Source organism: Enterobacter cloacae complex sp. ESBL7, from assembly GCF_041679625.1.
In the GTDB taxonomy this organism is placed as follows: Bacteria; Pseudomonadota; Gammaproteobacteria; order Enterobacterales; family Enterobacteriaceae; genus Enterobacter; species Enterobacter asburiae_B.
The window spans coordinates 287,166-344,836 of sequence record NZ_JBGORN010000002.1; the positions used below are offsets into that span (position 1 = coordinate 287,166).

The window sequence follows — 57,671 nt, forward strand, 5'->3', positions numbered from 1 at the left end:
CTGCGATTGAGAAAAAGCTCAATATCAAGCCGGGCCAGACCACGTTCGATGGACGCTTTACCCTGCTGCCAACCTGCTGCCTGGGTAACTGCGACAAGGGGCCGACCATGATGATTGATGAGGACACTCACAGCCATCTGACGCCGGAAGCGATTCCTGACCTGCTGGAGCAGTACAAATGAAAACTGTAATTCGTACTGCTGAGACGCATCCGCTGACCTGGCGTCTGCGCGATGACAAACAGCCGGTATGGCTCGACGAATACCAGAGCAAAAACGGCTATGCCGGCGCGCGTAAAGCCCTTGGCGGCATGGCACCGGACGACATCGTTAATGCGGTGAAAGACTCCGGCCTAAAAGGGCGCGGCGGTGCGGGCTTCTCCACCGGTTTGAAGTGGAGCCTGATGCCGAAAGACGAATCCATGAACATCCGTTACCTGCTGTGTAACGCCGATGAAATGGAGCCGGGTACCTATAAAGACCGCCTGCTGATGGAACAGCTGCCGCACCTGCTGGTGGAAGGCATGCTGATCTCCGCGTTTGCGCTGAAAGCGTACCGTGGCTACATCTTCCTGCGCGGTGAGTACATCGAAGCAGCGGAAAACCTGCGTCGCGCGATTGCCGAAGCCACCGAAGCGGGCCTGCTGGGTAAAAACATCCTGGGCACCGGCTTTGACTTTGAACTGTTCGTGCACACCGGCGCAGGGCGTTATATCTGCGGCGAAGAAACCGCGCTGATTAACTCCCTGGAAGGCCGCCGCGCGAACCCGCGTTCCAAGCCACCGTTCCCGGCAAGTTCCGGCGTATGGGGTAAACCGACCTGCGTAAACAACGTTGAAACCCTGTGTAACGTTCCGGCTATCCTCGCCAACGGCGTGGAGTGGTATCAGGGCATCTCCTCAAGCAAAGATGCCGGTACCAAGCTGATGGGCTTCTCTGGTCGCGTTAAAAATCCTGGCGTCTGGGAACTGCCGTTCGGTACCACCGCACGTGAAATTCTTGAGGACTACGCTGGCGGCATGCGCGATGGCCTGAAATTCAAAGCCTGGCAGCCGGGTGGGGCAGGGACCGACTTCCTGACCGAAGCCCATCTTGACCTGCCAATGGAATTCGAAAGCATTGGTAAAGCAGGCAGCCGTCTGGGTACGGCGCTGGCGATGGCCGTCGACCACGAGATCGGCATGGTCTCGCTGGTGCGTAACCTGGAAGAGTTCTTCGCCCGCGAGTCCTGCGGCTGGTGCACACCGTGCCGTGATGGCCTGCCGTGGAGCGTGAAGATCCTGCGTGCAATCGAACGTGGTGAAGGCCAGCCTGGGGATATCGAGACGCTTGAGCAACTGTGTCGATTCTTAGGCCCGGGTAAAACCTTCTGTGCCCACGCACCGGGTGCCGTCGAACCTCTGCAGAGCGCGATCAAATATTTCCGCGACGAGTTCGAAGCAGGCATCAAGCAGCCGTTCAGCAATACCCATGCCATCAATGGGATTCAGCCGAACCTGCTTAAAGCGCGCTGGTAACGACAAGAATTTTGATTAACGCTCGGTTTCGACCGAGCCAACTGGAAGCATGCTAATGGCTACGATTCATGTAGACGGCAAAGAATACGAAGTCAACGGGGCGGACAACCTGCTGGAAGCTTGTCTGTCTCTTGGCCTCGATATTCCGTACTTTTGCTGGCATCCGGCGCTGGGCAGCGTCGGTGCTTGCCGCCAGTGTGCGGTGAAGCAATATCAAAACGCGGAAGACACGCGTGGTCGCCTGGTGATGTCCTGTATGACGCCAGCCACCGAAGGCACTTTTATTTCGATTGATGACGAAGAAGCTAAACAGTTCCGCGAAAGCGTTGTGGAATGGTTGATGACCAACCACCCGCACGACTGTCCGGTCTGTGAAGAGGGCGGTAACTGCCACCTTCAGGATATGACCGTGATGACCGGCCACAGCTTCCGTCGCTATCGCTTTACCAAGCGTACCCACCGTAACCAGGACCTGGGGCCGTTCATCTCTCACGAAATGAACCGCTGCATCGCCTGCTACCGCTGCGTGCGTTACTACAAAGATTACGCAGACGGTCAGGATCTGGGCGTGTATGGCGCGCACGATAACGTCTACTTCGGTCGTCCGGAAGACGGCGTGCTGGAAAGCGAATTCTCCGGTAACCTGGTAGAAATCTGCCCGACAGGCGTATTCACCGATAAAACCCACTCCGAGCGTTACAACCGTAAATGGGACATGCAGTTTGCGCCAAGCATCTGCCAGCAGTGTTCCCTCGGCTGTAACACCAGCCCGGGTGAGCGTTACGGCGAGCTGCGTCGTATCGAAAACCGTTACAACGGCACCGTTAACCACTACTTCCTCTGCGACCGCGGTCGTTTCGGCTATGGCTATGTGAACCTGAAAGACCGTCCGCGTCAGCCGGTTCAGCGCCGTGGCGACGACTTCATTACCCTGAACGCTGAACAGGCGATGCAGGGCGCGGCAGATATTCTGCGCCAGTCGAAGAAAGTGATCGGTATCGGCTCCCCGCGCGCCAGCATCGAAAGCAACTTTGCGCTGCGCGAGCTGGTTGGAGCGGAAAACTTCTATACCGGTATCGCTCAGGGCGAGCAGGAACGTCTGCAGCTGGTACTGAAAGTGCTGCGTGAAGGCGGTATTCATACCCCTGCGCTGCGCGAAATCGAATCTTATGATGCGGTCCTGGTGCTGGGTGAAGACCTGACGCAGACGGGCGCACGCGCGGCTCTGGCGGTTCGTCAGGCGGTGAAGGGGAAAGCACGTGAAATGGCAGCGGCGCAGAAAGTGGCTGACTGGCAGATTGCGGCGATCCTCAACATCGGCCAGCGCGCGAAGCATCCTCTGTTTGTGACCAACGTCGACAACACCCGTCTGGACGATATCGCGGCGTGGACCTACTGCGCGCCGGTTGAAGATCAGGCGCGCCTCGGCTTTGCCATTGCCCACGCGCTGGACAGCAGCTCACCGGCCGTTGAACTGGATCGCGACCTGCAGAACAAGGTTGACGTGATTGTTCAGGCCCTGGCGGGTGCGAAAAAACCGCTGATTATTTCCGGTACCAACGCCGGCAGCGCGGAGATCATTCAGGCGGCAGCCAACGTTGCTAAAGCCCTGAAAGGCCGCGGTGCTGATGTCGGTGTGACCATGATTGCCCGTGCGGTGAACAGCATTGGTCTGGGCATGATCGGCGGCGGCTCGCTGGAAGCAGCGTTAAGCGAACTGGAGTCCGGTGCCGCTGACGCCGTTGTGGTGCTGGAAAACGATCTGCATCGCCACGCCTCTGCCGCTCGCGTTGACGCCGCGCTCTCCAAAGCGCCGCTGGTAATGGTCATTGACCATCAGCGCACCGCGATCATGGACAAAGCGCACCTGGTGCTCTCTGCGGCAAGCTTCGCAGAAAGCGACGGTACCGTTATCAACAACGAAGGTCGCGCCCAGCGTTTCTTCCAGGTTTACGATCCGGCGTACTACGACAGCAACACCGTGATGCTGGAAAGCTGGCGCTGGCTGCACTCCCTGCACAGCACCGTGCAGAGCCGTGAAGTGGACTGGACGCAGCTCGACCACGTTATCGACGCGGTAGTGGAAAAACTGCCTCAGCTGGCAGGCATTAAAGATGCCGCACCTGAAGCAAGCTTCCGCATTCGCGGCCAGAAACTGGCGCGTGAACCGCACCGTTACAGCGGCCGTACCGCGATGCGCGCCAATATCAGCGTGCACGAACCGCGCCAGCCGCAGGATAAAGACACCATGTTCGCCTTCTCTATGGAAGGGAACAACCAGCCGTCTGCGCCGCGTTCGCAAATCCCATTCGCATGGGCGCCAGGCTGGAACTCCCCGCAGGCATGGAACAAGTTCCAGGCTGAAGTGGGTGGCTCCCTGCGTCACGGCGATCCGGGCGTGCGTCTGATTGAAGCCTCCGAAACCGGTCTGGACTTCTTCACCTCCGTACCGGCGAGCTTCCAGGCGCAGGATGGCAGCTGGCGTATCGCGCCGTACTACCATCTGTTCGGTAGCGACGAGCTGTCTCAGCGTTCGCCTGTCTTCCAGACCCGTATGCCGCAGCCTTACATCAAGCTCAACCCGGCGGATGCCGCGAAGCTTGGCGTAAACGCGGGCGCGAACATCGCCTTTAGCTATGACGGCCAGACAATCAGCCTGCCGCTGATTATCTCCGAAGGTCTGACAGCAGGGCAGGTGGGTCTGCCGATGGGTATGCCTGGCATCGCGCCGGTTCTGGCGGGTGCGCGTCTTGATAATCTGCAGGAGGCAAAAGCATGAGTTGGTTAACGCCGGATCTTATCGACATCCTGCTGAGCATTCTGAAAGCGATTGTTATCCTGCTGGTGGTGGTCACCTGCGGCGCGTTCATGAGCTTTGGTGAACGTCGTCTGCTCGGTCTGTTCCAGAACCGTTACGGACCGAACCGCGTGGGTTGGGGTGGTTCACTCCAGCTGGTCGCGGACATGATCAAGATGTTCTTTAAAGAGGACTGGATCCCGCGCTTCTCGGACCGCGTGATCTTTACTCTGGCACCGATGATCGCCTTCACCTCGCTGCTGCTGGCGTTTGCTATCGTTCCGGTCAGCCCGACCTGGGTGGTCGCTGACCTGAACATCGGCATTCTGTTCTTCCTGATGATGGCAGGCCTCGCGGTGTACGCGGTGCTGTTCGCAGGCTGGTCCAGTAACAACAAATACTCGCTGCTGGGTGCGATGCGTGCTTCCGCGCAGACGCTGAGCTACGAAGTGTTCCTGGGTCTCTCCCTGATGGGCGTGGTGGCGCAGGCCGGTTCATTCAACATGACCGACATCGTCAATAACCAGGCCGACATCTGGAACGTTATCCCGCAGTTCTTTGGGTTTATTACCTTTGCTATCGCGGGCGTGGCGGTGTGTCACCGTCACCCGTTTGACCAGCCAGAAGCCGAACAGGAACTGGCCGACGGTTACCACATCGAATATTCCGGTATGAAATTCGGTCTGTTCTTCGTGGGCGAGTACATCGGTATCGTCACCATTTCCGCGTTGATGGTAACGCTGTTCTTCGGTGGCTGGCATGGCCCGTTCTTACCGCCGTTCATCTGGTTCGCGCTGAAAACCGCGTTCTTCATGATGATGTTCATTTTGATTCGCGCAGCGTTACCGCGTCCGCGTTATGACCAGGTAATGTCCTTCGGCTGGAAAGTGTGCCTGCCGCTGACGCTCGTCAACTTGTTGGTAACGGCGGCTGTCATTCTCTGGCAGCAGCCATAAGGGGCTATAGACCATGACCTTAAAAGAATTACTGGTAGGCTTTGGTACCCAGGTACGCAGTATCTGGATGATCGGCCTGCACGCGTTTGCCAAACGCGAAACCCGGATGTACCCGGAAGAGCCGGTATATCTGCCGCCGCGCTACCGTGGCCGTATCGTGCTGACGCGCGACCCGGACGGTTCCGAGCGCTGCGTTGCCTGTAACCTGTGTGCGGTAGCGTGTCCGGTCGGCTGTATCTCTCTGCAGAAAGCAGAGACGGTAGACGGCCGCTGGTACCCTGAGTTCTTCCGCATCAACTTCTCACGCTGCATTTTCTGCGGTCTGTGTGAAGAAGCGTGCCCAACCACGGCGATTCAGCTGACTCCAGACTTCGAGCTGGGTGAGTACAAGCGTCAGGACCTGGTGTACGAGAAAGAGGATCTGCTGATTTCCGGTCCGGGCAAATACCCGGAATATAACTTCTACCGGATGGCGGGTATGGCAATCGACGGCAAAGATAAGGGCGAAGCAGAGAACGAAGCTAAGCCTATCGACGTCAAGAGCCTGTTACCGTAAGGAGAGGGCAATGGAATTCGCTTTTTATATCTGTGGCCTTATCGCCATCCTGGCTACGCTGCGAGTGATTACGCACACCAATCCGGTGCATGCGCTGCTGTACTTAATCATCTCGCTGCTGGCCATTTCCGGGGTGTTCTTCGCACTGGGCGCGCACTTCGCCGGTGCGCTGGAAATCATCGTCTACGCCGGGGCCATCATGGTGCTGTTCGTGTTCGTGGTGATGATGCTGAACCTGGGCGGCTCTGAAATTGAGCAGGAACGTCAGTGGTTAAAACCGCAGGTGTGGATTGGCCCGGCAATTTTGTCGGCCATCATGCTGGCGGTGATTGTTTACGCCATTCTGGGCGTCAACGATCAGGGCATCGACGGCACGCCGATCGGCGCTAAAGAGGTCGGTATTACCCTCTTTGGCCCATACGTTCTGGCGGTTGAACTGGCCTCAATGCTGCTGCTGGCAGGTCTGGTTGTTGCTTTCCACGTTGGCCGCGAAGAGCGTGCTGGCGAGGTGCTGAGCAACCGCACTGACGACCGCGCGAAAAGAAAAACGGAGGAGCGCGCATGATCCCCTTAACACATGGACTGATCCTCGCTGCGATTTTATTCGTTCTGGGTCTGACCGGTCTGGTTATCCGCCGCAATCTGCTGTTTATGCTGATCGGTCTGGAAATCATGATTAACGCCTCCGCGCTGGCCTTCGTGGTCGCCGGAAGCTACTGGGGCCAGACCGATGGTCAGGTGATGTACATTCTCGCCATCAGCCTCGCGGCTGCCGAAGCGAGTATTGGCCTGGCGCTGTTGCTGCAGCTCCATCGTCGCCGCCAGAACCTGAACATCGATTCAGTAAGTGAGTTGCGTGGATGAACATGCTTGCCTTAACCATTATTTTTCCGCTGATTGGCTTCGTGCTGCTGGCGTTTTCTCGCGGCCGCTGGTCTGAGAATCTGTCTGCGACCGTGGGCATTGGCTCCATCGGTCTGGCTGCGCTGGTGACGGCGTATGCGGGTATCGACTTCTTTAACAACGGACGTCAGCCTTTCAGCGTGCCGCTGTGGACCTGGATGTCGGTCGGTGATTTCAACATCGGCTTCAACCTGGTGCTGGACGGCCTCTCGCTGACCATGCTCTCCGTGGTCACCGGCGTGGGCTTCCTGATCCACATGTTCGCCTCCTGGTATATGCGCGGTGAAGAGGGTTACTCCCGCTTCTTCGCCTACACCAACCTGTTTATCGCCAGCATGGTGGTTCTGGTGCTGGCCGATAACCTGCTGCTGATGTATCTGGGCTGGGAAGGCGTAGGTCTGTGTTCTTACCTGCTGATCGGTTTCTACTACACCGATCCGAAGAATGGCGCAGCGGCCATGAAAGCGTTCGTCGTGACCCGCGTGGGTGACGTCTTCCTCGCTTTCGCGCTGTTCATTCTTTACAACGAACTGGGCACGCTGAACTTCCGCGAAATGGTGGAACTGGCGCCGGCGCACTTCGCTGCAGGCAACAACATGCTGTGGTGGGCAACGCTGATGCTGCTGGGTGGCGCCGTGGGTAAATCCGCGCAGCTGCCGTTGCAGACCTGGCTGGCCGACGCGATGGCGGGTCCAACCCCTGTCTCCGCGCTGATCCACGCCGCGACCATGGTAACCGCCGGTGTCTACCTGATTGCGCGTACCCATGGCCTGTTCCTGATGACCCCGGAAATTCTGCATCTGGTGGGTATCGTCGGTGCGGTCACGCTGGTGCTGGCAGGCTTTGCCGCGCTGGTGCAGACCGACATCAAACGCGTTCTCGCGTATTCCACAATGAGCCAGATTGGTTACATGTTCCTGGCGCTGGGCGTTCAGGCGTGGGACGCAGCCATTTTCCACCTGATGACGCACGCGTTCTTTAAAGCGCTGCTGTTCCTCTCATCCGGTTCCGTGATCCTGGCCTGCCATCACGAGCAGAACATCTTCAAGATGGGCGGACTGCGTAAGTCCATTCCGCTGGTGTATGTCTGCTTCCTGGTGGGCGGCGCGGCGCTGGCGGCACTGCCGCTGATCACCGCGGGCTTCTTCAGTAAGGACGAAATCCTTGCGGGTGCCATGGCGAATGGTCATATCAATCTGATGGTTGCGGGTCTGGTCGGTGCGTTCATGACCTCCCTGTATACCTTCCGTATGATTTTCATCGTATTCCACGGTAAAGAACAAATTCACGCTCACGCAGGGAAGGGGATCACCCACCACCTGCCGCTGATTGTGCTGCTGGTACTGTCCACCTTCGTTGGCGCGATGATTGTGCCACCGCTGCAGGGCGTACTGCCAGACACCACCGAGCTTGAGCACGGTCGCGTTCTGACGCTTGAAATCACCTCCGGTGTGGTCGCTATCGCGGGCATCCTGATTGCAGCATGGCTGTGGCTGGGCAAACGTACGCTGGTGACTGCCGTTGCCAACAGTGCGCCGGGCCGTCTGCTGGGCACCTGGTGGTACAACGCGTGGGGCTTCGACTGGCTGTACGACATGATCTTCGTTAAGCCGTTCCTGGGCATTGCGTGGCTGCTGAAGCGCGACCCACTGAACAGCCTGATGAATATCCCGGCGATCCTTTCCCGCTTTGCAGGTAAAGGCCTGCTGTACAGCGAGAACGGTTACCTGCGCTGGTATGTGGCGTCCATGAGCATAGGTGCGGTTGTCGTGCTGGCGCTGCTGATGGTGTTGCGTTGATCGTTAAGTGAATTTTATTCGAATTCGTTGAAAATCAGGCCCCTGCTGGGGGCCTTAAAAAGGAATGTAAATCGCCATGTTACTACCCTGGCTAATATTAATTCCCTTCATCGGCGGCTTCCTGTGCTGGCAGACTGAACGCTTTGGCGTGAAGATGCCGCGCTGGATCGCGCTGATCACCATGGGATTGACGCTCGCGCTTGGCCTGCAACTGTGGTTGCAGGGCGGTTACTCACTGACCCAGTCTGCGGGCATTCCGCAGTGGCAGTCTGAGTTCATCCTGCCGTGGATCCCGCGTTTCGGCATTACGATCCACCTGGCGATTGACGGTCTGTCGCTGCTGATGGTGGTGCTGACCGGTCTGCTCGGCGTTCTGGCGGTACTTTGCTCCTGGCGAGAAATCGAAAAATACCAGGGCTTCTTCCACCTGAACCTGATGTGGATCCTGGGCGGCGTGATCGGCGTGTTCCTTGCCATCGACATGTTCCTGTTCTTCTTCTTCTGGGAGATGATGCTGGTGCCGATGTACTTCCTGATCGCGCTGTGGGGCCACAAGGCGTCCGACGGTAAAACGCGTATCACGGCGGCAACCAAGTTCTTCATCTATACCCAGGCGAGTGGTCTGGTGATGTTGATTGCTATTCTGGCGCTGGTGTTTGTTCACCACAACGCGACCGGAACCTGGACCTTCAACTACGAAGATCTGCTGAAAACGCCAATGTCCCACGGCGTTGAATACCTGCTGATGCTGGGCTTCTTCATCGCGTTCGCGGTGAAAATGCCGGTCGTTCCGCTGCACGGCTGGCTGCCAGACGCGCACTCTCAGGCACCAACGGCGGGTTCCGTTGACCTGGCGGGCATCTTGCTGAAAACGGCGGCCTACGGTCTGCTGCGTTTCGCACTGCCGCTGTTCCCGAATGCCTCCGCAGAGTTCGCACCTATTGCCATGTGGCTGGGTGTGATCGGTATCTTCTACGGTGCCTGGATGGCCTTCACGCAGTACGACATCAAGCGTCTGATTGCCTACACCTCCGTTTCCCACATGGGCTTCGTGCTGATTGCTATCTACACCGGTAGCCAGCTGGCGTACCAGGGCGCGGTAATCCAGATGATTGCGCACGGTCTGTCCGCAGCCGGCCTCTTCATCCTGTGCGGTCAGCTGTACGAACGTCTGCATACCCGCGACATGCGCATGATGGGCGGTCTGTGGAGCAAAATTAAGTGGCTGCCAGCGCTGTCCATGTTCTTCGCGGTGGCTACCCTGGGGATGCCGGGTACCGGTAACTTCGTCGGCGAATTTATGATTCTGTTCGGCAGCTTCAAAGTGGTTCCGGTGATTACCGTGATCTCCACCTTTGGTCTGGTGTTCGCTTCCGTGTACTCGCTGGCGATGCTGCACCGCGCCTACTTCGGTAAAGCGAAGAGCGAAATTGCTGCACAAGAACTGCCGGGGATGTCGCTGCGTGAGCTGTTCATCATCCTGCTGCTGGTCGTACTGCTGGTGCTGCTGGGCTTCTTCCCACAGCCGATTCTGGATACCTCGCATAGCGCGATGGGTAACATCCAGCAGTGGTTTGTTAATTCTGCTTCTACTACAAGGCCGTAATTCGCCATGACAATAACTCCACAACAACTGATCGCGCTGCTACCGCTGCTGATCGTCGGATTGACGGTGGTGGTTGTGATGCTCTCCATTGCGTGGCGACGCAATCACTTCCTGAATGCCACGCTGTCGGTCATCGGCCTGAACGCCGCGTTAGTCTCTCTCTGGTTTGTTGGCCAGGGTGGGGCGATGGACGTCACCCCGCTGATGCGCGTTGACGGTTACGCCATGCTGTATACCGGTCTGGTGCTGCTGGCGAGCCTGGCAACCTGTACCTTTGCGTACCCGTGGCTCGAAGGCTACAACGACAACAAAGAAGAGTTTTACCTGCTGGTTCTGATTGCCGCTCTGGGCGGCATTCTGCTGGCGAATGCGAACCACCTGGCCGCGCTGTTCCTCGGTATTGAGCTGATCTCTCTGCCGCTGTTCGGCCTGATTGGTTACGCCTTCCGTCAGAAGCGCTCCCTGGAAGCAAGCATCAAGTACACCATTCTGTCTGCTGCTGCGTCCTCGTTCCTGCTGTTTGGTATTGCGCTGCTGTACGCACAGTCCGGTAACCTCTCTTTCATGGCGCTCGGCAAGAGCCTCGGTGACGGCATGCTGCATGAGCCGCTGCTGCTGGCGGGTCTGGGCATGATGATCGTTGGCCTCGGCTTCAAACTCTCTCTGGTGCCGTTCCACCTGTGGACGCCAGACGTATACCAGGGTGCCCCGGCTCCGGTGTCGACCTTCCTGGCGACGGCGAGCAAGATCGCTATCTTCGGTGTGGTCATGCGTCTGTTCCTGTACGCGCCGGTTGGTGACAGCGAAGCGGTTCGCGTGGTGCTGGGCATTATCGCGTTCGTCTCCATCATCTTCGGTAACCTGATGGCGCTGAGCCAGACCAACATCAAGCGTCTGCTGGGCTACTCGTCTATCTCTCATCTGGGCTACCTGATGGTGGCGCTGATTGCGCTGCAGAGCGGTGAGATGTCGATGGAAGCCGTGGGCGTGTATCTGGCCGGTTACCTGTTCAGCAGCCTCGGCGCCTTCGGCGTGGTGAGCCTGATGTCCAGCCCGTACCGTGGCCCGGATGCCGATTCACTGTTCTCCTACCGTGGTCTGTTCTGGCACCGTCCGATCCTGTCCGCGGTAATGACCGTGATGATGCTCTCTCTGGCAGGTATCCCGATGACGCTCGGCTTTATCGGTAAGTTCTACGTGCTGGCCGTCGGTGTGCAGGCGCACCTGTGGTGGCTGACCGCGGGCGTGGTTATCGGCTCCGCGATTGGCCTCTACTACTACCTGCGCGTGGCCGTGAGCCTGTACCTGAGCGCGCCTCAGCAGCTCAATCGTGATGCCCCAACCAACTGGCAGTACAGCGCCGGTGGTATTGTCGTGCTTATCTCCGCACTGCTGGTGCTGATCTTCGGTATCTATCCGCAGCCGCTGATTGATATCGTGCAGCGAGCGATGCCGCTGATGTAAGGTGAAAGCAAAAAGGCAACGAAAGTTGCCTTTTTTAATGTTTGCGCCCTCTCCCGGTGGGAGAGGGACGGGGTGAGGGCACCAGCCCGCACGTAACGAAAAAACCCGCCTCGGCGGGTTTTTTTATGGTTTGTCCAGCGGCGCTACGCTTGCAGGGCCTACGGGTTTTGTAGGTCGGGTAAGCGTAGCGCCACCCGACTAAGCCAGCTGCTTCCGGCTAATCAACGGCCCGTCAATCTTCTTCATCGAGCGGTCCAGCACTTCCTCAATCACCGACGACAGCTCGTTCAGCTCAAACTTCGCCACATACCCGTCCGCCTTCACCTTGCGAATATGGTCTTCGTTGGCGTTGCCGGAAAGGGAAGAGTGGATCACGACCGGAATGTCCTTCAATATCGGGTCGGTTTTGATTTTGCGCGTCAGCGTAAAACCGTCCATCTCCGGCATTTCGAGGTCGGTCAGCACCAGAGCGATCTTATCGGTGATGGGAACCCCTTCAGCCTGGGCCTGCGCCGCCAGCACGCCGATTTTTTCCCACGCGTCTTTGCCGGTGATATGCAGCTGTGCCGGGATCTCCATGGCCTGCAGACCTTTTTCCAGCATCGAGCGCGCCACTTTGGAGTCTTCCGCGACGATGGCGACAGCGCCCGGTTTGATATGGAATTTGGTGGTCTTCAGGTTCGTGGCGTGCAGATCGTGATTGGCCGGGGTGATGTCATACAGGATCTGCTCAACGTCCAGCACCATCGCCAGATCGTTGGTATCGGTCTTTTCGTCAAGACACGCGATGCTGGTGATGTAGCGACCGCTGACGGCGGTTTCCGCCGCATGCACCTGCTTCCAGTCCAGACGCATGATGTTCTCAACCGATTCCACGGCAAACGCCTGCACGCTGCGCGCATATTCGGTGATCAGCAGGATGTTCAGCCCGGTGGTGGGCTTACAGCCCGCCACGGCGGCCAGGTCAATCACCGGGATCACCTGATCGCGTATATTCACCATTCCCATCAGAGGTGACTTCATCCCGGCGGGTTTCGTGAACTCCGGCATCGGCACAATTTCACGCAGCTTAAAGACGTTAATGCCAAACAGCTCGGATTTATTTTCGTTCAGAGAGGTGCCAAGACGGAACAGCAACAGTTCAAAACGGTTCGACAGGGTCAGATTCGCCCTGTCATCAATATCTTTCTGGAAATTATCCATTCTACCCTCGAGAGAAATGCTGACCTTTTAATCGTTATCGGCATCCTGAGGGAAAAATGAAGGACTAAACGCTAACCTGAGCGAAATCTTCGGCCAGCTCACATTCCGGGAACAGCGTGCGGCACTCTGCCAGCAGGTTTGCGCATCCCCGCGCGTCGTAGCGCGAGCTGACGTGGGTGACGATGAGCCGCCCGACGCCCGCGTCACGGGCAAGCTGCGCCGCCTGACGCGTGGAGCTATGGCCCCGGCTGTTGGCTTTCTCTTCCATTGCCGTTTCAAGCGTCGCTTCATGCACCATGACGTCCACGCCCTGGGCCAGCGTGAGCGCCGCCGGGCACGGGGCCGTATCGCCAAAAATCGCCAGTTTTTTGCCCGGCTGTGGTGCGGCGAGATAATCCTGGCCGTTGATGACGCGTCCGTCCTCCAGCGTGACGGTCTCTCCGTGCTTCAGACGCTGGAACAGCGGCCCGGGTTTTACGCCGTCGGCCATCAGCGCGGCGGCATCCAGCGCGCCGGGTTTGTCATGCGCCTCAATGCGGTAGCCATAGCACTCCACAGGATGATTGAGCGGTTGAGCGGTAACCCGATAATCCCCGTCATCAAAAACCAGGCCTTCGGTAATCTCAACGACCTCCAGCGGATAATCTGTCCATGACCCGCTCAGGCGCAGCGTAGTTTCGACAAATTCACGAATACCCGCTGGCCCGTAAATCGTCAGCGGGTTGGCGTTACCGGCCATCGAGCGGCTGCACAGCAGGCCGGGAAGGCCAAACAGGTGGTCGCCATGCAGATGGGTGATAAAAATTTTATCCAGCTTGCCGGGGTGGTAAGCGGTGTGTAACAGCTGATGCTGCGTCCCTTCACCGCAGTCAAACAGCCACAGCCCGCCGCGGGTGGGATGCTTAAGATCCAGCAGGATCGCCGTCACGTTTCGTGAGCGGGTTGGCACGCCAGCGGACGTACCCAGAAAAATCAGTTCCATAACGCAATCAGCCCTTTGCCGAACGGGGAGGGGTTTAGTATAACGTGATGAACCCCAGGAAGGAGACTGACATGATCCAGTGGCAAGATTTACATCATAGCGACCTCACCGTTCATTCACTTTACGCCCTGCTGAAGCTGCGCTGTGAAGTGTTTGTTGTGGAACAGACCTGCCCGTATCAGGACATCGATGGTGATGACCTTGTCGGTGAGAACCGCCATATCCTCGGCTGGCGGGATAACGAGCTGGTGGCGTATGCGAGGATTCTGAAAAGCGAAGACGATTTTGAGCCTGTCGTCATTGGCCGCGTCATCATCAGCGGCAAGGCGCGCGGTGAAAAACTGGGCTATCAGCTGATGGAAAAAACGCTGGAGGCGTGCCGGAAACAGTGGCCGGACAAGGCGTTATACCTCGGTGCGCAGGCGCATCTTCAATCCTTTTACGGGCACTTTGGCTTTGCGCCAGTGACGGAGGTATACGATGAAGATGGCATTCCGCACGTCGGCATGGCGCGAGAAGTGAAACAGGCGTAATGGCATCTCGTTGGCTATAGTTAGCGGACTGGTGTACTAACATGGAGAAAAATATGTCATTTCAATCCTGGGATACCCGTATCGACGACGACCTGGCCTTGCTGAGCGAAACGCTGGAAGAGGTGTTACGTTCCTCGGGCGACCCTGCCGATCAGAAATATATTGAGCTAAAAGCCCGTGCCGAGCAGGCGCTGCATGACGTGAAAAACCGCGTCAGCCATGCGTCAGATACTTACTACTACCGTGCCAAAAAAGCGGTGTATCGTGCCGATGATTACGTGCATGAAAAACCGTGGCAGGGTATTGGGGTGGGTGCTGCCGTAGGGCTGGTGCTGGGGCTGCTGTTAGCCCGTCGTTAAGCCGCTTAACCACTCCCTTTACACAAAATCATTCGAGTTGCATCAAGGCGGCAAGTCTGAGAAGCCCCAGGAGCTTACTCAAGTAAGTGACTGGGGTGAGCAGACGCAGCCAACGCCGAGGCAGCTTGAAGGATGCCGTGTATATACGTGGGTACTGCTATTTATGGCCAGTACCCCGTATAATACGAGGTTTTAACAGGGAGAGGTTCGCGTGAATTCGATTTTCCTCGCGCTGGAGCAACTGCGTACCCAGCTATCGCAAGCGTTACCCGCAGCACCCGGCATACGTCATTTCGACGTCTCTTTCCCGTTAAACGACGCCTTCGATCCCCTCGCCTGGCTGGGCGAGCAGCAGTGTTATCCGCAGTTTTACTGGCAGCAGCGTAACGGCGATGAAGAGCTGGCCGCGCTGGGGGCGGTCAACCAATTTTCCTCTCTGGCATTAGCCTCGCAGTTTTTGCGCGAGCAAAATGCGGCGCAAGATACTCGCGTCTGCGGCCTGAACGCCTTTAATCCCGAACAGGGGAGCCTCTTTTTACCGCGACTGCTCTGGCGACGTACCGCCGGCAACGCCACGCTGCGCCTGCAGCTCTGGAGCGACCGCTCGCTTGTGGAGGATGCCCGCGTCGCGCAGGATTTTTTACAGCGGCTCCGTCCTGCGAGATCTATCCGTCCGCTCTCCGTGCATGTTGAGCACGAAACCCATCAGCCGCAGCAGGCCGAATGGCTGAAACTTATCCGCAGGGCGACGGAGACCATCGCGCGCGGTGAGTTTGAAAAAGTGGTGCTCGCCAGGGCAACCGATCTGCAGTTCACGCAGCGCGTTAACCCTGTCGCGCTGATGGCCGCCAGCCGCGCCCTGAATTTACATTGCTATCATTTCTGCATGGTATTCGACGCCAGCAACGCGTTTCTCGGCTCTACGCCCGAGCGTCTCTGGCGGCGGCGCGGCAAGCTGCTGCGCACGGAAGCGCTCGCTGGCACCGTCGCCAGCCATGCCGATGATAGCCAGGCGCAGCGTCTCGGCGAGTGGCTGCTGAACGATGATAAAAACCAGCGCGAAAATATGCTGGTGGTGGAAGATATCTGCCAGCGTCTTCAGCGCTCTACGCAGACGCTTGAGGTACTGCCCCCCCAGGTGGTACGCCTGCGTAAGGTGCAGCATTTGCGCCGCTGTATCTGGACCGAGCTGAAACAGGCCGACGACGAGCAGTGTCTGCTCATGTTACAGCCGACCGCGGCCGTTGCCGGATTACCCCGACAGCCCGCGCGCGAGTTTATCCAGAAGGTTGAACCCTTTAACCGCGAGTGGTACGCCGGTTCGGCCGGGTACTTATCCCCCGAACAGAGTGAGTTCTGCGTGGCGCTGCGCTCCGCGCGCGTTCAGGAGGACTCCCTGCGGCTCTACGCTGGCGCCGGTATTGTCAGCGGATCTGACCCGGAGCAGGAGTGGCAGGAGATCGAAAACAAAGCCGCCGGATTGCGCTCTCTGCTCCTAAGGGATTAATACAGATTCGCGCAATCCCGATTCATATCAAAATTCCAATTTTTTCTATTATTTATACTGTGTCGCATTCTTGATACCGGACAATCTCATGTCAGTAAGTTCTTTTAACCGACGCTGGGCGGCGGTGATCCTTGAAGCCCTGACGCGCCACGGCGTCAGGCACGTGTGTATTGCACCGGGTTCTCGCTCAACGCCGCTGACGCTGGCGGCCGCAGAAAACCGGGCGTTGATTCACCACACCCACTTTGATGAACGCGGCCTCGGCCATCTGGCGCTGGGTCTGGCGAAAGTCAGCAAAGAACCTGTGGCGGTGATCGTCACCTCCGGTACCGCCGTGGCGAACCTCTATCCGGCCCTGATAGAAGCCGGGTTAACGGGTGAAAGACTGATCTTACTGACGGCCGATCGTCCCCCTGAGCTTATCGACTGCGGCGCCAATCAGGCCATTCGCCAGCCGGGGCTCTTTTCTTCGCATCCTTCGCAGACGATTTCGTTACCGCGTCCCACCCAGGATATTCCGGCAAGCTGGCTGGTCTCCACGGTCGATCACGCCATGGAGACGTTGCGCAGCGGGGCGCTGCATATCAACTGCCCGTTTGCCGAGCCGCTCTACGGCGAGCTGGACGACACCGGTCTTGACTGGCAGCAGTCCCTCGGCGACTGGTGGCAGAGTGAAAAACCGTGGCTGCGCGAGCAGACGCATCTTGAGAGCGCGAAACAGCGCGACTGGTTCTTCTGGCGGCAGAAGCGCGGCGTGGTGATTGCCGGGCGCATGAGCGCCGCCGAAGGCAAGCTGGTCGCCGAATGGGCGCAAACCCTCGGCTGGCCGCTGATTGGCGACGTGCTTTCCCAGACCGGTCAGCCGCTGCCGTGCGCCGACCTCTGGCTGGGTAATGCGAAAGCGGTCACCGAACTGGCGCAGGCGCAGATTGTGGTCCAGCTTGGATCGAGTTTGACCGGCAAACGGTTACTGCAGTGGCAGGCCACCTGCACGCCGGAAGAGTATTGGCTGGTGGATTCGCTGGAAGGACGGCTTGACCCGGCGCACCACCGCGGCCGTCGTCTGGTCAGCAGTATCGACGCCTGGCTGACGCTTCATCCGGCTGAGAAACGCAAGCCCTGGGCGGTGGTTATCCCGGACCTTTCGCGCCAGGCGTGGGAACTGACCAAAGCGCACTGTGAAGCGTTTAGCGAGGCCGGGCTGGCGCACCGCATTCGCCAGTGCCTGCCTGAACAGGGGCAATTGTTTGTCGGCAACAGCCTCGTCGTGCGGCTGATTGACGCTTTCTCGAAGCTGCCCGCGGGCTACCCGGTGTACAGCAACCGCGGTGCCAGCGGCATCGACGGGCTGATCTCCACGGCGGCGGGCGTGCAGCGCGCCAACGCGAAATCGACGCTGGCGATCGTGGGCGATCTCTCCGCGCTCTACGATCTCAACGCGCTGGCGCTGCTGCGTCAGGCGTCTGCCCCGTTTGTGCTGATTGTGGTCAACAACAACGGCGGGCAGATTTTCTCCCTGTTGCCAACGCCTCAGAGCGAGCGCGAGCGCTTCTATCTGATGCCGCAGAACGTGCAGTTCGAACACGCCGCGGCGATGTTTAGCCTGAAATACCATCGCCCGGAAAGCTGTGAACAGCTGGACGCGGCGTTAAGCAGCGCCTGGAAACAGCCGGGCGCGACGCTGATTGAGCTGGTGGTGAACGAGGCTGACGGTGCGCAGGCCCTGCAAAGCCTGCTGGCGCAGGTGAGCCAGCTGTGATCCTCTCTGGCGTGCAGCAGGCTGGCAAACCGGGCTATCCCTGGCTGGTCTTTTTGCACGGTTTTTCGGGCGACCGCCGCGAGTGGCAGAGGGTCGGTGAAGGGCTCAGCGATTATCCCCGGCTGTATCTGGATCTGCCGGGGCACGGCGGATCCCGGAATCTGGGCGTGATGGGGTTTGACGAGATGAGCACGTTGCTCACCCGAACCCTTCTTAGTTACAACATACTTAAATTCTGGCTCATCGGGTACTCCCTCGGCGGCCGCATTGCGATGTTCCATGCCAGCCAGCAGCCGAAGGGGCTGCTCGGGGTGATTGTTGAAGGTGGACACCCGGGCCTGCAGGATGCCGATGCGCGAAGTGCGCGGCTGGCGTCCGACCGCCGCTGGGCAACGCGTTTTCGCACCGAACCGCTGGAGAAGGTGTTCGCTGACTGGTACCAACAGCCCGTGTTCGCCTCCCTCACGGACGCCCAGCGCGATGCGCTTATTACCCTGCGCAGCCAGAACAACGGCGCGACGCTGGCGATGATGCTTGAGGCGACCTCGCTGGCCGTGCAGCCGGATTTGCGTGCCGCGCTTAGCGCACGCGATTTCTCTTTTGACTATCTCTATGGCGAACGGGATGAGAAGTTCGCGGCCCTTGCCGCGGAAGTGAACGCCGTTCGCCATGCCATTCCAGACGCCGGACACAACGCCCACCGGGAAAACCCCGATGCGGTTATCGCGAGTCTGGCTCAGATACTGCGTTATCGAATAAAGGACACTCTATGATTTACCCTGATGAAAACATGCTTTACGCCCCGGTTGAATGGCAGGACTGCTCCGAAGGCTACACCGACATTCGTTACCACAAATCCACCGACGGCATTGCCAAAATCACTATCAACCGCCCGCAGGTGCGTAACGCCTTCCGTCCGCTGACCGTGAAAGAGATGATTCAGGCTCTGGCGGATGCGCGCTACGACGATAACATCGGCGTGATTGTCCTGACCGGCGAAGGCGATAAAGCGTTCTGCTCCGGCGGCGATCAGAAAGTGCGCGGCGACTACGGCGGATACCAGGACGATGCGGGTACCCACCACCTGAACGTCCTCGATTTCCAGCGTCAGATCCGCACCTGTCCGAAACCGGTAGTGGCGATGGTAGCGGGCTACTCCATCGGCGGCGGTCACGTGCTGCACATGATGTGCGATCTGACCATTGCCGCCGAGAACGCCATCTTCGGCCAGACCGGTCCGAAAGTGGGATCCTTCGACGGCGGCTGGGGCGCCTCGTACATGGCACGCATCGTCGGGCAGAAAAAAGCCCGCGAAATCTGGTTCCTGTGCCGTCAGTACAACGCCCAGGAAGCGCTGGATATGGGCCTGGTGAATACCGTGGTTCCGATTGCCGATCTCGAAAAAGAGACCGTTCGCTGGTGCCGCGAAATGCTGCAAAACAGCCCGATGGCGCTGCGCTGCCTGAAGGCCGCTCTCAACGCCGACTGCGACGGTCAGGCGGGTCTGCAGGAGCTGGCGGGCAACGCCACCATGCTGTTCTACATGACCGAAGAGGGTCAGGAAGGGCGCAACGCGTTTAACGAAAAACGCCAGCCGGACTTCAGCAAATACAAACGGAACCCGTAATGCGTCGCGCGCAGGTTTACCGCTGGCAGATACCGATGGACGCGGGCGTGGTGCTGCGTGAACGGCGGTTAAAAACCCGTGACGGCTTCTTCGTGCATCTGCAGCAGGGCGAACGGGAAGGATGGGGCGAGATTTCGCCGCTGCCGGGCTTTAGCCTGGAGTCGCTGGATGACGCGCAGTCTGTATTGCTGGCGTGGTCGGACGCATGGCGTGAGGGCGCGGATCCGGCGCTGCCGGACGTGCCTTCCGCGGCTTTTGGCATCAGCTGCGCCCTGGCGGAGCTGGACGGCAGCCTGCCTGAAGAGGCTAACTACCGCGCGGCACCGCTCTGTACGGGCGATCCTGACGAGCTGTTCGCGCTGCTCTCCGCCATGCCGGGCGAGAAAGTGGCGAAAATTAAAGTCGGTCTCTACGAGGCGGTGCGCGACGGCATGGTCGCCAACCTGCTGCTGGAGGCGATCCCCGACCTTCATCTGCGTCTTGACGCTAACCGCGCCTGGACGCCGCTCAAGGCGCAGCAGTTTGCAAAGTACGTCAACCCGGCGTACCGCAGCCGCATTGCCTTCCTCGAAGAACCGTGCAAAACCCGCGACGATTCGCGCGCGTTCGCCCGCGAAACGGGGATTGCCATCGCCTGGGATGAAAGCCTGCGCGAGGACGATTTTGAATTTGTCGCCGAGCCCGGCGTCAGCGCGGTAGTGATTAAACCAACGCTGACCGGCAGCCTGGCGAAGGTGCGCGAGCAGGTCGCGGCGGCGCACGCGCTGGGGCTGACGGCGGTCATCAGCTCGTCGATTGAGTCCAGCCTTGGGCTGACCCAGCTGGCGCGCATTGCCGCCTGGCTAACGCCGGATACGATCCCTGGCCTCGACACGCTGAACCTGATGCAGGCTCAGCTTATCCGCAGGTGGCCGGACAGCGCGCTGCCGTGCCTCAACGTCGCGGCGCTGGAGCCGTTGTTATGAGTTTTACCGACTGGCCGTGGCGGCACTGGCGCGCGCAGTTTGCTGATAAACCGGCCCTCAGGCTGAACGACGAGGTGCTCAGCTGGCAACAGCTGTGCGCCCGCGTCGACCGCCTTGCGGCAGAGTTTCACCTGCAGGGCGTGGAGGAGGGCAGCGGCGTGCTGCTGCTGGCCCATAATCATCCGCGAACCCTGCTGGCGTGGCTGGCGTTGCTCCAGTGCGGGGCGCGTATTCTTCCCGTTAATCCGCAGCTGCCTCGCCCGCTGCTGGACGTGTTGCTCCCGCAGATGACGCTGCGCTTTGCGCTGGTGCAGGACGGTACCTGCGACGGTCTTCCAGCCCTGAGCATGCGCGAGCATGCGGGGGAATATCGCGTTGCGTGGCAGCCGGCGCGGCTGGCGTCGATGACGCTAACCTCCGGCTCCACCGGGCTGCCGAAAGCGGCGGTCCATACCTGCGAGGCTCATCTTGCCAGCGCGCGCGGCGTGCTGGCGCTGATGCCCTACGGCGAAGACGACGACTGGCTGCTTTCGCTGCCGCTGTTTCACGTTTCCGGCCAGGGGATTTTATGGCGCTGGCTGCAGGCCGGCGCGCGGTTAACCGTGCGCGAGAAACAGCCGCTGGCGCAGGCGCTGCGCGGCTGTACGCACGCTTCGCTGGTGCCGACCCAGCTCTGGCGTCTGCTTAATGCCCACCAGCCTGTTGCACTGAAAGCGGTGCTGCTGGGCGGGGCCGCCATTCCTGTTGAATTGACGCAGCAGGCGCGCGAGCAGGGGATTCGCACCTTCTGCGGCTACGGCCTGACCGAGTTTGCCTCTACCGTCTGCGCGAAAGCGGCGGACGGCGAGCCGGACGTAGGCTCCGCGCTGCCGGGCAGAGAGGTGCAGGTGGTTAACGGTGAGGTCTGGATCCGGGCAGAGAGTATGGCCTCAGGCTACTGGCGGGACGGTGAATTGGTTCCGCTGACCAACGCGCAGGGATGGTTCGCTACCCGCGATCGCGGGGAATGGCATGACGGCCGCCTGACGATCCTGGGCCGCATGGACAACCTCTTTTTTAGCGGCGGAGAAGGGATCCAGCCGGAGAGCCTTGAGCGCGTTATCGCCCGCCATCCGCAGATTAACCAGGTGTTTATCGTCCCGCTGGACGACGCCGAGTTTGGACAGCGTCCGGTGGCGGTGGTGGAGTGCGAGCCGGGCACGGATATCAGCTGTTTACCTGACTGGGTCAGGGATAAGGTGGCGCGTTTTGAGCAACCCGTCCGCTGGCTGCTGTTGCCGACCGAACTCAAAAATGGCGGCATTAAAGTCTCACGCCGCGCGTTGCAGCAGTGGGTGAACGCCTCGCTGAAGGGATAATAGCCGTTTCAAATAATTACAATCTACTGACCTGCCGCACGCAGAGTGCTTGATCCCCGGAAGACTCCGGTTAAAATCTCGCGGTTTTGGGACTTCTTTATAATAATTGTGCGGGATCACGACAATGAAAAAAGTGGCATTCGTGGGCTTCGGCCTGATGGTTGTATCTGCGGCGGCTAACGCCATCAGCATTAACGGCTCGGCGGGTCAGGATTATACCCACCTGGGCTTTGGCATGGGTACCGAGACTTCCGGCCTGGCGATGACCGGCGGCTGGACGCATAACGATGACGACGGCGACGCGGCGAGCCTCGGCCTGGGTCTGAACGTTCCTCTTGGCCCGTTCCTGGCCACCGTCGGCGGTAAAGGTATCTACACCAACCCAAATGACGGTGACGAAGGGTACGCGGCGGCAGTGGGCGGTGGCCTGCAGTGGAAAATTGGCGACAGCTTCGGCCTGTTTGGTGAGTACTACTATTCGCCGGACTCCCTCTCAAGCGGTATCGAAAGCTATGAAGAGGCCAACGCCGGCGCGCGCTGGACCATCATGCGTCCGATTACCATCGAAGCGGGCTATCGCTATCTGAACCTGGCCGGCAAAGACGGCAACCGCGACAACGCGCTGGCCGACGGCCCGTACGTGGGCGTCAGCGCAGGCTTCTAATCACTCCGGCGCGGCGTTCTGTCGCGCCAGTTTCTCTCTTCTCCACCCCGCGTTTGCGCTATAGTGTTTTGACCAAATAAGCGGGAGAACATAATGATTAACGTGGAGATGTTATCCACCGGCGACGAAGTGCTGCATGGACAAATTATTGATACCAATGCTGCCTGGCTTGCCGATCTTTTCTTTGAGCAAGGATTACCGTTAACGCGCCGCAATACGGTGGGCGACAATCTTGAGTCGCTGGTCGCTATTCTGCGCGAGCGCAGCAAACACTGCGACGTGCTGATTGTGAATGGCGGACTCGGCCCCACCGGTGACGATCTCAGCGCGCTGGCCGCCGCGACCGCAAAAGGCGAAGGGCTGGTGCTGCACGAGGCGTGGCTTTCGCAGATGGAGCGCTTTTTCTCCGAACGTGGCCGCGTCATGGCCCCCAGCAACCGCAAACAGGCTGAAATTCCCGCCAGCGCCGAGCTGGTCGATAACCCGGTGGGTACCGCGTGCGGGTTTGCCATGCAGCTGAACCGCTGCCTGATGTTCTTCACGCCGGGCGTGCCCTCAGAATTTAAAGTGATGGTCGAGCAGCAGATCCTGCCGCGCCTTCGCGATCGTTTTACCCTGCCTGAACCGCCGCTGTGCCTGCGTCTGACCACCTTTGGCCGCTCGGAAAGCGATCTGGCCCAGAGCCTTGACCCTCTCCCGCTGCCGCCGGGCGTCTCCATGGGCTACCGCTCCTCCATGCCGATCATTGAGCTTAAGCTGACAGGTCCGGCCGAACAGAAAGAGGCGATGCTGGCCCTGTGGCCCGAGGTGCAGCGCGTGGCGGGCGAAAGCCTGATCTTTGAAGGGACGGAAGGGCTACCCGCGCAGATTGCGACGCATCTGCAGTCGCGTCAGCTGAGTGTGACCTTAAGCGAGCAGTTCACCGGTGGCCTGCTGGCGCTGCAGCTGTCGCGCGTCAACGCGCCGCTGCTGGCCAGCGAAGTGGTGCCGTTCCAGCAGGAGACCCTGGCGCAAACCGCCCGCTGGGCTTCCGAGAGAAGGGTGAAGCATTTTGCCGGTCTGGCGCTGTTTGTCGGGGGGCTGGACGAGGAACACCTTAACTTCGCGCTGGCGACGCCGGAAGGGACCTGGGCCCTGCGGGTAAAAATGAACATCACCCGCCACAGCCTGGCGGTGCGTCAGGAGGTTTGCGCCATGATGGCGCTGAACATGCTGCGCCGCTGGCTGAATGGCAAAGAGGTTGCCAGCGAGCACGGCTGGATCAACGTTGTCGAGTCGCTATTCGTGGAGTAAACGTTGGCCGGGGCGTTTCGCCCCGGCCATGTTCAGCCCAGCGCCTTCGCCAGCAGGGTGATTGGATGTTCGCAGCGCTTGCTGGTGGACATCTCAATCTGCCACTTGCAGGTTTCGCAGTCCGTTACCACGATATCCGCGCCGCTCTCTTCAATCTGACGGAACAGCGGGGCGCCAATCGCCTGCGACGTTTCGTAGTTTTCACGCTTAAAGCCGTAGGTTCCCGCAATCCCGCAGCAGCGCGAATCCAGCACCGTCAGCTCCAGGCCTGGAATTAACCGCAGCAGCTCAAGCGTATAGAGCGACCAGCCCATTTTCTCCATATGACACGGCGTGTGATACACCACTTTCAGGGGCAATTTCCCCAGCGGCAACGTCTGCCCGCTATCGAGCTTGCGCCACAGGAAGCGTGTCGCCAGCTCGATGTGCTCGCGCAGGCCGGTATTATCCACGTCCAGCAGATGCGGGTACTCATCGCGCAGGGTGAAGGTGCAGGTGGACGAGGTCGCCAGCACCGGAATACCTTTATCGACAATCGCTTCGCGCAGGGAGGTGACATTGCTCTGAGCCTGCCTGCGCGCTTTATCGGTAAACCCGTTGGCGATCAGCGGTACGCCGCAGCACTTCTCTTTGTTCAGTAGCTGAACGCCCGTTCCCATGGCGTTCATCACCTTCAGCAGATCTTTGCCCAGCTGCGGGTGGTTGTAGTTCACATAGCAGCCGTGGAAAAAGGCCACCTGGTCGGCGTACTGCGCCTGCTCCGCCGCGACGGATTTGTACCAGCGGCGGAAGGTGCCGTGAGAATATTTCGGCAGGCTGCGGTGATGGTCTATCTTCAGCGTGGCATCCAGCAGTTGACGCACCGGTTTGAGGGAGGTCGCGGCATTCACCAGCGGGGCAAACGGCGTCGAGACGCTGCCCATCAGATCGGTATGGCTCAGAATCGCGTCCCGCAGCGTCGGCTTTTGCGTGCTGTAGCGCGCCCGGGCGCGCTGGATGATATCGCCGATTTTCACATCCGACGGGCAGGCGACTTCGCAGCGTTTGCAGTTGATGCAGTATTTCAGCGCCTCGTCGTACAGCTTGCCGTCCTTCAGGCGCAGACGCTCGCCGTCCGGTCCGGCCTGCTTTGGCCCGGGATAGCGTGGGTTTACGCCGCTCACCGGGCAGACGGTGGTACACACCGTGCATTTAATGCAGCTTTCAAAACGGGTGTCGTTCATCGTTCAGCCTCCGTGCGCTGGCTAATCTGCTCTGCCACATACAGCGCCGTGACGGCGCATACTCCACCACCGCATCCCTGGGCAATCGGATCGTACCCGCCCAGCAGCGAGCCGATGGCAAAAAGATTACTGACGGGCTTACCGGAAAGTTGCGGATGTAGCTGGTTATCGACAATTACGCCGAACTGCTGCCAAGGCTGCGGCGAGAAGAAATCACTTTGATACCAGTCCGCGCGGGAGGCACGCTGGCGAACATCGAGCCCCATAATGGCTTCCCGGATGCCCTCCCGGCTGCTCAGCAGCCCGTTGCTGAAGAAGCTGCCGCTTGCCAGCACCGTAAAGCGCGCGCGAAGCGGAATATCGTCGTGGTTGCGCGTCCAGATTTTGCTCACCGCGCCGTCGGTCAGGGTGATTTTTTTCACCTCATCACCCGCCATCCACACGCCGCCCAGCGCGACAAACTGGCGCTGGAGTTGGGTATGCAGGCGAATGCCGGGGACAGAAGGGGGCAGGGTTGGCAGCAGGCCGAGCGTGCAGGGCAGACGGTCCGAGAGCCAGCGCCAGAGCCTGTTGTCGCGTAAACCAAAGCAGGCGGGCATCAGCAGGGCGTCACAGCTGTCGCTGAGGGGCCTGAGCGCGTCATACAGCAGCGGCCATTTGTCCTCGTTATCCAGAAAACGGGCGATATTCACAGCGCGAAATTCGCTCGGGTTGTCGCGCAGGACATCAAGCTCAGGCAGCTCTATCTCAGCCGTTTCGGCATTGACGCCCTGGCGACAGAGCGACGCTGCCGCGAGATGGGGCTGAAAATCCAGAAAGCCGCTAATGCCCACGACCCGCACGCGCGCGGCGTTGAAGGGAGCAACGGGCACTTCTTCCGGGCTGAGCCAGGCAGAGCGCAGGGTGCCGAGCGGCGTGACGCGCTGGTGATTGAGCCGGGCGCTTCCCTTCAGACGCGCGCCGCAGTCCGCCAGCAGCGCTTCGGCTTCCAGCGCAAAGCGGTCAATATGCTGGGCGCCAATCAGGTGATACGGATGCTCCGGCGGGAGCTTATCGCGGTACGCGTCGTCCACCAGATCCAGAGAGCCCGACGAGAAGTGCAGGGCGCTCTGGCCCCGGGTGATAATGGCGCAGCGCAGCCCCAGCTTCGTGAGCTTGATGCCGCAGAGCAGGCCTGCCAGCCCGCCGCCGACGATTACGGTATCAAATTTCATCGCGTTGCTCCTTCTCAAGACCGCAAAGCCCCTGGTAGACCCAGCGGGTAAATTCGCTTTCGCGCAGGGCATCGCCCCAGGCGACAGGCTGAATGCCTTTCCATCGCTCGTTTAAAAACGCGCTGAGCTGATCGAGCGACTGGGTGGCGGTGGTGGTATGAAAACGCTGCAGCAGCCCGGCGGCACGACAGGCGCACAGCTCGCCCTGACAGGTACCCATTCCCACGCGGGTGCGGCGACGAAGATCGAGCAGGCTTGTGACCGTCAGGCTCTCCACCGCATACTGCACCTCACCGGCGGTGACGGCTTCGCACTCGCATACCAGGCTGCGGCTCAGGCGTCCTTCACCGAGCCACTGCGGCGTTCTGTCGCCGTGGCGGTAGATAGCGGATCCGCGCAGCGGCGCGGGCAGGGAGATAATTTTTTGCAGCGTTTTTTCGGTGGACTGACGCGAGCCGGGCAGTGGCTGCTCTGCCGTCACGCACCGTTCGGTATTGCCCAGCTTGCGGCAGACGGCATCGGTCGCCCACTCGGCCATCAGGCGGTAGGTCATCAGCTTGCCGCCGGTGATGGTGATAAACCCGTCCATGCCGTCGCGTTCGGCGTGATCGAGCAGCACGATGCCCCGGCTGACGTTACGCCCGCTCGGGTCGTTGTCGCTGGCGACCAGCGGACGCACGCCCGCGTAGGCGCGCAGAATACGCGTCCGGGCCATCACCGGGGCCAGTTTTTCCCCTTCACGCAGCAGGATGTCGACCTCTTCGGCGGTCACGCGGTTGTAGTCAATCTCGCTGTAGTCGACGTGGGTTGAGGTGGTACCGATTAACGAAATGGTGTCGCCCGGGACGAGGATATCGGCGTCGGACGGTTTGCGGCAGCGGTTGATCACGTGGTTATTGATGCGGTGGTCGAGGATCAGCAGCGAGCCTTTCGCCGGGAACATGCGCACCGACAGGTCCGCGTATTCCGCGATGCGCTGCCCCCAGATCCCCGCCGCGTTGACCACCACGGCGGCATACAGCTCGCTGTGTTCGTTATATTGCGTATCAAGGATCCGCACGCCGCAGATGCGATTCCCCTCGCGGATAAGCCCGGTCACTTCGTGCCCGGTCAGGATTTGCGCGGCATGCTCGCGGGCGTCCAGCATATTGGCGGCGGTCAGGCGGAAGGGGTCAACGGTGCCGTCAGGCACTTTTACCGCGCCGATAAGCGCCGGGTTAACCGACGGTTCCAGCCGCCGCGCCAGCGCCGGGTCCATGGCCTCAGCCTGAATGCCCGCCGCAGTGCAGGCGGTAATAAAGGTGTCCTGAAAGGCGAGGTCATCTTCGGGAAGAGTAATAAAGAGGCCGTCGGTCGGCTCAATGCAGTGGCGGGCGATACGCTTGAGGATCTGGTTTTCAGCAATACATTCGCGTGCGGATTCACCGTCGGTAACCGCATACCGCGCGCCGCTGTGCAGCAGGCCATGGTTACGCCCGGTTGCGCCCGTGGCGATATCGTGGCGCTCCAGCAGCGTAACGCTTAAGCCGCGAAGGGCGCAGTCGCGTGCGATCCCGGCGCCGGTTGCGCCACCGCCAATGATTATCACATCGCTGTAGCGAGGATCGTGAATGGTCATTGTTTACCCTCTATGTTCGTTTTTTTATCATTTAGCCATATCAATAGTGTGGTTTGTTTGATTTCGAACATAAACGCGCGAAATTCGAAAGTGGAACGTGATTCCATGCGCTTTTTTGCGCATTCTGTCATATTTCTGTAACAATCTGTGCGTTGATTCACAGTAACAATCACCGTGATTTCTTAACATCCCCGCCTCTGGAATTCAGGTGCGAGCCACCTGCCCATTCAATTCAAGGCCACGGAGGCTGTTATGCTCAGTATCTTCAAACCTGCGCCGCACAGGGCGCGTCTGCCAGAGGCAGAAATTGATCCGCTATACCGCCGTCTGCGCTGGCAAATTTTCCTGGGGATCTTCTTCGGGTACGCGGCGTACTACCTTGTACGTAAAAACTTCGCGCTCGCGATGCCGTATCTGGTGGAGCAGGGCTTCTCCCGCGGCGATCTGGGGTTCGCGCTGTCGGGGATCTCAATCGCCTACGGTTTTTCCAAATTCATCATGGGGTCGGTATCGGATCGCTCGAATCCGCGCGTGTTCCTGCCCGCCGGTCTGATCCTGGCGGCCGCGGTCATGCTGTTCATGGGCTTTGTGCCGTGGGCAACCTCCAGCATCGCCGTCATGTTCGTGCTGCTGTTCCTCTGCGGCTGGTTCCAGGGAATGGGGTGGCCGCCGTGCGGACGCACCATGGTGCACTGGTGGTCGCAGAAGGAACGCGGCGGCATCGTGTCGGTGTGGAACTGCGCGCATAACGTCGGTGGCGGTATCCCGCCGCTGCTGTTCCTGCTGGGGATGGCCTGGTTCAACGACTGGCACGCTGCGCTCTATATGCCTGCCTTTGGCGCCATCGTCGTGGCGATTATCGCTTTCGCGCTGATGCGCGATACGCCGCAATCCTGCGGCCTGCCGCCGATTGAAGAGTACAAAAACGACTATCCGGATGATTACAGCAAGGAGCACGAAGAAGAGCTGACCGCAAAACAGATCTTCATGAAGTACGTCCTGCCGAACAAGCTGCTGTGGTACATCGCGGTGGCGAACGTGTTCGTTTACCTGCTGCGCTACGGCATTCTGGACTGGTCCCCGACCTACCTGAAAGAGGTGAAGCACTTCGCGCTGGATAAGTCCTCCTGGGCCTATTTCCTTTATGAATATGCCGGGATCCCGGGCACGCTGCTTTGCGGCTGGATGTCGGACAAGGTGTTTAAAGGCAACCGCGGCGCGACGGGCGTGTTCTTTATGACCCTGGTCACCATCGCGACCGTCGTTTACTGGCTCAACCCGCCGGGCAACCCATCAGTAGACATGGCCTGCATGATCGTCATCGGCTTCCTGATTTACGGTCCGGTGATGCTGATCGGTCTGCACGCGCTGGAATTGGCGCCGAAAAAAGCGGCAGGCACGGCGGCAGGCTTTACCGGTCTGTTCGGCTACCTGGGCGGTTCGGTCGCGGCGAGCGCTATCGTGGGCTACACCGTTGACTTCTTCGGCTGGGACGGCGGCTTTATGGTGATGATCGGCGGCAGCGTGCTGGCGGCACTGCTGCTCATTGTGGTCATGATCGGTGAGAAACGTCACCACGCGGAAGTGCTGGCGCGTCGTCAATAAGGAGCATTGCGATGAAATTATCTTACGTAACAACCGGCCTGCTGCTGGCGGGCCTGATGACAGGCTCGGTGCTGGCGGCGGATAAAATCGTTATTGCCCACCGCGGCGCCAGCGGCTATCTGCCGGAGCATACGCTCCCGGCGAAAGCGATGGCCTATGCCCAGGGCGCGGATTACCTGGAGCAGGATCTGGTGATGACGAAGGACGACCAGCTGGTCGTCCTGCATGACCACTATCTGGACCGCGTGACGGACGTGGCGGAGCGATACCCGGACCGCGCGCGCAAAGATGGCCGCTACTACGCCATTGATTTCACCCTGGCGGAGATCCGTTCCCTGAAGTTTACCGAAGGCTTCGAGATCGAAAACGGCAAGAAGGTTCAGGTCTATCCGGGACGTTTCCCTATGGGCAAGTCTGACTTCCGGATCCATACCTTCCAGGAAGAGATTGAGTTTGTTCAGGGGCTGAACCACTCAACCGGTAAAAATATCGGCATCTACCCGGAGATCAAAGCGCCGTGGTTCCACCATCAGGAAGGCAAAGACATTGCCGCGAAGACGCTGGAGGTGCTGAAACAGTACGGCTACATCAGCAAGAAGGACAAAGTCTACCTGCAGTGTTTTGACGCCGCCGAGCTGAAGCGCATCAAAACCGTGCTGGAGCCGAAGATGGGGATGAACCTCAATCTGGTGCAGCTGATTGCCTATACCGACTGGAATGAAACCCAGGAGAAGCAGCCGGACGGCAAGTGGGTGAACTACAGCTACGACTGGATGTTTAAGCCGGGCGCGATGAAGCAGATTGCGCAGTACGCCGACGGCATCGGGCCGGATTACCACATGCTGGTGGCGGAAGGCTCAGCGCCGGGCCACGTGAAGCTGACGGCCATGGTGAAAGAGGCGCACGCCAGCAGGATGCAGGTGCATCCGTATACCGTGCGTGCAGACCAGCTGCCGCCGTATGCCACGGACGTGAATCAGCTTTATGAGGTGTTGTATAACCAGGCGGGCGTGGACGGACTGTTTACGGATTTCCCGGATAAAGCGGTCGAATTCATTCACCGGAAGTAGGTTTGGCAGGTCGGGTAAGGCGAAGCCGCCACCCGACAATCAGGCTCTGCGGCCTGATGCCCTCACCCTGACCCTCTCCCACCGGGAGAGGGGATACGGACAACATCACATCTCGATCTCGATATCGCCTTTTGCCCGGCAGCAGCAGGGCAAAATTTCCCCTTCGTTGATAAAGGCCAGCGGCTCGGTCAGCCAGTCCACCTGGCCGGCGACCAGACGGCAGCGGCAGGAGCCGCAGTAGCCGGAACGACACTGGTACTCTACTTCTACCTGATGCGCCTCAAGCGCCACCAGCAGAGAAGGGTGCTCCTCCCGACACAGTACCTCAGTGCCGGAAAGACGTAGCGTGACGCGTGACATCAGAGCTGGAAGTTGCTCAGGTCGTCGGTGTTGACTTCAGAATCAATCTGACCGACCAGATAAGAGCTGACTTCCACTTCCTGCGGCGCAACCTGCACGTTATCGGACACCAGCCAGGTGTTGATCCACGGAATCGGGTTAGAGCGCGTCTGGAACGGCAGGTCAAGACCGACGGCCTGCATGCGGATGTTGGTGATGTACTCAACGTACTGGCACAGAATGTCTTTGTTCAGGCCAATCATGGAGCCGTCGCGGAACAGGTAGTCTGCCCACTCTTTCTCCTGCTGAGCCGCCAGCACGAACAGGTCGTAGCACTCCTGCTTGCACTCTTCGGCAATTTCCGCCATCTCCGGATCGTCCGTCCCGCTGCGCAGCAGGTTCAGCATGTGCTGGGTACCGGTCAGGTGCAGGGCTTCATCGCGGGCGATCAGACGAATGATTTTGGCGTTGCCTTCCATCAGCTTGCGCTCTGCAAAGGCGAAGGAGCAGGCGAAGCTCACGTAGAAGCGGATCGCTTCCAGCGCGTTAACGCTCATCAGGCACAGGTACAGCTGTTTTTTCAGCGCGCGCAGGTTCACGGTGATGGTTTTACCGTTCACGTTGTGCGTACCTTCGCCCAGCAAATGCCAGTAGCTGGTCATCTCGATCAGCTCGTCGTAGTAGTGGGCAATGCCTTCCGCGCGCTTCTGGATCTGCTCGTTGGTGACGATATCGTCAAACACCACCGCCGGATCGTTCACGATGTTGCGGATGATGTGGGTGTAAGAGCGGGAGTGGATCGTCTCGGAGAACGCCCAGGTTTCCACCCAGGTTTCCAGCTCAGGAATGGAGATCAGAGGCAGCAGCGCCACGTTCGGGCTACGACCCTGAATGGAGTCCAGCAGCGTCTGGTACTTCAGGTTGCTGATGAAGATATGTTTTTCGTGATCCGGCAGCGACTGGTAGTCAATACGGTCGCGGGAGACGTCCACTTCTTCCGGGCGCCAGAAGAAGGAGAGTTGCTTTTCAATCAGCTTTTCGAAGATGTCATATTTTTGCTGATCGTAGCGTGCCACGTTGACCGGCTGGCCGAAGAACATCGGCTCTTTGAGCTGGTCGTTTTTCGTCTGTGAAAAGGTGGTATATGCCATGAGTGTGTCCTGTCTTACGAAATAAAGGCGGGGATATCCCCGCCCTTCATTAGATCTTACATGCGCCGCTTTCGCAGCCATCGTCCTGAATTGACGGTACCATGTCGTCCTGCGCGTCTTCCGCACCGTCACGGGTGTTGTGATAGTACAGCGTTTTCACGCCAAATTTGTAGGCGGTGAGCAGGTCTTTCAGCAGCTGCTGCATCGGTACCTTGCCGGACGGGAAGCGCGTCGGGTCATAGTTGGTATTGGCAGAGATCGACTGGTCGATAAACTTCTGCATGATACCCACCAGCTGCAGGTAGCCGTCGTTGTTCGGCATTTCCCACAGCAGCTCGTAGTTATTACCCAGCGTTTCGTAATCCGGTATCACCTGACGCAGCACGCCGTCTTTCGACGCTTTGATGCTCACGTGGCCGCGCGGCGGTTCAATACCGTTGGTGGCGTTAGAGATCTGCGAAGAGGTCTCGGACGGCATCAGGGCAGAGAGCGTGGAGTTACGCAGGCCATGGGTCTTGATGGACTCGCGCAGGCCTTCCCAGTCGAGATGCAGCGGTTCGCTGACGATCGCATCCAGGTCTTTCTTGTAGGTGTCGATTGGCAGAATGCCTTTCGCGTAGGTGGTTTCGTTGAACCACGGGCACGCGCCTTGTTCTTTCGCCAGCTCGTTAGAGGCTTTCATCAGGTAGTACTGAATCGCTTCGAACGTCTGGTGCGTCAGGTTGTTAGCGCTGCCGTCGGAGTAACGCTTGCCGTTTTTCGCCAGCCAGTAGGCGAAGTTGATCACGCCGATACCCAGGGTACGGCGGCCCATCGCACCGCGTTTAGCGGCCGGGATTGGGTAATCCTGGTAGTCCAGCAGGGCGTCGAGCGCGCGAACCGCCAGCACGGCCAGCTCTTCCAGCTCGTCCAGGCTCTTAATCGCGCCCAGGTTGAACGCGGACAGCGTACACAGCGCGATTTCACCGTTTTCGTCGTTCACGTCTTCCAGCGGTTTGGTCGGCAGGGCGATCTCCAGGCACAGGTTAGACTGGCGCACTGGCGCAACTACTGGATCAAACGGGCTGTGGGTGTTGCAGTGGTCCACGTTCTGGATGTAGATACGGCCGGTAGAGGCACGTTCCTGCATCATCAGGGAGAACAGGTCTACCGCCTTCACGCGCTGCTTACGAATGCTGTCGTCTTTTTCGTATTTGGTGTACAGACGCTCGAACTCGTCCTGATCGGCAAAGAACGCGTCATACAGGCCCGGAACGTCGGACGGGCTGAACAGGGTGATGTCTTCGCCTTTCAGCAGACGGGTGTACATCAGCTTGTTGATCTGCACGCCGTAGTCCATATGGCGCACGCGGTTGCCTTCCACGCCGCGGTTGTTTTTCAGAACCAGCAGGCTTTCTACTTCCAGGTGCCACATCGGGTAGAACAGGGTCGCAGCACCGCCGCGCACGCCGCCCTGAGAGCAGGATTTTACTGCCGTCTGGAAGTGTTTATAGAACGGGATACAGCCGGTGTGGAACGCTTCACCGCCGCGAATCGGGCTGCCCAGCGCACGGATGCGACCAGCGTTGATGCCGATACCGGCACGCTGGGAGACGTATTTCACGATGGCGCTGGAGGTGGCGTTGATGGAATCCAGGCTGTCACCACACTCGATCAGTACGCAGGAGCTGAACTGACGGGTTGGGGTACGCACGCCAGACATGATTGGCGTCGGCAGAGAAATCTTGAACGTGGATACCGCATCGTAGAAACGCTTCACGTATTCCAGACGGGTGTCACGCGGGTAGTTAGAGAACAGGCAGGCGGCCACCAGAATATAGAGGAACTGGGCGCTTTCGTAGATCTCACCGGTTACACGGTTCTGAACCAGGTATTTGCCTTCGAGCTGCTTCACCGCCGCGTAGGAGAAGTTCATGTCGCGCCAGTGATCGATAAACCCGTTCATCTGCTCGAACTCTTCTTCCGTATAGTCTTCCAGCAGATGCGTGTCGTATTTGCCCAGCTCAACCATTTTCACTACGTGATCGTAAAGCTTCGGCGGCTCAAACTGACCGTAGGCTTTTTTACGCAGGTGGAAAATCGCCAGACGTGCAGCGAGGTACTGATAATCCGGTGCTTCGCGGGAGATGAGGTCTGCCGCTGCTTTAATGATTGTTTCGTGGATATCAGACGTTTTGATGCCGTCGTAGAACTGAATGTGGGAACGCAGTTCAACCTGGGAGATAGATACGTTGTTCAGTCCTTCTGCTGCCCAGTCGAGAACTCGATGGATTTTGTCCAGATTGATACGCTCGGTAGTACCGTCGCGCTTTGTCACCAGCAGACTCTGATTCATGTGGGTTTTACCTGTCCGTGAAATAAAAAATATCCCCCGTTTATCCACAGATCCGCCTTGTGACTAACTCTGTGGATAAATACTACATGTAGGGGGTTTGCGATAAGAAAAACGCTATATGGTGAGTATTCTAGTATCGAATCTTTTCAGCACAAGGGTTGATTTTGGCGTTAAATTGAGGTTGTGAAAGGGTAAAAAAGGCTAAGTCCTCGTACCGTAAGGCCTGGAAGACATGTCAATAATTAAGAAAAAAAATTCAAAATTTGATCGAGTGCTGATTTCTTCAACGGGAGGTCAGAATTGCGCAACATGATGTCGCGCAATCTTTATAAGAATAACGAATGACGTTAGTCGTTTTTGGCAGTGGTATGCAACATATAGTTAACATCTACGCCCGGTGCAAGCTTGAATTTATCGGTCAGCGGATTGTAGTGCAGGCCGGTGATGTGCTGCTCTTTGAGCCACGTCTGGTCAACCCAGCTTAACAACTCCGCAGGCTTGATGAATTTCTTCACGTCGTGCGTCCCTTTCGGCACCATGCGCAGCACATACTCCGCGCCGACAACGGCCATCAGCCAGGCTTTACCGTTACGGTTGATGGTTGAGAAGAAGACCTGGCCGCCCGGTTTCACCAGTTTTGCACAGGCGTGCACCACCGACTGCGGATCGGGAACGTGCTCCAGCATCTCCATGCAGGTCACCACATCGTACTGATGGGCGTGTTTTGCCGCGTGCTCTTCCACGGTTTCCTGCACGTATTCCACCTGTATGCCGGACTCCAGCGCGTGAAGGCGGGCCACCTGCAGCGGTTCAAAGCCCATATCCAGGCCAGTAACATTCGCCCCTTCGCGCGCCATGCTCTCAGCCAGGATGCCGCCGCCGCAGCCGACGTCGAGCACTTTCTTACCGAACAGACCGCCGGAACGCTCCGCGATATAGCCCAGACGCAGCGGGTTAATGCGATGCAGCGGTTTGAACTCACCTTCGAGATCCCACCAGCGGGACGCCACCGCTTCAAATTTGGCAATCTCTTCGTGGTCAACGTTGTGAACCACCGGGGATTTTTCGGCATTCATGGGCGCTTTTACTCCTTATTTAGCAAGACAAAGGAGTATATCAGGCAATCCCCGTGAATAAAGCGTATAGGTTTACCTCAATCACCTCGGCTGTGTTATAATTTGCGACCTTTGAATCCGGGATACAGTAGAGGGATAGCGGTTAGATGAGCGACCTTGCGAGAGAAATTACACCGGTTAACATCGAGGAAGAGCTGAAGAGCTCCTATCTGGACTATGCGATGTCGGTCATTGTTGGCCGTGCGCTGCCGGACGTCCGCGATGGCCTTAAGCCGGTACACCGTCGCGTACTATACGCCATGAACGTATTGGGCAATGACTGGAATAAAGCCTATAAAAAATCTGCCCGCGTCGTCGGTGACGTCATCGGTAAATATCACCCGCATGGTGATACCGCCGTGTATGACACCATCGTTCGTATGGCGCAGCCATTCTCCTTGCGTTACATGCTGGTAGATGGTCAGGGTAACTTTGGTTCAGTCGACGGCGACTCCGCTGCGGCGATGCGTTATACGGAAATCCGTATGTCGAAAATCGCTCATGAGCTGATGGCCGACCTGGAAAAAGAGACCGTTGATTTCGTCGATAACTACGACGGCACCGAGCGCATCCCAGATGTGATGCCAACCAAGATCCCGAACCTGCTGGTTAACGGTTCGTCCGGTATCGCGGTCGGTATGGCAACCAACATTCCGCCGCACAATATCACCGAAGTGATCAACGGCTGCCTGGCCTATATCGACGATGAAGACATCAGCATTGAAGGGCTGATGGAACACATCCCGGGCCCGGACTTCCCGACGGCGGCGATCATCAACGGTCGTCGCGGTATTGAAGAAGCGTACCGCACCGGCCGCGGCAAGATTTACATCCGTGCCCGCGCCGAAGTGGAAGCGGACGCTAAAACCGGCCGTGAAACCATCATTGTTCACGAGATCCCGTATCAGGTGAACAAAGCGCGTCTGATTGAAAAAATCGCCGAGCTGGTAAAAGAAAAACGCGTTGAAGGCATCAGCGCGCTGCGTGACGAGTCTGACAAAGACGGTATGCGCATTGTGATTGAGATCAAACGCGACGCGGTGGGTGAGGTTGTGCTGAACAACCTGTACTCCCAGACTCAGCTTCAGGTTTCCTTCGGTATCAACATGGTTGCGCTGCACCATGGTCAGCCGAAGATCATGAACCTGAAAGAGATCCTGAGCGCGTTCGTGCGTCACCGCCGTGAAGTGGTGACCCGTCGTACCATCTTCGAACTGCGCAAAGCGCGCGACCGTGCGCACATCCTTGAAGCGCTGGCGGTTGCGCTGGCCAACATCGACCCGATCATCGAACTGATCCGTCGTGCGCCAACCCCGGCGGAGGCGAAAGCCGCCCTGATTTCCCGTCCGTGGGATCTGGGTAACGTCGCCGCGATGCTGGAACGTGCGGGCGATGACGCAGCGCGTCCTGAGTGGCTGGAACCTGAGTTCGGCGTGCGTGACGGTCAGTATTACCTGACTGAACAGCAGGCTCAGGCGATTCTGGATCTGCGTCTGCAGAAACTGACCGGCCTTGAGCACGAGAAACTGCTCGACGAATACAAAGAGCTGCTGGAACAGATTGCTGAACTGCTGCATATCCTGGGCAGCGCAGAGCGTCTGATGGAAGTGATCCGTGAAGAGCTGGAGCTGGTCCGCGATCAGTTCGGCGATGCGCGCCGCACCGAAATCACCGCGAACAGCTCTGATATCAACATTGAAGACCTGATCAACCGCGAAGACGTGGTGGTCACCCTGTCTCACCAGGGCTATGTGAAGTATCAGCCGCTGACCGACTACGAAGCACAGCGTCGTGGCGGTAAAGGTAAATCTGCGGCACGCATTAAAGAAGAAGACTTTATTGACCGCCTGCTGGTGGCCAACACCCACGACACGATCCTCTGCTTCTCCAGCCGCGGTCGTCTGTACTGGATGAAAGTCTATCAGCTGCCGGAAGCAAGCCGCGGCGCGCGTGGTCGTCCAATCGTTAACCTGCTGCCGCTGGAAGCGAACGAACGTATCACCGCCATCCTTCCGGTACGCGAGTACGAAGAGGGCGTGAACGTCTTTATGGCGACCGCCAGCGGTACCGTGAAGAAAACCGCGCTGACCGAGTTCAGCCGCCCACGTTCTGCCGGGATCATCGCGGTGAACCTGAACGAAGGCGACGAGCTGATCGGTGTGGATCTGACCTCCGGTTCTGATGAAGTGATGCTGTTCTCTGCGGCCGGTAAAGTGGTGCGCTTTAAAGAGAACGCCGTTCGTGCAATGGGTCGTACCGCTACGGGCGTTCGTGGTATCAAACTGGCTGGCGAAGACAGCGTTGTTTCTCTGATTATTCCGCGCGGTGAAGGGGCTATCCTGACCGTGACGCAGAATGGTTACGGTAAACGTACGGCGGAAGGGGAATACCCAACCAAGTCTCGCGGCACGCAGGGCGTAATCTCTATCAAAGTTACCGAGCGCAACGGTTCCGTTGTGGGCGCGGTGCAGGTAGACGATGCCGACCAGATCATGATGATCACCGATGCCGGTACGCTGGTGCGTACCCGCGTCTCTGAGATCAGCGTGGTGGGGCGTAACACCCAGGGCGTGATCCTCATCCGTACAGCGGAAGATGAAAACGTGGTGGGTCTGCAGCGCGTTGCTGAGCCGGTGGATGACGAAGAGCTCGATTCCATCGACGGTAGCGTTGCGGAAGGCGATGATGATATCGCGCCGGAAGCCGACACCGACGATGACGTAGCGGATGACGCTGACGAGTAATGTCTCCTGATGCAAAAAAGGGCCGGATTCCGGCCCTTTTCTTTTGCACAAGCAGATAAGTCAACGTTGCGACCTGGAGCGTTTACCGCTACCTTAACCACATTCTTTTGACCCCGACGGCGGAGCCTCGCCCCCTTGAAATACCTCGTCTCCTTTCGTACTACGCTGAAAGTTTCTCGCTATCTGTTTCGGGCGCTGGCGCTCTTGCTTTGGCTGCTGGTGGCCTTGTTCTCGGTGTTTTACATCGTTAACGCGCTACACCAGAAAGAAGCGGAGATCCGCCAGGAGTTTAACTTAAGCTCCGACCAGGCCCAGCGCTACATTCAGCGAACGTCTGACGTGATGAAGGAGCTGAAGTATATTGCCGAAAATCGTCTGACGGCGGAAAACGGCATTCTTGCGCTTCGCGGGCGTAACGACAAAACCGAAGTCCCGGACTTCCAGCCGCTGTTCCCGGATTCCGATTGCTCCACCATGAGCAATACCTGGCGCGGGTCGCTGGAATCCCTTGCCTGGTTTATGCGCTACTGGCGCGACAATTTCTCCGCCGCCTATGACCTGAACCGCGTCTTCCTGATTGGCAGTGAAAATCTCTGCATGGCTGACTTTGGCCTGCGCGACGTGCCCGTTGAGCGTGACGATGCGCTGAAAAGCCTGCATGAACGTATTGTGAAATACCGCAATGCGCCGCAGGACGAGCGCGGAAATAACATCTTCTGGGTTAGCCAGGGCCCGCGACCGGGCGTGGGCTATTTCTACGCCCTGACGCCGGTTTATCTGGGCAATCGCCTGCAGGCGCTGCTGGGGATTGAGCAGACCATTCGCATGGAAAACTTTTTCACTCCGGGCAGCCTGCCTATGGGGGTGACCATTCTGGATGAAAACGGCCATCAGCTGATCTCACTCGCCGGGCCGGATAACCGGTTAAACGTTGAACCTCACTGGATGCAGGAGCGGTCGTGGTTTGGCTATACCTCTGGCTTCCGCGAGCTGGTGCTGAAGAAGAGCCTGCCGCCTTCGTCGCTGAGTATTGTCTATTCGCTGCCGGTGGATATGGTGCTTGAGCGGATACGTATTCTCATCATGAATGCGATTCTGCTGAACCTGATCGCGGGCGGGGCGCTGTTTACCCTGGCGCGCATGTATGAGCGGAAAATCTTTATTCCGGCCGAAAGCGACGCCCAGCGGCTGGAGGAACACGAGCAGTTTAACCGGAAGATTGTCGCGTCGGCGCCGGTGGGGATCTGTATTCTGCGTACCCAGGACGGAACCAACATCCTGAGTAACGAGCTGGCGCATAACTACCTGAACATGCTGACTCACGAGGACCGCCAGAGGCTGACGCAAATTATCTGCGGTCAGCAGGTTAACTTTGTCGATGTGCTCACCAGCACGCACACCAACCTGCAGATCAGCTTTGTGCATTCCCGCTATCGCAATGAAAACGTGGCGATTTGCGTGCTGGTGGATGTCTCCGCGCGCGTGAAGATGGAAGAGTCGTTGCAGGAGATGGCGCAGGCCGCGGAGCAGGCCAGCCAGTCGAAATCCATGTTCCTTGCCACCGTCAGCCACGAGCTGCGAACGCCGCTGTACGGGATCATCGGTAACCTCGACCTGCTGCAGACCAAAGAGTTGCCGAAAGGGGTCGACAGGCTGGTGACGGCAATGAACAACTCCTCCAGCCTGCTGCTGAAAATCATCAGCGATATTCTCGACTTCTCTAAAATTGAGTCTGAGCAGCTGAAAATCGAACCGCGAGAGTTCTCGCCGCGCGAGGTGATGAACCACATCAGCGCCAACTATCTGCCGCTGGTGGTGCGTAAACAGCTGGGGCTCTACTGCTTTATTGAACCTGACGTGCCGCTGACGCTGCACGGCGATCCGATGCGCCTGCAGCAGGTCATTTCTAATCTGCTCAGCAACGCCATCAAATTCACCGACGTTGGCTGTATCGTGTTGCACGTCTGCCGGGCGGGGGATTACCTGAGCATTCGCGTGCGCGACACGGGCGTCGGCATCCCGGCGAAGGAAGTGGTCCGCCTGTTCGACCCGTTCTTCCAGGTCGGGACCGGCGTGCAGCGTAACTTCCAGGGCACCGGACTGGGGCTGGCGATTTGTGAGAAGCTCGTCAGCATGATGGACGGCGATATCTCTGTGGATACCGAGCCCGGCATGGGCAGCCAGTTCACCATCCGTATTCCGCTCTATTCGGCGCAGTATCCGGCAAAAGCGACGGTGGACGGGCTGAGCGACAAGCGCTGCTGGCTGGCGGTGCATAACGCCTCGCTGAATGACTACCTGACGGCGCTGCTTGCCCACAGCGGCGTGAGGGTGTGTCTCTATGAAGGTCAAACACCGGATGTGGACGATGTGCTCATTGCCGACGAGATGCCGGACCAGCCGTGGCAGGGGAGAGGGTCGGTGCTCTTCTGCCGTCGCCACATAGGCATTCCTGTCGAGCGCGCGCCCGGGGAATGGGTACACAGTGTTGCAACGCCGCACGAGCTGTTGAGCCTGCTGGCGCGCATCTACAAAGTGGAGCTGGAAGAGCGCGACGGCGCGGGCGGATTGCCGTCACCGGAGTCTCTGGCGTCGGTGAATGACGATATGATGATTCTGGTGGTGGATGACCATCCGATTAACCGTCGCCTGCTGGCTGACCAGCTTGGATCGCTGGGCTACCAGTGCAAAACCGCCAATGACGGCGTGGATGCGCTGAATGTGCTGAGTAAAAATCATATTGATATCGTGCTTAGCGACGTCAACATGCCAAACATGGACGGCTACCGTCTGACGCAGCGCATCCGTCAGCTTGGCCTGACGCTGCCGGTAGTGGGCGTAACGGCGAACGCGCTGGCGGAAGAGAAACAGCGTTGTCTGGAGTCAGGCATGGACAGCTGTCTGTCGAAACCGGTGACGCTGGACGTGCTGAAGCAGACATTGTCGATTTACGCGGATCGCGTGAGAAAAACCAGAATATAAAAAAGGCCCGTAAGGGCCTTTTCGTTTTTTCACCCTCTCCCCGTGGGAGAGGGACGGGGTGAAGGCATCATGCCGCAAACCCGTCCGGGATCAATCCTTGTCCGTTGCGCTCAGCGTAACGGAGGAGAGATAGTTCAGCAGAGCAATATCGTTGTCCACGCCCAGCTTCATCATCGCTGATTTCTTCTGGCTGCTGATGGTTTTAATGCTGCGGTTCAACTTCTTGGCAATCTCGGTTACCAGGAAACCTTCTGCGAACAGGCGCAGAACTTCACTCTCTTTCGGGGACAGGCGTTTGTCACCGTAGCCACCCGCGCTGATTTTTTCCAGCAGACGAGAGACGCTCTCAGGCGTGAACTTCTTGCCTTTCTGCAGCGCAGCGAGCGCTTTTGGCAGATCGGTCGGGGCGCCCTGTTTCAGCACAATCCCTTCGATGTCCAGATCCAACACCGCGCTCAGGATCGCCGGGTTGTTGTTCATGGTCAGAACAATGATCGAGATATCCGGGAAGTGACGCTTAATGTATTTGATGAGCGTGATCCCATCACCGTATTTGTCCCCAGGCATGGAGAGATCGGTAATGAGCACGTGCGCATCAAGCTTTGGGAGGTTATTGATCAGTGCTGTAGAGTCTTCAAATTCACCGACTACATTCACCCACTCGATCTGTTCAAGTGATTTGCGAATACCGAACAGTACAATCGGATGGTCATCGGCAATAATTACGTTCATATTGTTCATGTATAAGGCTACCTTGCTACAGCAAGCTTTTGACGTAGGCGTCAATGTCGCTGATGTATTTTTCAATGCCAGAGGCATCTTTCTCACGAATTAGATGTTCCAGCGTTTCACATAACTGCTTGCCGGGAACCAGATTAAGCATGGCAAACACCCCTTTAAGCCGGTGTGCTGTCTGTGCCAGCGCTGCAAAATCATTCGCAGCGGACTCAGTATACAACCGCTTAACATCATCTGGTACTGTATCAACAAAGAGTGAATAGTATCCGCTGGCGTGAAGCTCGGCATTTTCATTGCCGCCTAACGGTGACTCCGTTATCTCTTCCTGCGCCAGCTGCTCTTCTATTAGTTGTAGTACAGCTTCCTGCATCGCATTGCTTATATTAAAGTTGACGCGCAGCTGGCCAGGGCCGATTTTCCGCACGCCTGACTCATCATCGCTTAAAAGCAAGCCGGAGGCAGTAAGATTAGACGGATTATCAGTTAAAAACAGATCAAATTCTTGACTTGCAAGTCTTTCATCCGGCGTGATGCAGGCCGCTCCCCAGTTTTCTAACTGACGAACGACAATATTGCGGATCTCGTTCGAGGTCACGTCGACCATCACCACGACGTCATCCAGCAGACGTTCTTCATCTTCTTCCTGCGGATTGGCCGCCATTTTCACGTGCAGAGAATAGCGGGTGCCAAGGGATTCACGGGCTTTGATATTCAGGTGACCGCCGAGCTTACGCGCCAGCTGATCGCACAGCCAGAAGGTCAGGGCATTGGCCTTGCCGTAGCGATCGCTCTGCGTGTCATTCAGGAACGGGAAGTGCAGATTATCAATTTCACTCGTTGTGACGCCTTCCCCGGTGTCCAGGATGCGGAACGTCAGACGGTCTTCTGCCGACTCCTCGGTGCTGACTTCAAGGGTGATCTTGCCGATCTGCGTGGTGGTCACGGCATACTGAATAATCATCAGCAGAATGCGGCGCAGCGCTTCGCGATCGCCGTGGCGTTCGTCATTCGCAGGGAGATTGTTATTGATCAGCAGCTGCAGCCCTTTGCGCTTGATGACGGGCAGTACTTCAGGCACCACTTCATCGATCAGATCCTGAATGGAGAAGAGGGCTGGCGTTCCCTTCCAGAAATCATTCTCCAGCATGTTCGCCAGCTGGATCTCATCAACCATTCTGACCAGCGAATCGGCCTGGCAGGCAAGCTGGTGGCTTTCAGAGGTATTTAACGCCGCCGCCTGGGTCGCCAGCGTTTTTAACGGCTGCTTGAAGGCATCGCCAATGTTCTGCATAAATGCGGCGCGCCCCTGCTGGTTTTTCTCATACAGCCTTTGCGCCTGCTTGAGCTTTTTATTGACCAGCACTTCGCGATCCTGGTCGCGAATAATGAAGATTTGCGTGCGGGGAGCCACCTGGCTGCGGAACTGACGGATCTCGTACAGTTCATTGTTGATGGTGGCCTGAATCACCCCCTGGTGTTGATCCGCCATGGTGGTGATGTTCTGCAGGTTAAGATGCGGCAGCAGATGGTCGGCAATTTTATTGCTCATCACCGTACGATTCGCTTCCTGGTCGTGAACCAGGACCCCAAGCGGCAGCACGGAAACAATCTCTTCATTCAGTGCACGCAATACGCGCAGCTCGTTGCTGGTGCCGGCCGGAACCGCAGAGGCGTCGCTCTGACGACCCGTCTGGAAACGGAAGGTGCTGTAGCCAAACAGGGCCAGAGCCAGCAGACCGATATTCAGCAGCAGAGGCAGCAGGATATTTTGCAGGGTGTCGAGCAACAGCGTGCCAAACGGCACCTGCCACACCAGGCGCATACCGGTCGAGTTCACCGATGAGGCAATTTCGATTTTCGAGCCGTTAAAGGAGATCGATACGCTCTCTGCGGCCTCTTTGTCAGACGCCGCACGCATGTTCTGGGTGCTGCTGTCTGGCTCCAGGCGGAAGCTGTCGAGCGGCATGTCCGGCGGAATTAAATCATTAATCGGTAAATCGAAGGCCACTACCGTCGCCAGATGTCCGGGCTGGTTGAACGTGGTGCGCAGGGTAAAATAATGACCGTTTTGCCAGGCCAGACGACGCAGGGAAGAGAAACTCTCACGTTCATCAAGAGCGTTCGCCTGCTGCAGCATCTCTGCCCGGCGGGAATCGACGATGCTGCCCACGGTTGTCTCTTTAAAGCCGGATGAGAGATCTTTTAACGGCAGCGTTGAGATCAGGATCATGCTGTTGTCCTGACCGTTCAGATAGTACATCGACCAAGGTACCGTTTCGGCACCCCAGAGGGTATCCAGATAGGTCGAAATACGCTGCGTCATCTCAAGCGTCGCGCTGTCGTGAGAGCCAAAAATAAGAGCCTCGGTCTTACGCTGCGGTTTTTCGAGATAATAGACATCCTGCTTAAGCCGCGTTTCCTGAAGTCCATCCCCGGACGAGGAGGTCGGGGCAGCAGCGATATTGTCGTAAATCTGCCAGGTGGCGTAGCGCCAGGTGTCTATGCGCTTGTGCACGGCGTGGGTGATATCCACGACCTGATAGCTCTTATCCTTCAGCCATGCGTTAACCGCGCTTTGTACCATCACCCCCATGGTGACTAACAGCACAACGATCAAAAGAAGAAAGAAACGGGTGATGCTCCCTGGGAGGAGGGAGAATTTGCTCGGGGCGGTAGTTTCAGTCTGACTCATTGATATCTTTAACCCGTTATGGTCGTGCTCTGTGGCGATAGGGCAGTATAAAGGGTAATAACTGAATTTCCAGCGCGACTGTCCGGGAAGAGGCGACTTTTTCTCCGGACAATATCGGCGGCGGGGAGTGCAGAAAACATGTACAAACTCGCCATGCGCGTACAAATAATCGACCCACGCCGTCAATAAATAGCACGAATTAACAAGAAATTAAGTTTTGCACCAATTTATGGACTTCGGAGAATACCCGACGAGAATTTAGTTAATAGTCGTTACAATTACGGTGCGGTAGCACAAAAAAAGAGAAGTTACGTAAAGAAAGGTAAAAAAAAACCGAATGCGAAGCATTCGGTTCAATTAGGGATAAACAGACATTCAAAACTGAATGACGGTAATAAATAAAGTTAATGATGATAGCGAGAGTTATTTTAGAGATTAGCTGCGATCTTGTTTTGTCATTCAGTGCTGTAACGGATTTTATTGTAACTTACTGATATTTGTGGGGTGATTTTTCCGTTTGATTATAAGTGCTAATTTTCTAAGCTATTTGTGCTTTGTAAAAGTTCCTTGATATTTACATTTTGAAACATGTTGATAGATGAATGAAACATCTTCAAAGTTTTCGTATCATATTCGCATTGGATTATTCTGTAATTTTGAGGAGAATGAAATTGCCGACTGGTTAATGAGGGTTAACCAGTAAGCAGTGGCAATTATAAGGCATATAACAGAGGGTTAATAAAATGAAAGTTAAAGTACTGTCCCTCCTGGTACCAGCACTCCTGGTGGCAGGCGCAGCAAATGCGGCCGAAATTTATAACAAAGATGGCAACAAATTAGATCTGTACGGCAAAGTCGATGGTCTGCACTATTTCTCTGACGACAAGGGTGCCGACGGCGACCAGACCTACATGCGTCTTGGCTTCAAAGGCGAAACTCAGGTTAACGATCAGCTGACCGGTTACGGCCAGTGGGAATACCAGATCCAGGGCAACACCTCCGAAAGCGAAAACGATGCCTGGACGCGTGTGGCGTTCGCGGGTCTGAAATTCGGTGACGCGGGTTCTTTCGATTACGGTCGTAACTACGGCGTAATCTACGACGTAACCTCCTGGACTGACGTTCTGCCAGAATTTGGCGGCGATACCTACGGCGCAGACAACTTCCTGCAGTCCCGTGCTAACGGCGTAGCGACCTACCGTAACCAGGACTTCTTCGGTCTGGTGGATGGTCTGAACTTTGCCCTGCAGTATCAGGGTAAAAACGGCAGCGTAAGCGGTGAAAACGTAGGTGGCCGTAGCCTGCTGAAACAGAACGGCGACGGCTACGGTGCATCCGTGACCTATAACCTGGGCGAAGGTTTCAGCGTGGGCGGCGCAATGTCCTCCTCCAAACGTACCGCCGATCAGAACGGCGCAAGCGTTTACGGTCATGGCGATAACGCAGAAGTCTATTCTGGCGGCCTGAAATACGATGCCAACAACATCTATCTGGCAGCGCAGTACTCCCAGACCTACAACGCAACCCGTTTCGGTACCTCTAACGGCGACAGCCCGACTACCGCTTACGGCTTCGCTAACAAAGCGCAGAACTTCGAAGTGGTTGCTCAGTACCAGTTCGACTTCGGCCTGCGTCCATCCGTGGCTTACCTGCAGTCTAAAGGGAAAGACATCGAAGGTTACGGCGATCAGGATCTGCTGAAATATGTTGATGTTGGTGCGACTTACTACTTCAACAAAAACATGTCTACCTACGTGGATTACAAAATCAACCTGGTTGATGAAAATGAATTCACCCGTCAGGCGGGTATCGGTACTGACGATATCGTCGCGCTGGGCCTGGTTTACCAGTTCTAATCGCTTCACCGTGTGACGTAAGGGGCCTGATGGCCCCTTTTTTGTGTTTCCCGGATTCTCACAACTCACCCGTTTTGGTGTACTCTTGCCGCCCTGGCATGAGGATAATAATGAATGGACATGACTTTTTTACGCGCCAGCTTTCTGGCTATGCTTTTTTTCCTGACCGCGTGTAACGATCCCACTCCCGTGGCGAAAACCGACGCACCCGCGGCGACGGTGCTCGAAGGCAAAACGATGGGCACCTTCTGGCGCGTCAGCGTGATGAACCTCGATAAAACGCGCACAGATGAACTTCGCGGCAAAATCCAGTCTCAGCTGGATGCCGACGATCAGCTGCTCTCAACCTATAAAAATGATTCGGCGCTGATGCGCTTTAATCTCTCCACCAGTACCTCCCTGTGGCCGGTGAGCGAAGCGATGGCCGATATCGTGACCGAATCCATACGCGTGGGTTACAAAACCAACGGGGCGATGGATGTGACCGTCGGACCTCTGGTGAACCTCTGGGGATTTGGCCCTAACAAACAGCCGATGACCACGCCTGAACAGGCGGCCATTGATGACGCCCGCGCCCGGACAGGGCTGCAGCATCTGACGGTGATCAATCAGTACGGGCAACAGTACCTGCAAAAAGATATCCCCGATCTGTTTGTCGATCTGTCGACGGTTGGGGAAGGCTATGCGGCGGATCATCTTGCTGCGCTGATGGCCCAGGAAGGCATTTCCCGCTATCTGGTCTCCGTGGGCGGCGCGTTAGTCAGCCGGGGGATGAACGCCAGCGATAAGCCGTGGCGCGTAGCGATTCAAAAACCGACCGATCGGCAAAATGCCGTGCAGGCGATAGTGGATATCAACGGTCACGGCATCAGTACTTCCGGAAGCTACCGTAACTATTACGAGCTTGACGGGAAGCGTATTTCGCATGTTATCGATCCGCAGACCGGCCGTCCCATCACGCATAATCTGGTCTCGGTGACGGTCATTGCCCCCACTGCGCTGGAAGCGGATGCCTGGGATACCGGATTAATGGTTCTCGGCCCGGAAAAAGCCAAAGAGGTGGTTCGCCAGGAAGGACTGGCGGTTTATATGATCACCAAAGAGGGCGACGGGTTCAAAACCTGGAGCTCGCCGCAGTTCAAGAGTTTCCTGGTGCACGACAAAAATTAAAAAGCAAGGTTGCGGGTTTTTTATCACTGGCGCTCAGGTACGCTCTATGTATGCTTACATGAGGAGCCGATAATGAGAAACCCGACCTTTATTACCGATGAGGATCGCTGGCAGGCCGTGCTGGCCCGCGATCCGCGCGCTGACGAGCGGTTTGTCTTCGCCGTGCAGACGACGGGAATTTTCTGCCGCCCGTCATGCCGCGCCCGCCACGCGCTGCGTAAAAACGTCCGCTTTTATCCCGATGCCCACCACGCCGTTCAGGCAGGGTTTCGCCCGTGCAAGCGCTGCATGCCGGACAAACGCGATCCGCAGGAGCAGAAGCTGGCAAAAGTGGAACACGCCTGTCGTCTTCTGGAGCAGGATCCCACGCTAACCCTGGAGGGGCTGGCGCAGCAGGTCGCCATGAGTCCTTTCCATTTCCACCGTCTGTTTAAGTCCGTGACCGGCATGACGCCAAAGGCCTGGCAGCAGGCGGCGCGAGGCCAGCGCCTGCGCACCGCGCTTGCACAGGGAGACAAAATTACCGACGCCGTGCTGGCGGCGGGTTTTCCCGACAGCAGCAGCTATTATCGTAAAGCCAACGATGCGCTGGGTATGACGGCGAAGCAGTACCGCAAAGGGGATGCGGCAGTGCGTTATGCCATCAGCGACTGTTCGTTAGGACGCTGTCTGGTGGCAGAAAGCGAGCGGGGGATCTGCGCGATCCTGCTGGGTGACAGCGATGCGGAATTAACCGAAGAGCTTGCCGCGCAATTTCCAAAAGCAGCACATGCGCCGCTGGAAGAGGATTTCGCGCAGCGGGTCCAGCAGGTGATTGTCAGTATTGATAATCGCGACGTACCGCTTGCGCTGCCGCTGGATATTCGCGGAACCGCGTTCCAGCAGCGCGTCTGGCAGGCCCTTCGCAACATTCCCTGCGGCGAAACGGCAAGTTACCAGCAGGTGGCGCAGGCGATTGGCCAGCCCAGTGCGGTACGCGCCGTTGCCGGAGCCTGTGCGGCAAACACGCTGGCGATTGTGATCCCCTGTCATCGCGTGGTTCGTAACGACGGCGCGCTGTCGGGTTACCGTTGGGGGATGGCGCGAAAAGCGCTATTACTGAAACGCGAGGCGAAACGCCAGGAGGGATAATGCTCGATCTTTTTGCGGATGCTGAACCCTGGCAGGAGCCGCTTGCGCCGGGAGCTGTGATCCTGCGCCGCTTTGCGCTCTCCCGTGCGGCGGCGCTGCTGGCCGGTATCGACGAGGTGACGGCGGTTTCGGCGTTTCGCCATATGGTGACGCCGGGCGGCTACACCATGTCGGTAGCCATGGCCAACTGCGGGGAACTGGGCTGGGCGACGAACGAGCGGGGCTATCTGTATGCCCCGAACGATCCCGCTACCGGCCAGCCGTGGCCCCCGATGCCTGCGGTTTTTCAGGCTCTCTGCCACGAGGCCGCCGTAGCAGCGCAGTATCCTGACTTTCGGCCGGATGCCTGCCTGATCAACCGCTACGCCGTTGGCGCGAAGCTCTCGCTGCATCAGGACAAGGATGAACCCGATCTGCGCGCGCCTATCGTTTCGGTATCGTTAGGTTTGCCTGCCGTCTTCCAGTTTGGGGGATTACGCCGCAACGACCCGCTCAAGCGCATCATGCTGGAACATGGCGATGTGGTGGTGTGGGGCAGGGAGTCGCGGCTGTATTATCACGGCATTCAGCCGCTGAAGCCCGGGGTTCACCCGCTCACGGGCGAGTACCGTTTCAACCTGACCTTCCGTCAGGCGGGGTACAGTAAACTAAAATAAGAATTATTCTTGATGTACACGCAGGGCAGTTTACACTGCTGGCTGATTTTTATTGTCCGGATTGCCTGCATGCAACTACTTCTCCTCGTCTGGCGTCAGTATCGCTGGCCCTTCATTGCAGTAATGGCGTTAAGCCTCGCCAGCGCCGCGCTGGGTATTGGCCTGATCGCGTTTATTAACGTGCGGTTGATTGAAATGGTCGATACCTCGCTCTCCGTTCTGCCGGAGTTTCTCGGCCTGCTGCTCCTGTTGATGGCGGTTACGCTCGGTTCCCAGCTGGCGCTGACCACGCTCGGGCACCATTTCGTTTTCCGTTTGCGCAGTGAGTTTATCAAGCGGATCCTCGATACCCAGGTTGAGCGCGTTGAGCAGCTCGGCAGCGCATCCCTGCTGGCGGGGCTGACCAGCGACGTGCGCGCCATCACCATCGCGTTCGTTCGGCTGCCGGAGCTGGTGCAGGGGATCGTTCTGACCTTTGGATCGGCTGCCTATCTCGCCTGGCTCTCCAGCAAAATGCTGGCGGTGACCGCCCTGTGGATTGCCATTACCATCTGGGGCGGCTTTATGCTGGTGTCGCGCGTCTATAAACATATGGCGGTGCTGCGCGAAACCGAAGATAAACTTTATAACGATTACCAGACGGTCCTGGAAGGGCGCAAAGAGCTCACCCTGAACCGCGAGCGCGCCGAGCATATCTTTAATCATCTCTATATCCCGGACGCGCGCGAATACCGTCATCATATTATTCGCGCCGACACCTTCCACCTGAGCGCGGTGAACTGGTCAAACATCATGATGCTGGGTGCCATTGGCCTGGTATTCTGGATGGCGAACGGCCTGGGCTGGGCGGACACCAACGTAGCGGCAACCTACTCGCTGACGCTGCTGTTTTTACGCACGCCGCTGCTCTCGGCGGTCGGTGCGCTGCCCACCCTGCTGAGTGCGCAGGTGGCCTTTAATAAGCTCAAAAAATTCGATCTCGCGCCGTTTAAAGCCGAATTCCCGCGTCCGCAGGCCTTCCCGAACTGGCAGACGCTGGAGCTGCGTAACGTCACGTTTCGCTATCAGGACAGCGCCTTCTCCGTGGGGCCGGTCAACCTGACGCTCCGCCGCGGTGAACTGCTGTTCCTCATCGGCGGCAACGGCAGCGGTAAATCTACGCTGGCGATGTTGCTGACTGGACTCTATCAGCCGCAGTCGGGCGAGATTTTGCTGGACGGCAGGGCGCTGAGCGCGGAGAAGCCCGAGGATTACCGCAAGCTTTTCTCGGCGGTGTTTACCGACGTCTGGCTGTTCGATCGGCTCCTGGGGCCGGAAGGGCAACCGGCCAATCCTGCGCTGGTGGAAAAATGGCTGGCGCAGCTGCAGATGTCGCACAAGCTGGAGTTACAGGACGGGAAGATCCTCAACCTGAAGCTTTCCAAAGGGCAGAAAAAGCGCGTGGCGCTGCTGCTGGCGCTGGCGGAAGAGCGTGACATCATCCTGCTGGACGAGTGGGCTGCGGATCAGGACCCGCATTTCCGCCGCGAGTTTTATCAGGTGCTGCTGCCGCTGATGCAGGAGATGGGCAAAACCATTTTCGCCATCAGCCACGACGATCACTACTTCATTCATGCTGACCGCCTGCTGGAGATGCGTGACGGCAAGCTGAGCGAGCTGACCGGTGAAGAGCGCGATGCGGCATCGCGTGACGCGGTAGCGCGCACGGCCTGATGACCTCACCCTGGCCCTCTCCCACAGGGAGAGGGGATAAATCGTGGCCGCGATGCCGCTTTTTTCTCCATCCCGCCGCGTTGTTTATTCTTATTTACATATCCCCGCGCTATGCTTAACCCCAACTCATTTAATGGATTTATGATTGATGTCGGTATTAAAGAAAAACAGCGCCAGACAGCGTGACCAGGAGCGCGCGCGACTCATCTGGCTTCTCACGACCGATAAAGCGGTCACTTCTACGCTTTTAGGCAAACTCACCCTGGCTGAGCAATATGATGTCGGCACCCTGGCCGACGATATTGCTGAGGTAGGTGCGCTGGTTGCCCATTTACCCCCGCCGGATCTGGCGGATACCCTTGAGGCGCTTCCCTCGGAAGAGCGCCACGCCCTGTGGCGTCTGGTGCAGGATCACGAGCGCGGGCAGGTGCTGCTTGAGGCCTCCGAAAACGTCTGGGACGACCTGATCGACGAGATGAGCGACCGGGATATTCTCGACGCTCTGCAAACCCTGGATATCGACGAGCAGATTTACCTCGTTCAGCACCTGCCGCGAAACCTGACCGGCCGCCTGCTGGCGTCACTGCCTGCCGATGAACGCGCGCGCGTGCGTCAGGTGATGCACTACGAGAAAAACAGCGTCGGCGCGATCATGGAGTTCGGCGTTATCACGGTGCGACCGGACGTCACGCTCGGTACCGTGCAGCGCTATCTGCGTCGCCTGGGCAAAATGCCGGACAACACCGATAAACTGTTTGTCACCTCGCGGGATAAAACCCTGCTTGGCGAGCTGGAGCTGAAAACCATCCTGCTCAACAGCACCCAGCGGAAGGTGAGCGAGGTGATGGAAAACGAGCCGATGGTCTTCTCTCCGGAGGACGACGCGGAGAAAGCGGCGCGTACCTTCGAGCGTGACGACCTGGTGAGTGCCGCCGTCGTGGATTCAGTCGGCAAACTGATGGGGCGTCTGACCATCGATGAGATCGTTGATGTGGTCTATGAAGAAACCGACAACGACCTTCGCGCGCTCGGGGGGATCAGCGCCGAAGATGACGTCCATGCCTCCGTCGGCAAGGCGGTGAAAACGCGCTGGGCGTGGCTGGCCATTAACCTGTGTACCGCGTTTATCGCCTCCCGCGTGATCGACGGTTTTGAACACACCATTTCGCAGCTGGTGGCGCTGGCCTCGCTGATGCCGATTGTGGCCGGAATTGGCGGCAACACCGGAAACCAGACCATCACCATGATCGTCCGCGCCCTGGCGCTGGAAAACATTCAGCCCGGTAACTTTGCCTTTCTGATCTTCAGGGAGATGGGCGTGGCGCTGATCAACGGCCTGGTATGGGGCGGCATTATGGGCGGCATCACCTGGTGGCTGTACGACGATATGGCCCTGGGCGGCGTGATGATGCTGGCGATGGTGCTGAACCTGCTGGTGGCATCAATGATGGGGGTCATTATCCCGCTGACGATGACCAAACTGGGGCGCGACCCCGCGGTGGGGTCGAGCGTGATGATCACCGCCATCACCGATACCGGCGGTTTCTTTATTTTTCTTGGGCTGGCGACGATTTTTCTGCTTTAAGTCGACGCTTAATGCGGGCGGGGAGGAGTGCCATGACGATAATCCCGCCCAGCACGCCAATCGCCAGATTGCCGGTTGATACCGTGGCGGCAACGGTGACCAGCATGACGACCGTTTCTGCTATCGGGGCCGTTTTCACCGTGGCTGGCTGAAGGCTGTGCCAGCTGAAGGTTTTGACGGCGACAATCGCCATAATACCTGCCAGCACCGCCATCGGGATGTTGGCCATCACGTCGCTGAGCGCCGTCACCAGGATCAGCAGCACAATGCCCGCCGCAAAGGTTGAAATGCGGCTTCGACCTTTCCCCATCTCCACGTTGACGATGGTTTGTCCGATCATCGCGCAGCCTGCAATCCCGCCATAAAATCCGGCCAGAATATTGCCGACGCCTAGTCCAATGCTTTCGCGGCGTTTACCTGACGGTGTCGAGGTCAGCTCATCCACCAGCTTTGCCGTCAGCAGGGATTCCAGCAGGCCGACAAACGCGATGCTCAGCGCGCACGGCCAGATAATGCTCAGCGTCTGCACATTGAGCGGGACCAGCAGCTCGGTAAGACCCGGCAAACCTCCGCTCATGGAGCCTTCATCGCCCACGGTTGGCAGGATTTGACCGGTTGAAACGGTGAACAAGGTAAGCACAACAATCGCAATCAGCGGGGAAGGGATGCTTTTGATATAGCGCGGCACCCACAGCACGATCAGCAGCGTCAGGACGAACAGGCCCACAATCAGCGGGCTTCGGCTCCAGAAATGCGGCACCTGAGCGAAGAAGATCAAAATGCCCAGGGCGTTAACAAATCCGGTCATGACCGACTGAGGTATAAAGCGCATCAGCCTTGCCATGCCCAGCACGCCAAACAGAATCTGAATCACGCCCGCCATCAGCACGGCGGGAAGTATGTACTGTACGCCGTGCTGATGCACCATCGGGCCAATGACCAGCGCCACGGAACCGGCCGCTGCCGTGACCATCGCCGGACGGCCCCCGAGTACAGACAGGGCAAGACACAGCACCACGGAGGCGATCAGGCTGACCTTCGGGTCAACGCCCGCCACAACCGAAAATGAGATAACCTCGGGGATCAGCGCCAGGGCGGTAATCACGCCAGCCAGCGTTTCACGCGTCAGCCGCTTTGGGGAACGCAGCACGTTGGCTACGCGGTCTTCGGGGGATACAGCAGAATGGGGTAGGGACATAACAGTTCGCTGGTTAGGGCAGGCTTCCGTGCGCGCGATCGCAAAACGCAACATACTAGCCAGTAAAACCGCGCTTTACCAGACGCATCGATAATTCCTCACAAACAATCCATCATTAAATTTCACAATTACAATAATTTCGTAACCTTTAAACAATATTTAAAAGTTGTTACCGTGCCCCCGCAGCTTTTTTCACCTGCAATTTCCACGCATCAAGCACTTTTACACTAAGGCATAAATTATGAAAAAAATGACTGCCATGCTCTTTTCTCTGGCCGTGGGGCTTAACACCGTCTCCATGGCGGCGAAAGCTGACGCACCAAAAGAGCAGGAAACGGACGTCCTTTTAATTGGTGGCGGTATCATGAGCGCCACGCTGGGAACCTATCTGCAAGAACTGCAGCCGGACTGGTCTATGACCATGGTCGAGCGCCTTGATGGCGTGGCGCAGGAGAGTTCGAACGGATGGAATAACGCCGGTACCGGACATTCGGCACTCATGGAACTGAACTATACGCCGCAGAAAAAGGACGGTTCCATTAGTATCGAGAAGGCGGTAGAGATCAACGAAGCATTCCAGGTTTCTCGCCAGTTCTGGTCTCATCAGGTCAACAGCGGCGTGATGCACGACCCGCACTCCTTCATCAACACCGTGCCGCACATGAGCTTTGTGTGGGGTGAGCAGAACGTTAACTTCCTGCGCGCGCGCTACGCCGCTCTGCAGCAGAGCACGCTGTTCCGCGGGATGAAATACTCTGAAGACCACGCGCAGATTAAAGAGTGGGCTCCGCTGGTCATGGAAGGTCGTGACCCGAACCAGAAAGTGGCGGCAACCCGTACCGAAATTGGTACCGACGTTAACTACGGCGAAATTACCCGTCAGCTGGTGACGTCTCTGAAGAAAAAAGAGAACTTCAACCTGCAGCTCAGCACCGAAGTACGCGGTTTCAAGCGCAACGCGGATAACAGCTGGAGCGTGACCGTCGCCGATCTGAAAAACAACGAAGCCGAGCACGTCATCAAGGCGAAGTTTGTCTTTATCGGTGCGGGCGGCGCGGCGCTGAAGCTGCTGCAGGAGTCCGGTATTCCGGAAGCTGACGACTACGCGGGCTTCCCGGTGGGCGGCCAGTTCCTGGTGTCCGATAACCCGGAAGTGGTGAATCGTCATCTGGCAAAAGTGTACGGCCAGGCTTCCGTTGGCGCACCGCCGATGTCTGTTCCGCACATCGACACCCGTATGCTTGACGGCAAACGCGTGGTGCTGTTTGGGCCGTTCGCGACCTTCTCCACGAAGTTCCTGAAAAATGGCTCCCTGTGGGATCTGCTCAGCGCCACGACCACCTCTAACGTCAAGCCGATGATGGACGTGGGTCTGGATAACTTCGACCTGGTGAAATACCTGATTAGCCAGGTGATGCTCTCTGACGACGACCGTTTCGAGGCGCTGAAAGAGTACTATCCGCAGGCGAAGAAAGAAGACTGGCGTCTGTGGCAGGCGGGTCAGCGCGTACAGATCATCAAGCGCGATCCGAAAGAGGGTGGCGTGCTGCGTCTGGGTACCGAAGTGGTAAGCGATAAGGATGGCACCATTGCCGCGCTGCTGGGTGCGTCACCGGGCGCGTCTACCGCTGCGCCAATCATGCTGCACCTGATGGAAAAAGTGTTTAAAGATAAAGTCGCCAGCCCGGAATGGCAGGCGAAGCTGAAAACCATTATTCCATCCTACGGCACGAAGCTGAACGGCAACGTGAGCGCGACGGAGCAGGAGCTGGAATACACCAGCCGCGTACTGCAGCTGCAATACATCAAGCCACAGGCTGCGGATGCTGCGCCAAAAGCGGAGCTGAAGCCTCAGCCGGAAAACAAACCGGTTGCGGATATCGCGCTGTAAGGTAAAAGCAAAACGGTAACATCCGTTACCGTTTTTAGTGTTTTCTCCCTCTCCCGGTGGGAGAGGGGTGGGGTGAGGGCACCAGAGCGCGCCCTTTCCGGGTCGGGTAAGGCGAAGCCGCCACCCGACTTAATTTCAACGTACTACCGCTTGTCCGACAGTCTCATCTGCCTTCCACACGCGATACTTCACTTCTACGTTTTCAGGTGTATACACCACGATCGGCAGCTTGCTGTTGTAGCGCAACAGACTGTTGTCGCCCAGATACGCCGTTACAAATTTCTTCTCTTTCTTGCCGTCCGGGCAGGCCATCATGGTGGAAACCGGAGAGGTCACTTTGTCAAAGACGTAATAGTCGTAACCCCAGCCTTCCAGGGTTTTGCTTTCCAGCTGACCGCCCAGACGGTGCTGGTTGCAGTCCACTTCCAGCGTCTTGCCAATTAATAGTTCCACTTTAAAGTTCGCTTCATCCTGCTGAACCGGCAGCTGAATCACCTGACGCTTCATCCCTTTGTCCGCCTGCGGGTACGGAGCCACTTTTTCCAGCGGCTGCTTTTTTGGGGTTTCGCTGGCGAAAGCGCTGCTGCTGACGCACGCGGCGGCGATGAGGGCGATGGCAAATTTAGGTGCGTTTTTCATTGTCATTCCTTTATGTCAAAACGATCTTGCGCAGGTTAACATAACAATGATGAATAATTGGTGTTATTTACTTACATTTTCACTATAGGTAGCGTTATGCGCTTTTAATTTACCTGTTTAGTGGTTGTTTATGCTGGTGTGGAGTCGGGTGCCAGTTCGTGTTATTTTAGACCCTATATATTGTTATTCATCTGTAAAAGGGAAGAGAGATGGTTCGTGCAAAACTGAAAACGCCTGAAGGCCGCAAGTTCCTCCTGGCGCTGCTGGTCGTATTTATGATTGCCGCCGCGTGCGTGGGGCGGGCAACCATTGTTGGCGTTATCGAACAGTACAATATCCCCCTCTCTGCCTGGACAACCAGCATGTATGTCCTGCAGTCGGCGATGATCTTCGTCTACAGCCTGGTGTTCACCGTTCTGCTGGCCATCCCGCTGGGCATTTTCTTCCTGGGCGGACGTGAGAAGCATTAAGCGCGGACTCGCAATAGCTAAGCCATCCTGCCGGATGGCTTTTTTTATGGTCTCATCCCACTCTCCTCAGGTTTTTTTAATCCGCGATATCCTATCCTGTAAGCATTCAGGCAACTGTTTTTAAAGCAGGAGCGGTAGATGCGTTCCAGATTTCCAGTGCTCAGCCAGATCCCCAAAGGCGTCTGGGTTGTAGGAGGCGTCAGTATGTTGATGGATATCTCGTCAGAGAGTATTCACAGCCTGCTGCCACTTTTTATGATGACCACCCTCGGTACGAGCGTGCTGTTTATCGGCCTGATTGAAGGGCTGGCGGAGGCCACCGCGCTTTTTATTAAGGTCTTTTCGGGGGCGATAAGCGACTACCTGGGTCAACGTAAGGGGCTGGCCCTGCTAGGGTATGGCCTGGGGGCGTTAAGCAAACCCCTTTTCGCATTAGCGTCCTCTTCCGGGATGGTTTTAGGCGCACGTCTGATAGATCGTACGGGGAAGGGGATACGGGGCGCACCGCGGGATGCGCTGGTTGCAGACGTCACGCCGCCGGAAATGCGTGGTGCGGCATATGGTCTGCGTCAGTCAATGGATACCACAGGCGCATTTCTTGGCCCATTACTGGCCGTAAGCTTAATGCTGTTGCTGGACAACGACTTTCGCACTGTTTTCTGGATAGCCCTTATCCCCGGTCTGCTTTC

46 protein-coding genes (2 of these 46 cut by a window edge) are annotated in these 57,671 nt (G+C 57.7%); 33 read left to right on the forward strand and 13 right to left on the reverse strand.

What is annotated here, in order from left to right:
* From nuoE to nuoN, 10 genes are all read left to right on the forward strand, one after another.
* Positions 1-182: the final stretch of an NADH-quinone oxidoreductase subunit NuoE gene (nuoE, locus tag ACERY3_RS11505; protein ID WP_006176513.1), read on the forward strand. Its footprint begins 319 nt before the window's first position; the window shows 182 of its 501 coding nt (coding positions 320-501); the start codon falls outside the window, past its left edge; it ends in the stop codon at positions 180-182.
* Entirely contained in the window at positions 179-1,516 is a 1,338-nt protein-coding gene (gene nuoF, locus ACERY3_RS11510) for an NADH-quinone oxidoreductase subunit NuoF (protein WP_023312536.1), read from the forward strand. The genes nuoE and nuoF overlap by 4 nt, the downstream gene beginning before the upstream one ends.
* 55 nt (positions 1,517-1,571) lie before the next feature.
* Positions 1,572-4,295 carry an NADH-quinone oxidoreductase subunit NuoG gene (gene nuoG, locus ACERY3_RS11515; RefSeq protein WP_182071323.1) on the forward strand — a complete coding sequence of 908 codons (2,724 nt, stop codon included), beginning with the start codon at positions 1,572-1,574 and terminating at the stop codon, positions 4,293-4,295.
* On the forward strand, positions 4,292-5,269 hold the full coding sequence (gene nuoH, locus ACERY3_RS11520; RefSeq protein ID WP_008500211.1) for an NADH-quinone oxidoreductase subunit NuoH: 978 nt from the start codon (positions 4,292-4,294) through the stop codon (positions 5,267-5,269). The genes nuoG and nuoH overlap by 4 nt, the downstream gene beginning before the upstream one ends.
* A gap of 13 nt (positions 5,270-5,282) precedes the next feature.
* Positions 5,283-5,825 carry an NADH-quinone oxidoreductase subunit NuoI gene (gene nuoI, locus ACERY3_RS11525; RefSeq protein ID WP_003861491.1) on the forward strand — a complete coding sequence of 181 codons (543 nt, stop codon included), beginning with the start codon at positions 5,283-5,285 and terminating at the stop codon, positions 5,823-5,825.
* A 10-nt stretch (positions 5,826-5,835) separates the two neighbouring features.
* Complete coding sequence (nuoJ, locus tag ACERY3_RS11530; protein WP_023312534.1) at positions 5,836-6,390, forward strand: NADH-quinone oxidoreductase subunit J; 555 nt, start codon at positions 5,836-5,838, stop codon at positions 6,388-6,390.
* A complete protein-coding gene (nuoK, locus tag ACERY3_RS11535; RefSeq protein ID WP_003861496.1) occupies positions 6,387-6,689 on the forward strand; it encodes an NADH-quinone oxidoreductase subunit NuoK in 303 nt (100 codons plus the stop codon). Before nuoJ ends, nuoK begins: the two co-directional genes overlap by 4 nt.
* On the forward strand, positions 6,686-8,527 hold the full coding sequence (nuoL, locus tag ACERY3_RS11540; RefSeq protein WP_014884634.1) for an NADH-quinone oxidoreductase subunit L: 1,842 nt from the start codon (positions 6,686-6,688) through the stop codon (positions 8,525-8,527). Before nuoK ends, nuoL begins: the two co-directional genes overlap by 4 nt.
* Before the next feature lie 76 nt (positions 8,528-8,603).
* Entirely contained in the window at positions 8,604-10,133 is a 1,530-nt protein-coding gene (gene nuoM / locus ACERY3_RS11545) for an NADH-quinone oxidoreductase subunit M (protein WP_023312532.1), read from the forward strand.
* Positions 10,134-10,139: 6 nt separating this feature from the next.
* Entirely contained in the window at positions 10,140-11,597 is a 1,458-nt protein-coding gene (gene nuoN, locus ACERY3_RS11550; protein ID WP_029740937.1) for an NADH-quinone oxidoreductase subunit NuoN, read from the forward strand.
* Positions 11,598-11,795: 198 nt separating this feature from the next.
* On the opposite strand, the gene ACERY3_RS11555 is transcribed toward nuoN, so the two are convergent.
* Entirely contained in the window at positions 11,796-12,800 is a 1,005-nt protein-coding gene (locus ACERY3_RS11555; protein WP_033146077.1) for a chemotaxis protein, read from the reverse strand.
* A 64-nt stretch (positions 12,801-12,864) separates the two neighbouring features.
* Positions 12,865-13,782 carry a ribonuclease BN gene (rbn, locus tag ACERY3_RS11560; protein WP_182383828.1) on the reverse strand — a complete coding sequence of 306 codons (918 nt, stop codon included), beginning with the start codon at positions 13,780-13,782 and terminating at the stop codon, positions 12,865-12,867.
* A 71-nt stretch (positions 13,783-13,853) separates the two neighbouring features.
* Between rbn and ACERY3_RS11565 the strand changes: the two genes are divergently transcribed.
* The 10 genes from ACERY3_RS11565 to ACERY3_RS11610 all read left to right on the forward strand — a co-directional run bounded on the left by ACERY3_RS11565 (position 13,854) and on the right by ACERY3_RS11610 (position 23,847).
* Entirely contained in the window at positions 13,854-14,315 is a 462-nt protein-coding gene (locus tag ACERY3_RS11565) for a GNAT family N-acetyltransferase (protein WP_033146075.1), read from the forward strand.
* 53 nt (positions 14,316-14,368) lie between these two features.
* Positions 14,369-14,674, forward strand: coding sequence for a stress response protein ElaB (gene elaB, locus ACERY3_RS11570; protein ID WP_058841550.1), 306 nt, complete (start codon positions 14,369-14,371; stop codon positions 14,672-14,674).
* A gap of 211 nt (positions 14,675-14,885) precedes the next feature.
* Complete coding sequence (gene menF, locus ACERY3_RS11575; RefSeq protein ID WP_373225694.1) at positions 14,886-16,181, forward strand: isochorismate synthase MenF; 1,296 nt, start codon at positions 14,886-14,888, stop codon at positions 16,179-16,181.
* An 88-nt stretch (positions 16,182-16,269) separates the two neighbouring features.
* Entirely contained in the window at positions 16,270-17,940 is a 1,671-nt protein-coding gene (gene menD, locus ACERY3_RS11580) for a 2-succinyl-5-enolpyruvyl-6-hydroxy-3-cyclohexene-1-carboxylic-acid synthase (RefSeq protein WP_058841548.1), read from the forward strand.
* A complete protein-coding gene (gene menH, locus ACERY3_RS11585) occupies positions 17,937-18,713 on the forward strand; it encodes a 2-succinyl-6-hydroxy-2,4-cyclohexadiene-1-carboxylate synthase (protein ID WP_058841547.1) in 777 nt (258 codons plus the stop codon). The genes menD and menH overlap by 4 nt, the downstream gene beginning before the upstream one ends.
* Entirely contained in the window at positions 18,710-19,567 is an 858-nt protein-coding gene (gene menB, locus ACERY3_RS11590) for a 1,4-dihydroxy-2-naphthoyl-CoA synthase (RefSeq protein ID WP_023312524.1), read from the forward strand. The genes menH and menB overlap by 4 nt, the downstream gene beginning before the upstream one ends.
* On the forward strand, positions 19,567-20,532 hold the full coding sequence (gene menC, locus ACERY3_RS11595) for an o-succinylbenzoate synthase (RefSeq protein ID WP_045888619.1): 966 nt from the start codon (positions 19,567-19,569) through the stop codon (positions 20,530-20,532). The genes menB and menC overlap by 1 nt, the downstream gene beginning before the upstream one ends.
* Positions 20,529-21,890, forward strand: a complete 1,362-nt coding sequence (menE, locus tag ACERY3_RS11600) for an o-succinylbenzoate--CoA ligase (RefSeq protein ID WP_373225696.1) — start codon at positions 20,529-20,531, stop codon at positions 21,888-21,890. The genes menC and menE overlap by 4 nt, the downstream gene beginning before the upstream one ends.
* Positions 21,891-22,014: 124 nt before the next feature.
* Positions 22,015-22,554 (forward strand): YfaZ family outer membrane protein, encoded by a 540-nt coding sequence (locus ACERY3_RS11605; RefSeq protein WP_045354282.1) that lies wholly within the window; start codon positions 22,015-22,017, stop codon positions 22,552-22,554.
* A gap of 93 nt (positions 22,555-22,647) precedes the next feature.
* Positions 22,648-23,847, forward strand: a complete 1,200-nt coding sequence (locus ACERY3_RS11610) for a nicotinamide mononucleotide deamidase-related protein YfaY (RefSeq protein WP_073001599.1) — start codon at positions 22,648-22,650, stop codon at positions 23,845-23,847.
* A gap of 32 nt (positions 23,848-23,879) precedes the next feature.
* Here ACERY3_RS11610 and glpC read toward each other — a convergent pair whose 3' ends face one another.
* The 3 genes from glpC to glpA are packed head-to-tail and all read right to left on the reverse strand — an operon-like array spanning position 23,880 to position 27,902.
* Positions 23,880-25,070 carry an anaerobic glycerol-3-phosphate dehydrogenase subunit GlpC gene (gene glpC / locus ACERY3_RS11615; RefSeq protein WP_058841542.1) on the reverse strand — a complete coding sequence of 397 codons (1,191 nt, stop codon included), beginning with the start codon at positions 25,068-25,070 and terminating at the stop codon, positions 23,880-23,882.
* On the reverse strand, positions 25,067-26,284 hold the full coding sequence (gene glpB / locus ACERY3_RS11620) for a glycerol-3-phosphate dehydrogenase subunit GlpB (protein ID WP_058841541.1): 1,218 nt from the start codon (positions 26,282-26,284) through the stop codon (positions 25,067-25,069). Before glpB ends, glpC begins: the two co-directional genes overlap by 4 nt.
* Positions 26,274-27,902 carry an anaerobic glycerol-3-phosphate dehydrogenase subunit A gene (gene glpA / locus ACERY3_RS11625; RefSeq protein WP_058841540.1) on the reverse strand — a complete coding sequence of 543 codons (1,629 nt, stop codon included), beginning with the start codon at positions 27,900-27,902 and terminating at the stop codon, positions 26,274-26,276. The genes glpB and glpA overlap by 11 nt, the downstream gene beginning before the upstream one ends.
* 252 nt (positions 27,903-28,154) lie before the next feature.
* Here glpA and glpT point away from each other — a divergent pair, with 252 nt between their 5' ends.
* Positions 28,155-29,507, forward strand: coding sequence for a glycerol-3-phosphate transporter (glpT, locus tag ACERY3_RS11630; protein ID WP_058841539.1), 1,353 nt, complete (start codon positions 28,155-28,157; stop codon positions 29,505-29,507).
* Between the two features lie 11 nt (positions 29,508-29,518).
* Positions 29,519-30,577, forward strand: coding sequence for a glycerophosphodiester phosphodiesterase (glpQ, locus tag ACERY3_RS11635; protein ID WP_058841538.1), 1,059 nt, complete (start codon positions 29,519-29,521; stop codon positions 30,575-30,577).
* A gap of 105 nt (positions 30,578-30,682) precedes the next feature.
* Here glpQ and yfaE read toward each other — a convergent pair whose 3' ends face one another.
* The 4 genes from yfaE to ubiG form a co-directional block, all read right to left on the reverse strand.
* Positions 30,683-30,937: a class I ribonucleotide reductase maintenance protein YfaE gene (yfaE, locus tag ACERY3_RS11640; protein ID WP_023294104.1), complete on the reverse strand. Its 255-nt coding sequence runs from the start codon at positions 30,935-30,937 to the stop codon at positions 30,683-30,685.
* Positions 30,937-32,067 carry a class Ia ribonucleoside-diphosphate reductase subunit beta gene (gene nrdB / locus ACERY3_RS11645; protein ID WP_023312514.1) on the reverse strand — a complete coding sequence of 377 codons (1,131 nt, stop codon included), beginning with the start codon at positions 32,065-32,067 and terminating at the stop codon, positions 30,937-30,939. Before nrdB ends, yfaE begins: the two co-directional genes overlap by 1 nt.
* 49 nt (positions 32,068-32,116) lie before the next feature.
* Positions 32,117-34,402, reverse strand: coding sequence for a class 1a ribonucleoside-diphosphate reductase subunit alpha (gene nrdA, locus ACERY3_RS11650; protein WP_373225700.1), 2,286 nt, complete (start codon positions 34,400-34,402; stop codon positions 32,117-32,119).
* A gap of 347 nt (positions 34,403-34,749) precedes the next feature.
* A complete protein-coding gene (gene ubiG, locus ACERY3_RS11655) occupies positions 34,750-35,478 on the reverse strand; it encodes a bifunctional 2-polyprenyl-6-hydroxyphenol methylase/3-demethylubiquinol 3-O-methyltransferase UbiG (protein ID WP_058841537.1) in 729 nt (242 codons plus the stop codon).
* Positions 35,479-35,624: 146 nt separating this feature from the next.
* On the opposite strand from ubiG, the gene gyrA reads away from it, so the two are divergent.
* On the forward strand, positions 35,625-38,261 hold the full coding sequence (gene gyrA / locus ACERY3_RS11660; protein WP_039263204.1) for a DNA topoisomerase (ATP-hydrolyzing) subunit A: 2,637 nt from the start codon (positions 35,625-35,627) through the stop codon (positions 38,259-38,261).
* A 135-nt stretch (positions 38,262-38,396) separates the two neighbouring features.
* Positions 38,397-41,243 (forward strand): two-component system sensor histidine kinase RcsC, encoded by a 2,847-nt coding sequence (rcsC, locus tag ACERY3_RS11665; protein ID WP_058841536.1) that lies wholly within the window; start codon positions 38,397-38,399, stop codon positions 41,241-41,243.
* Positions 41,244-41,333: 90 nt separating this feature from the next.
* On the opposite strand, the gene rcsB is transcribed toward rcsC, so the two are convergent.
* The gene (rcsB, locus tag ACERY3_RS11670) at positions 41,334-41,984 is read right to left on the reverse strand and encodes a response regulator transcription factor RcsB (protein WP_003859405.1); all 651 of its coding nucleotides are present in this window, start codon (positions 41,982-41,984) and stop codon (positions 41,334-41,336) included.
* Between the two features lie 16 nt (positions 41,985-42,000).
* Complete coding sequence (rcsD, locus tag ACERY3_RS11675) at positions 42,001-44,673, reverse strand: phosphotransferase RcsD (protein WP_373225704.1); 2,673 nt, start codon at positions 44,671-44,673, stop codon at positions 42,001-42,003.
* Positions 44,674-45,416: 743 nt separating this feature from the next.
* Here rcsD and ACERY3_RS11680 point away from each other — a divergent pair.
* From ACERY3_RS11680 to mgtE, 6 genes are all read left to right on the forward strand, one after another.
* The gene (locus ACERY3_RS11680; protein ID WP_033146057.1) at positions 45,417-46,529 is read left to right on the forward strand and encodes a porin OmpC; all 1,113 of its coding nucleotides are present in this window, start codon (positions 45,417-45,419) and stop codon (positions 46,527-46,529) included.
* Between the two features lie 114 nt (positions 46,530-46,643).
* Complete coding sequence (apbE, locus tag ACERY3_RS11685; RefSeq protein ID WP_033146056.1) at positions 46,644-47,699, forward strand: FAD:protein FMN transferase ApbE; 1,056 nt, start codon at positions 46,644-46,646, stop codon at positions 47,697-47,699.
* Between the two features lie 72 nt (positions 47,700-47,771).
* Entirely contained in the window at positions 47,772-48,830 is a 1,059-nt protein-coding gene (ada, locus tag ACERY3_RS11690) for a bifunctional DNA-binding transcriptional regulator/O6-methylguanine-DNA methyltransferase Ada (RefSeq protein WP_058841534.1), read from the forward strand.
* Positions 48,830-49,486, forward strand: a complete 657-nt coding sequence (gene alkB, locus ACERY3_RS11695) for a DNA oxidative demethylase AlkB (RefSeq protein WP_058841533.1) — start codon at positions 48,830-48,832, stop codon at positions 49,484-49,486. The genes ada and alkB overlap by 1 nt, the downstream gene beginning before the upstream one ends.
* A 69-nt stretch (positions 49,487-49,555) precedes the next feature.
* Positions 49,556-51,199 carry a multidrug ABC transporter permease/ATP-binding protein gene (locus tag ACERY3_RS11700; RefSeq protein WP_058841596.1) on the forward strand — a complete coding sequence of 548 codons (1,644 nt, stop codon included), beginning with the start codon at positions 49,556-49,558 and terminating at the stop codon, positions 51,197-51,199.
* Between the two features lie 148 nt (positions 51,200-51,347).
* Entirely contained in the window at positions 51,348-52,784 is a 1,437-nt protein-coding gene (mgtE, locus tag ACERY3_RS11705; RefSeq protein WP_021241530.1) for a magnesium transporter, read from the forward strand.
* On the opposite strand, the gene ACERY3_RS11710 is transcribed toward mgtE, so the two are convergent.
* The gene (locus ACERY3_RS11710) at positions 52,747-54,036 is read right to left on the reverse strand and encodes a SulP family inorganic anion transporter (RefSeq protein ID WP_058841532.1); all 1,290 of its coding nucleotides are present in this window, start codon (positions 54,034-54,036) and stop codon (positions 52,747-52,749) included. The two genes, mgtE and ACERY3_RS11710, sit on opposite strands and share 38 nt — an antisense overlap.
* A 187-nt stretch (positions 54,037-54,223) precedes the next feature.
* Between ACERY3_RS11710 and mqo the strand changes: the two genes are divergently transcribed.
* A complete protein-coding gene (gene mqo / locus ACERY3_RS11715; RefSeq protein ID WP_032646585.1) occupies positions 54,224-55,873 on the forward strand; it encodes a malate dehydrogenase (quinone) in 1,650 nt (549 codons plus the stop codon).
* 135 nt (positions 55,874-56,008) lie between these two features.
* Here the strand turns inward: mqo and eco are convergent, their stop codons facing one another.
* Positions 56,009-56,512 carry a serine protease inhibitor ecotin gene (gene eco / locus ACERY3_RS11720; RefSeq protein WP_058841531.1) on the reverse strand — a complete coding sequence of 168 codons (504 nt, stop codon included), beginning with the start codon at positions 56,510-56,512 and terminating at the stop codon, positions 56,009-56,011.
* Between the two features lie 209 nt (positions 56,513-56,721).
* Between eco and ACERY3_RS11725 the strand changes: the two genes are divergently transcribed.
* Positions 56,722-56,982 (forward strand): DUF2534 family protein, encoded by a 261-nt coding sequence (locus ACERY3_RS11725; protein WP_008500962.1) that lies wholly within the window; start codon positions 56,722-56,724, stop codon positions 56,980-56,982.
* A gap of 138 nt (positions 56,983-57,120) precedes the next feature.
* Positions 57,121-57,671 carry the 5' end (the start) of an MFS transporter gene (locus tag ACERY3_RS11730; protein ID WP_058841530.1) on the forward strand. It continues 637 nt past the right edge of the window, so only the first 551 of its 1,188 coding nucleotides appear in the window; it begins with the start codon at positions 57,121-57,123; its stop codon lies beyond the right edge, outside the window.

Coding starts and splice junctions, on each gene's coding strand:
- rcsD (WP_373225704.1), bottom strand. CDS start 44,673: ATGAGTCAGACTGAAACTACCGCCCCGAGCAAATTCTCCCTCCTCCCA.
- menB (WP_023312524.1), top strand. CDS start 18,710: ATGATTTACCCTGATGAAAACATGCTTTACGCCCCGGTTGAATGGCAG.
- menD (WP_058841548.1), top strand. CDS start 16,270: ATGTCAGTAAGTTCTTTTAACCGACGCTGGGCGGCGGTGATCCTTGAA.
- glpT (WP_058841539.1), top strand. CDS start 28,155: ATGCTCAGTATCTTCAAACCTGCGCCGCACAGGGCGCGTCTGCCAGAG.
- nuoH (WP_008500211.1), top strand. CDS start 4,292: ATGAGTTGGTTAACGCCGGATCTTATCGACATCCTGCTGAGCATTCTG.
- glpQ (WP_058841538.1), top strand. CDS start 29,519: ATGAAATTATCTTACGTAACAACCGGCCTGCTGCTGGCGGGCCTGATG.
- glpC (WP_058841542.1), bottom strand. CDS start 25,070: ATGAACGACACCCGTTTTGAAAGCTGCATTAAATGCACGGTGTGTACC.
- ACERY3_RS11565 (WP_033146075.1), top strand. CDS start 13,854: ATGATCCAGTGGCAAGATTTACATCATAGCGACCTCACCGTTCATTCA.
- mgtE (WP_021241530.1), top strand. CDS start 51,348: ATGTCGGTATTAAAGAAAAACAGCGCCAGACAGCGTGACCAGGAGCGC.
- nuoI (WP_003861491.1), top strand. CDS start 5,283: ATGACCTTAAAAGAATTACTGGTAGGCTTTGGTACCCAGGTACGCAGT.
- ACERY3_RS11555 (WP_033146077.1), bottom strand. CDS start 12,800: ATGGATAATTTCCAGAAAGATATTGATGACAGGGCGAATCTGACCCTG.
- nuoG (WP_182071323.1), top strand. CDS start 1,572: ATGGCTACGATTCATGTAGACGGCAAAGAATACGAAGTCAACGGGGCG.
- alkB (WP_058841533.1), top strand. CDS start 48,830: ATGCTCGATCTTTTTGCGGATGCTGAACCCTGGCAGGAGCCGCTTGCG.
- nuoF (WP_023312536.1), top strand. CDS start 179: ATGAAAACTGTAATTCGTACTGCTGAGACGCATCCGCTGACCTGGCGT.
- nuoN (WP_029740937.1), top strand. CDS start 10,140: ATGACAATAACTCCACAACAACTGATCGCGCTGCTACCGCTGCTGATC.
- nuoJ (WP_023312534.1), top strand. CDS start 5,836: ATGGAATTCGCTTTTTATATCTGTGGCCTTATCGCCATCCTGGCTACG.
- ubiG (WP_058841537.1), bottom strand. CDS start 35,478: ATGAATGCCGAAAAATCCCCGGTGGTTCACAACGTTGACCACGAAGAG.
- ACERY3_RS11710 (WP_058841532.1), bottom strand. CDS start 54,036: ATGTTGCGTTTTGCGATCGCGCGCACGGAAGCCTGCCCTAACCAGCGA.
- nuoL (WP_014884634.1), top strand. CDS start 6,686: ATGAACATGCTTGCCTTAACCATTATTTTTCCGCTGATTGGCTTCGTG.
- ada (WP_058841534.1), top strand. CDS start 47,772: ATGAGAAACCCGACCTTTATTACCGATGAGGATCGCTGGCAGGCCGTG.
- glpA (WP_058841540.1), bottom strand. CDS start 27,902: ATGACCATTCACGATCCTCGCTACAGCGATGTGATAATCATTGGCGGT.
- ACERY3_RS11605 (WP_045354282.1), top strand. CDS start 22,015: ATGAAAAAAGTGGCATTCGTGGGCTTCGGCCTGATGGTTGTATCTGCG.
- glpB (WP_058841541.1), bottom strand. CDS start 26,284: ATGAAATTTGATACCGTAATCGTCGGCGGCGGGCTGGCAGGCCTGCTC.
- nrdB (WP_023312514.1), bottom strand. CDS start 32,067: ATGGCATATACCACCTTTTCACAGACGAAAAACGACCAGCTCAAAGAG.
- rbn (WP_182383828.1), bottom strand. CDS start 13,782: ATGGAACTGATTTTTCTGGGTACGTCCGCTGGCGTGCCAACCCGCTCA.
- menC (WP_045888619.1), top strand. CDS start 19,567: ATGCGTCGCGCGCAGGTTTACCGCTGGCAGATACCGATGGACGCGGGC.
- menE (WP_373225696.1), top strand. CDS start 20,529: ATGAGTTTTACCGACTGGCCGTGGCGGCACTGGCGCGCGCAGTTTGCT.
- ACERY3_RS11610 (WP_073001599.1), top strand. CDS start 22,648: ATGATTAACGTGGAGATGTTATCCACCGGCGACGAAGTGCTGCATGGA.
- nuoK (WP_003861496.1), top strand. CDS start 6,387: ATGATCCCCTTAACACATGGACTGATCCTCGCTGCGATTTTATTCGTT.
- ACERY3_RS11700 (WP_058841596.1), top strand. CDS start 49,556: ATGCAACTACTTCTCCTCGTCTGGCGTCAGTATCGCTGGCCCTTCATT.
- nuoM (WP_023312532.1), top strand. CDS start 8,604: ATGTTACTACCCTGGCTAATATTAATTCCCTTCATCGGCGGCTTCCTG.
- eco (WP_058841531.1), bottom strand. CDS start 56,512: ATGAAAAACGCACCTAAATTTGCCATCGCCCTCATCGCCGCCGCGTGC.
- nrdA (WP_373225700.1), bottom strand. CDS start 34,402: ATGAATCAGAGTCTGCTGGTGACAAAGCGCGACGGTACTACCGAGCGT.
- gyrA (WP_039263204.1), top strand. CDS start 35,625: ATGAGCGACCTTGCGAGAGAAATTACACCGGTTAACATCGAGGAAGAG.
- ACERY3_RS11725 (WP_008500962.1), top strand. CDS start 56,722: ATGGTTCGTGCAAAACTGAAAACGCCTGAAGGCCGCAAGTTCCTCCTG.
- elaB (WP_058841550.1), top strand. CDS start 14,369: ATGTCATTTCAATCCTGGGATACCCGTATCGACGACGACCTGGCCTTG.
- yfaE (WP_023294104.1), bottom strand. CDS start 30,937: ATGTCACGCGTCACGCTACGTCTTTCCGGCACTGAGGTACTGTGTCGG.
- ACERY3_RS11680 (WP_033146057.1), top strand. CDS start 45,417: ATGAAAGTTAAAGTACTGTCCCTCCTGGTACCAGCACTCCTGGTGGCA.
- mqo (WP_032646585.1), top strand. CDS start 54,224: ATGAAAAAAATGACTGCCATGCTCTTTTCTCTGGCCGTGGGGCTTAAC.
- apbE (WP_033146056.1), top strand. CDS start 46,644: ATGGACATGACTTTTTTACGCGCCAGCTTTCTGGCTATGCTTTTTTTC.
- rcsB (WP_003859405.1), bottom strand. CDS start 41,984: ATGAACAATATGAACGTAATTATTGCCGATGACCATCCGATTGTACTG.